Raw genomic sequence first — 57,671 nt, 5'->3', positions numbered from 1 at the left:
AGCACAGTACCAACCATAAAATGATAATTTTTCGGCAAGATATTCTTCTAAAAGAAGACCTAAGATGTTTTCTGCCGACATGGAAAGACGATGAGCATCCTTTATGTGATTAATGTCGTCAGTGTTGAGAGTCGGTAAACGAACTGAAAGAATCGTGTCAATAATTTCGTCGGAAACAGTGCCTATCTTTTTACTAGTTCGCTTCGAGGGTCGGTTATTATAACCGTCAAAATACTTTTTTAACCACTTAGTAATGTAATCTGAGCGAGAATTGCATACTCTTAAATATGGAAATAATTCAGGCGAATTACAACAGACGGATAAAACTGTTTTTACAGAATCATTCCAAAACATCCCAGCATGAGCATAAGCCTTAGCGATATTTTCAGCTTCTGGCATTATCAGATTGGCATCAAAATCAGGTATTTTTAGGTTATTGCTCACAGTTACTATTGGGTAAAATCTGCTGTTTTACTTACTTGTTCTAGTTTTCCCAACAATTCACAAGGAGTAACACCCAAATGGCATCAAATAATAAAAATACCAGAACAGATCAACTGGGATTGCCTTGATGATTGACTATTATGTGCGATCGCCCCATCTACGCAAATCGGAATAATCCCAATATTCTCTATATAATTAATAATCCTTAATAGTATTCACTATTAAGGATTGTTGAGAGGAGCAAAAACTGCTCACAAACCTGATTTTTTCTTAAAAATCATCAAGAAACTGACTAAGGCGACTGATTAAGGGGTCAACCTCTTGAGGAGGGGTAGCAACAGTATAAGAAGTATTATTTACTACTTCTAATTGAGATGGAGACTGAATAGTTGATCGATCATTGATTATGAGCGCCAGTTGTGCAACTTGTTGAGAAAGTAGCAGTAAATGGTGTTCCATCGCCTCCAAACGATTAGATCCCTTGGCAAAAGAACGTTCCTCAAGTCCAGCCACTTGACGTTGCAGTTCACCAATTTGTTGTTCAATCGGTGTTATTGCTGCTGTTTGTGGAGCAGGTCGTACAGATTCCGGTACACATAAAGATTGCCACAAGGCTTCTTTACAGAGGTCACTGAAAGTCTTGTCTGGTTGTTTTTCCAAATAACTTTCTACTTGCGCTAACAAGGTTTCATCAGCATGCTCTGGGTTGAACGTGACGGATTTAACTACCTTTTTTGACCATTGGAACATCAGCTTTATGCCCTAGCAGCGCGATTTGAGGATAATTGTGCCTCTCCATAAATATACTGCCCCAAAGCATTCGCTTGTCGGGAAGGTGCTGCTAAATGAGCATTAATCTTTGCTTCTTTGAGCAGACGTTGAACGTCGTCCCAGAAGAACTCACCACCGCCTCCAGTCAGAATCACATCAGTGACGCGTTCTGGCAACCAGGCTAGCACACGACTACAGATTTCACGAGAAAACATTTCCGTGAGGTTGGGAAGAAAATCGTCTAGGTTGGTGGGTTTGCTAGCGCCTTTAGGACGGTAATAGCGTTCACCTCTGGGTTTATTCACCGCAGAAATCAGCGCTAGAGATTGACTATCTGCTCCCTCGATTTCGGCGGACACCAATTCATAAAACTTATTCATCCCGAAGTCTTCGCTCTTAGAAGCACCTCTGGCAAAACGGAAGTTATCCACCATCAAAAGATCGACGGTTTGATGTCCAATATCGACGATCGCCACCGATATTTTTGTAAAATCGGGACTGCCAGGGCTTTTCTTCGGTTGAGCTTCAGACCATAGTAGGCTGCCGTAACCCTCTGGCATTACCCATACTTTGCTGACGTTCAGCGATATAGATTCGCCTCGGAAGTTCAATACATGAGGGCCACCTACTTGGCTAATCAACTGTGCTTTTTCCTTTTCAAATTGCTCTAAGGAAAGAAAAGGCAGACCCAGTACGACTGAAATATCATTTTTGAGTTTGAAGTAGCCAGCACTTGCTAACACTTTTACCAGTGCAGCTTCTACCTTCGATTGGCCGACTCCTAAATTTGCCCCAAAATCTGCTGCTAGTTGACCAACAGCATATCCATTTCCTTGATACTCCAACCACAAATCCATTAAGGGGTCAGTAGCCCTAGCTTCAAAAACACCGCCGCGTACTTGTTCTATTGACATCTGCTTGACGTTGGCAGGTACGAACACCACATTGTTCGGTTCGCGACTCACACAAGTTTTTGTGGAAGTTCTGCCTAAATCAACACTGAGAATAGTTTTTCCACCAGCGACTGGGATGGCAGGAGTCACAGCATTGATGGGAGTCGATGCTGAGACTCTATTCATCGGTATAGCGGCGGCATTCATTGGGGTAGCTGCGGAAGGTTGGTCTGTCATGAAAGCTCCTAATTCAAACTTAACTGTAAAAAGTTGTCATGCTGATCTTACAAAAATACGAGCAACCAGAAATTCTAGGTTGCGTCAAGTGTAGCTAGAAATACGCCAAAAATTAATTCCGGCGATACATCTGGTGGATGCCAACATACATCTAGGATTATTTGGCATAGTGTAGGCGAATTTTGGCCAGATGTAACCCCTGCTTTCACTCCTTTCAAACCAAAAGCGGCCGTGTTTCATCTTCTAGTACGTCTTAACTGGCGCTTGAATATCCAGAAAACAAATGCCAAAATCAAACCCCCAAGTACGATTTTGGATACAGGAGCAAGGTACTTATCCACAAGTTCATACTGACTACCCAGCGCGTATCCTGAGTATGTTAGCAAACCCACCCAAGCAGCGCTACCTAATGTTGTGTAAAACAAAAATGGTAGCAAGGGCATATTGCTGATACCTGCGGGAACAGAAATCAAGGTGCGGATTCCGGGTACAAGACGACCAATTAATACTGCTTTTCTACCTTGTCGGTCAAACCACTCTTTGGCTTTGGTGATATCTTTACTCGATATAGCCAGCCATTTGCCATACTTGTCAGCCCAAGCTTTCAAACGGGTTTCGCCTAAAAACTTACCCGGATAATACCAAATAAGTGCGCCCAATACAGAACCCAAAAGTCCTGCAAAAAACACACCAATGATATTCAGCTTTGCCCCTCCTGGTTGATATGGACTTGCTGTAAATCCAGCCAGTGGCATGATCAATTCTGAAGGAATGGGGGGAAAGAGGTTCTCTAGGAACATTAGTAGGGCGATTCCCCAATAGCCAAAATAGTTGATACTATTAGTTATCCATTCAAGCATTGAGTTAATTTCTGAAATTGCTGGACTAGTCTTGTTACTAAATTCACCCTTAGCTTTTTTAAAAGGTAATTATCCCCGCTTGCTAGAGTTAAGGTAACTTGGCTGCACTAAAAGTTGGCATCGCAACTCAGAATAGGTTTTGTTTTCTAATTTTTTAGATCACCCTTAGCTGATTTTTTAACAGAACTAGGGAGGATCTAAAAATTTGATGGCAAATTTTAAAATACACTTCAACGGGGAATCAGCGCAAGTGAATTAATAGAGAAATAGGGACGGCGAATAAATTCGCTTTCTTGCTAACCCCCATAAATGAATTTAGTTGCTCTGCCCACCGTTGCTATTTTGGTCAAGAAGGCGATCGCTATTTGTCCTGATGCCAAAATAAATCTTTTAACTCAGATATTCAACAAAAGCGATGCCCTTCTCTACGAGACGCTCCGCGTAGCTTGCTTCCACAAAGTGGTACGGCGCAGGTGTTACCCTGAGCTTGTCGAAGGGCTCAGGGTAACACCTACGGCGGTAAACTACACTCTCAACTGAGATTTAAGCAGCACAAAAAATCGGGGCAGGTTTGAAACCTGCCCCGATCGCTTCTGATATATTGCGCCCAACAGCTGTTGCTACAGGCTTTAAACTATCAACTAAATGCACCATATCTTCTAAGGAAAGTGCTTGACGGGCATCAGAAACAGATTTTTCTGGCTCTGGATGACATTCAATAATTAATCCATCTGCACCGCAAGCGATCGCAGCCCTAGATACAGGTGCTACCAACTCTCGTTTCCCGACGGCATGGGAAGGATCTACAATCACAGGCAAGTGAGTGATTTGCTTGAGTGCTGCCACTGCCCCTAAATCCAGGACGTTGCGGGTGTAATCATCAAAGCTGCGGATACCTCTTTCGCACAACACCACATCAGGATTACCGTGGCTGAGGATATATTCAGCAGCCATGACAAATTCTTCAATTGTCGCTGCTAAACCACGTTTGAGCAGTATTGGTTTACCAGCTTGTCCCAAAGCTTTGAGCAAGTCGAAGTTTTGCATATTGCGGCTACCAACTTGAAGCATATCAGCGTGGGCGGCGACTATTTCAATTTGGGAAATTGACATTACCTCCGTGACAACTGGCAGATTGTAATGCGATCGCACCCTTGCCAAAATCTCTAATCCTGACTCTCCCATACCCTGGAAAGCGTAAGGAGATGTGCGAGGTTTGTAGACACCGCCACGCAACCCCTGTACGGATGCAATAGATAGCTTTTGGGCGACTATCTCCATTTGTTCTAAGCTTTCAACAGTACAGGGACCGCCAATAATTACCAGTTCTTCGCCTCCGAAAGCAACTTTTTCTGAAAGTTTAACAATTGTCTGCTGGTTCGGATGAGATTTTACAGCAAGTTTGGCATTAATCATGATTTAATTCTCCTAACAAATTAAGTATTAGACATTTATTGGGCATTGAGCATTGGGCATTGGGCATTAACTACTAACTGCTAACTGCTAACTGCTAACTTTTAACTGCTAACTCCTAACTACCCAATAACAACAAAAAAGCCCGAAACCTTTGAGGAGTTCCGGGCGCGTTCTGATTCATCAACATGACGCTATTTACCCGGAACTTACTCTGGGCCAAAAGTAAAAGCCATAAAACCAGCTACTAAAATAAGTCATGACGATGAAATTCTCCTTAAAAAAACAAAAACCGCAGAGGCAACTCTGCGGTTCACCGGGCGGTTTCCGTTAGGAAACTCGATTCACTCCCGGTGAACCACCTTAAACCAAAAATAAAAGTAGGAATTTGTGTTAAGCATTTGTGGGGCTTTTGCTGGAAAACTTAAGAATTATAGCTATCTATGTTAACATTACCAGGAAGAGTAGGCGGTGTCAAGACCCCCACAAACCATAAAAAAGCGATAGACTCAGTAGAACTGTGGAAGTCAAGACTAGTAGAGTTTGGCGTAAATAAACCACCGATTCCAAATCAATACTTCTCTACCAGAGGCTGCACTTCTCTACGAGACGCTGCGCGAACGGCAAGGTGGCACAGTGAGCCCTTCGGCAAGCTTAGGGTAAGACCTGTCGAACTGCTCAGTGACCACGCCAACGGCAAGCTCAGTAACCAGGAAACCCTTATCGCTGTATACCTATTTGAATTTGGAATTTGGAATTCCGCCTTGTGTTAGTAGTTGCTTGTTTGCCTAAACGAAGATAGTGGTTTGTCATTAGATATCACCATAGTTATATAAGTTTACAAATATTGCTGTGTCATGACTAATGGGTAGTGTAAATGATTAAAAATCAATAGTGAAAAATCTAAAAATTCAGAATATGGCCATTCTTTAATGAATAGAATACAGTCAACTCAAGGTAATCAGAGAGAACTCTAAATGGTGGCTTCTGTCCCTCAGAAGTTCAAAGAGGCAGGATTGAGAAATTAAAATTATAATTCTCCTGACTTGTCACCTCACCTTGCGAAAGCTGATTGCAGAGAATTGACGATCGCCATAGATTATTCTTACCCAAGTCCTCATGACCAGATAAACTTTTTAGGATCATCGGTTTCATTATGCTCAGTTCCAAAATCTTAGCCCAATCTTTCGACTATTATGGAGTTTACCCCTGCCCAGTCTGTCGGATAGGTAAGATTTCTCATATGCCATTGATGGAAGCTATGGCTTGTGACTTTTGCCAGGAGATTTTTACAGTCAACTTAGAACTACAGCAAATCAAGATGCCTTCTAGGCAACCACCCTTAAGTTGGCGTTGGAATGGGTTTAGTTGGACAGAAGGCCAGTTGGAAGGTGTGGAATTAGGTTGGGGTTATGGACTAGCAGCAGCAATTTTTGTAATTCTTCCTACTACTCTAATTGGCATAGTAGCTTACTATTTTCCTGCTAATCTCAAGGAACCGATTACCTGGATGCCATATATTTGGACAATATTAACTTTCTTATCACATTTAGCAATTATTGTTTGGATTTTTATTGAAGTTTATCAGATTCCAGTTGGAGCATATTTGAGAGCGATCGCTCGATGGAGAAATGGGGAAATAGGGAGATGAGGGAGAAATCAATTCCAAATTCACGCATTCCAAATTCAAAATTAAAGAACTTCTGCCTCCTCTTTCCAATGCCCCATACTTCTCTACGAGAGGCTGCGCCAACGACAACGCTACTTCGACGCCGCTCAGTACCCTTCGGCAAGCTCAGGGCAGGCAAAGTCAGTACAAGTGCCCCATGCCCAATGCCCAATGACTAATAATAAATGATGCAGCGAATAGATGGCTCCATCACTGATAATTAAGTTGATTGTCCACTAAAATATCGTATGAGCGATCTGGAGCGGTACTATAGAGTTTTGGAATTAGAGCCTGGGGCAACACTTGAGGAAGTGAACCAGGCTTACAAAGATTTAGTTTTTGTTTGGCATCCCGATCGCATTCCCAAAGACAATCTCCGTTTACAGCAGAAAGCACAAGACAAGCTCAAAGCCATAAATGAAGCTCGTGAAAAGTTGCGCTCTTTAAAAATCAAACATCAAACTACACTTAATTCACCGCCACCTCAAGAAGAAAAACCATCTCAAACAACCCAGAAACCACCAAAGCAAAACTCAGACTTGAGTGGCAAAGACTACAGTCGGGCAAATTTGAGCAATAAAGACTTATCTGGCAGAAATCTGAGTTATGCCAATTTGAGTGGTGCTAATCTCAGTGATACTTTTATGCACAAAGTCAACCTCAGAGGTGCGAATTTATCTGAAGCAAATTTATTTCGGGCAAACTTACTTTTAGCGGATCTCAGGGAGGCAAATTTACGTGGTGCTAATTTGATTGGAGCGGATCTCAGTGGCACTGACTTGCGCGGAGCTGACTTGACGGGAGCGCGGATTCGCTCTGGCGAGCGCCTTCTAGTTAAACTAATTGGTGCTAACTTAGCTGGGGCAATTATGCCTGATGGTGAAATTTATCAATAACTGAGGTTGCCCCATAACAATTCTTAAATTATGAATTAATAATTATTTGGTCAACTTCAGCCCAAACCCCCTTAAAAATTTTCGTTTTGGCTAGAAATGCTCCTGATTACGGCTCTGCCAGAAGTGAATACTAATGATTATTGGTGGCTGGGCTATGCTTGTGATTAGATAGCGTAGACGCAGCCCAATATAGGCATCCCTATATTTGGTAATCTTTGTATGGTAATCTTTGTATATTAGAAAATGAAGTCAGGAAAGTAGGCTTATACTTCTATAGTGAGATTGAAAACCTCAAATCAAAAATTGATTCATGCTAGTTCAAAAACTTCAAGACTGTCCAGAATTTATCGCAGGAGATAACACCATTCTGCGAGAACTTCTACATCCAGATAAGCAACCTCTGTCATTACGCTATAGTTTGGCTCATGCAACACTGCCAGTAGGAAAAACCTCTCAACCCCACTCGCTCTCTACCTCAGAAGTCTATTATATTCTTAGTGGCACGGGAGAAATGCACATTGATGATGAAACCCAAATACTTCAACCGGGAGATGCTGTGTATATTCCTTCTAATACGCGGCAATTTATTTCTAACTCTGGCATCGAACCTCTGATATTTATTTGTATTGTTGATCCAGCGTGGCGGAAAGAAGATGAAACAGTTTATTAAAAACCAGTTACAGTCATAGTCTCAAAGTAACCGAAAAAAATCTCAGCATTTTTCAAAAATTACTCACTTTCAGCCGTCAATTTTACTTAACCAAGTAACCAAGTCATCTGAATCAAGTGATATCTCACTTCCTAAGGTTTTGATATAAACAAGTCCGTTACTAACAATTACATCTCGGATTGGATACCATGAATCTCGTGTTCTAATCAAAAGTTCCAAGGGAATCCCTAGTGTTAAAGTATACTTGCGATATTTCCACCAAGCTCGCCATAGAAGTACAGATTTAGTACAGTGCATCTCATAGCCTTTGGGAACTTTGCAGTATTGATACTCATATAAACCGCGACTATCTACTTCTCCCTTGAGGAGATAACCATATTCTGCTAATGCCTCATTTATCAATTCCCAGTGGGATGATTTTGGATAAATCAAGAATTCAGATAGGGTGTTAGATAGGTGAACGGTGGCAATTACGCCTTCAGATTTCGCTGTTAGTTGGTTGGTATTATAGACTGTTTGCGCTGTCAAAGAATGATTTGACAACAAAACTTCTTTTTTATGGATAGAGTTTTGCACAAACTCTCGAATTAAATCTAGATTAGACAGCATAAAATTCTTTATACTATATTAACCAGTGTAGCCTAAGCTACAATAGTAATTAAATTATTAACTACACTGGTCTTGCACTTAAATCAGGATTATTACTAGCTTTATTTATACTCAATTCTTTGTTTGATTAGAGTTTTATTAAGTTTAATATCGATATGCCGCCTTCCACTAGCCTGGTGACAAAATTACTGTTTTCAGGCAGCAGAGCGGCAAATTAAATTTTTGCGTCTTCAAGAAAAGGTTGAAATACCGGAACTAATTCGGGACGACTGACAACAAGGGTGGGAAAAGAGCGATCGCTATAATCTTCTCCTGATGACAACGGAAACGGTTCTGACTTGAGCGATCGCCAAACACCGCCAGCAGCCTGGACAATTACCCAAGCCCCCGCTAAATCCCAAACTTTTGGTGTCGCTTCAATACCACCTAATGTTGCTCCCGTTGCAACTGTCAAAAAGTTATAGCTAGCCACACCCAACATCCGAATTTTGCAGGGAAAACCATTTTGGATAACTGCGGTGCTACGGGAACAGAGGTTAAAAAAGTGATTATTGCTGGGACTATCAGTACTAGTGTGGATGGGGTGGTGATTGAGAAATGCTCCTGTTGGTGTTGCTAAACCAGATGAACCTGCCCAAAAACCATGAAAAGCTTGATTTAAGGTTGGTGCATAAACATAACCAAAAATCGGTGTACCTCGATACAGTAAACCCAGCGATATTGTCCAGATGGGAATGCCGCGTGTGAAGTTGGTTGTACCGTCGAGAGGATCAATTACCCAGCACCACTCGGTACCGGGAAATGACTGATCGCTCTCTTCGCTCAAAATGCCGTAACCAGAGAAATTAGAAGCGATCGCATCCCGAATTTCCTGATCTGCCCATTTATCTGCTTGCGTCACCAAACTCCCATCAGCTTTTTGCGAAGCCTGTACTTGCCCAAAATCTTGCATTAGCTGCTTGCCAACTCTGGTAGTGGTAGTTTGGGCAAAATCAAGAATTGTTGTCCAAAAATCATTCATTGGTTAATTGTCATTGGTCATTGGTTATTGGTCATTTGTGCCATGTTTAGTCTAAATCGCTTTCTAAAACCGAAGCGATCGCTTGCTTTGTACTTGTTTGAAATTCCGCTACATTCACCCGATTGAGAAACCATATCGACACCACCATTCCTACAGCTTCTAGAGCAAACACCAGTCCATAGGCTAACTCTAGGCTAGGTAGCAGCTTGCGTCCAATATCTAAGATGCCACCGCCTGCCACTACCGCCACTCCCCTAGCCATAGCTTGCGCTAGTCCCCATGCGCCAATAAATGTACCTGCGCTTTCGGCAACTGTGAGATCCAACATCAAGCTAATTGCTGCCGTAGTTAAGAAACCGGTGGCTAAACCGAATAATACCAAAGCTAACTTCAGAAAGCCTGGATTAGCAGTGAAGCCTGATATTCCTAGCAATACAGCAGAGAATGCCACCAATATACAGCCCAAGCGTGCAGTTTTGCGCTTACCCAAACGCGGCACAATGTAAAAGCCAGTAACGCCGTAGGCAATCAGTATACCAATTCCGTAAAAAACATTCAGTTTGGTACTTTCTGCTAAGGGCATTTTAAACACTTGACCCGCATAAGGTTCCAAAATGGGGTCTTGCATAAACAAGCTGATGGTCATTACCACTAAAAAGGTGAAGAATATACCTGTTTGTGGACTAGCTGTCAAGATTTTCCAAGCATTGCCCAGAGTAATGCTATCTTCCCGGTTTACCACTGTGGAACGGCTTAAGTATTGGGAGTATTTTTTTTCTACGCCTAATGTTGCTGCGATCGCTAAACCAAATACAATTGCTGGGACGATAGTAAACAACCTATTAATCGCCGCCTGCAAAGTTGCGGTTGTTGCTTCTGGTGTTAATTGCTTCAACAAACTGGCACTAATAATCGCCCCGACAATAATCCCCACCATTAGCATCGACCAAACTACACCTACCACTTTGGAACGGTTATCTTCTTCAGATATATCCACCAACAAAGCAGCAAAGGCAGTACCGCTAGCACAAATTCCTAGACCGTATATAGCAAAAACTAAAGCCAAAAGTGCTGTCCAGCTGATTGTTTGGGTTGTCCATGCCCAACCACCTGCACTACTTACGGCATTATTGAGTTGCCACATTACTTGTACAGCTAAAAAGGCTGCGATCGCAAATATTGCCGCGCCTACCCAAACATAAGCCGTGCGGTGGTATCCCCATAACGGTTTGGCATCGGAAATCTGTCCGAACCAGACACGGGAAGGAGCAACAAATAAGGGCAGTGCTAGAACTATTGATACCAGCGTCGCCGGAATTGCTATTTCTTGAATCATGACTCTGTTGAGTACCCCCAGAGTCAAAATGGACATCATGCTCAACCCCATTTGAAATAAACCCAGGCGGAACATCGTCAGCAGGTTTACCTTTGGCAGAGATAGGGATTTTGTTTTGGTATCAAATACTTCACCGCTTGCCATAGCTACTTTTTCGTATGGTTTATGGAATATAGTCTCTTTAATTAAATATAAACTGTTCAATATTCCAAAAAACTACTAATTTCGGGGCATCAATTTTTGGGTTTGGCGGTAGACACCGCAGCATAACGTACATAAAACTTTTTGGTTATTCAAGGCTTGTTGTGCAACCATAACTAGATTAAACGTGATTGAGCATTAACAGAGGCTAACTGAGATAGTTGCTTGCTTACCCCTGTCTTTTATCGCTAAAACTAGTGTCATAGTTGGCGATCACTATTTAGATGTAGCATTTACGTCCAACTTTTTTCAACTTTAATGAGGTTATCAGGGATATGGAAGAAATATTAAACCAATACTGTAAACAAGATAATCCTGGGCTGCTTCTGCTAAGTATGCCAACTGGTTTTGGTAAAACATACAATGTTCTAAACTTTATACATTTGAATTACAAGGAATTTGCCAAGCAAAAGAGAAAAATTCTATTTATTACTAACCTTAAAAAAAATCTACCTATTGACGAGATCAACAAACGTTTTATCGCCAATGGAAATGAGGAAGATTTTGAAAACTATGTTCTTTTTATTGATTCTAATGTCGACCCTGTTATCAAAAACTTACTAAACATTGATCAAGAAATTCCTGATAAATTTAAAAATAAAATATATTTACAACTAAAAAAATATATAGAAATGCTCCAAAGTGAGCAATTACCTAGTGATTTTAAGGAAAACATTAAAACAGATATTCGTAAAAATGTTGAGCCAGCATTCCGAGACATTATTAAAAGAACATTGTCAGAAAATTTTAAAACTAAAAAGGCTCGTTTGTCAGCTATAAAGAATAATCAAGATTACCAATGGATTGGAAAACTTTATCCCGCAGTATTTACAGACGATAAAACTATTTTATTTCTTAGTATAGATAAGTTTGTTGCTCAAAACACAACACTTATTGAACCATCATATTACTTCTCTGAGCGGTTCATTAATAGATCACTTATTTTTATTGATGAGTTTGATACTACCAAAGAAGCTGTACTAAAAAATATTATTCAATCTGGGTTAAGAAATCGAGTGGATCTTATTGATTTATTCTTAAATATTCATAATCATCTGATGCAAACCGAATGCCCTGAAGTACTTTTACAAGAATCAAAATGGCGAAAGTAGCAATCTTCAGGTAAAAACTGGCCATCTCTACGAGAACAGATTAAATCATTACGAGAGAAAGCTAATTATATATTCAAAAAATATCAATTGCAGCATATCTGTAAATCTCATGAGAATTTTTCAACTAAGGAAAGAAACTTTCTTTTTTATGATTATAAATTCCATAATGTGCTGGCTCGTAATCAATGTGTAGAGATTATTGGAGATATAAATAGCCGTACACCCGAATTATTTTTGGCTGGAGTTTGCTCAAAAGCTTTGGTAGTCGGTATTTCAGCTACTGCTGGACTTTATACAAACATTGGCAATTATGATCTTAAGTATCTGAAATCTCGTTTAGGAGATTCATTTATACGTATTAAAGATGATGCTCTTGTTAAACTTCAAAACGCATATAACGAAGCGACTCAAGGATATAATCAAGTCTCTATAAAAACTAAATTTATTGGGACAGATACACAAAAAGAAGCAATCAAACAGTTTGAATAACTTTTCAATGATCGAGAAGTAATGGATGGTCAAGATATATTATTTAACTGGCAAAAGTTTGAGAAATATAGAAAATTCATGACAGAGGATGGCTCTGGAGATAAAATCAACACGTTAGAAGGCCTTGTTGTTTCTGATGCTGGTGAGATAAATCAGATATTTATAACCGATGAAATCAGTATTCCTCACCTTTCTAAAATTGAAGCTATTCTTAGGGAAGTCGAAACTGAACTTCCCGAAAACAAGCGAAATGGAAATGAGTTAGCTGATATAGTTGAAGAATTTTTACAAGAACCATCTGACCTTGATATTGAAAAATTTAAATTATTATCATTGGAACTTATAAAAATTGGTAGCCAACCTATATCGAAAGGAGATTTTAAGTCTTTAATCGCACAGTATTTGGGAACAACAAGGAAGGTAGGAGACAAGGATATTGATGTCAGTAGTACAAGTGAGGCTACTCGTTTTAGAGATTACCTTCTCGACCAATATCAAATTCGATTGAAGTTCCCCCAGGATAACCAGAGCAAAGAAGATTTATTTGAGGCTTCTCTTAACATAAAATATTTTGGTGAAACTGAAAAAGAAGCTTATTACTTTGTTGGAGACCGAAAAGAAAAGGTGCAATTCTCTTTCAAAGATGCCTGTCATCTTCGTAAAATCGTGGCGGTGGATGACTCAAAACTGATATTCAGACAACTCCTTGAAACTATGGATGTTGATTTTGTCCGCACAGGGCAAAGTACCGTAATCCCTTTTCCATTTAAGTATATTAGGGAGTATAAAAATTTTGGTGTTGCTAAATGACTGTATTAATCAGTATTGCTCAACGGCAATAACTCTTAGTTTGACGTTAGTTTGACGGATTTTACTTATTTTTCTAACCCCAACACACGGAGAAATGTTTTCAAATATACCCAATAGTAAAATTTACTAAAGTTCTCGAATTGCCCTGTAACTTTATCGGACGCAATCAAACCACATAAAAATATCAATATTAAAATGTGGTTTTAACTACGCTATTCCATTGAATTAGTAAGATAAACTTACCGTATGTATGTCATCAAACTACTTACCTTCATCTAGTAACCAAAAAGGCATAAGCAATGAGTAAAGAACCAGTCAAAGTAATCTTATGGGAAGAAAATCAAAAAGATTTTCTCAAAAAGTTCTATGATCTTCAATTTACTCCCAGAGTCGGAGAGGAAGTTTACCTAAAAAAGGAGAAATGGAAAGTAACCAGAGTTGAGCATGATATAGAAATTAGTGAGATTAATATCTACATGGAATTAATCAAAAAAGCCAAGCAGGATAAATCATCTAATTCGTAAATACAAGTAAATACACTCAACTATCATATAGCGTTTCTCGGTTGGGTCCAATAGAGACCTAACAAGAACAGCCCTTCCCTTGTAGGGAAGGGAAGTAAGATTCAAAGCCTCTCTTCTTTTAGGAGAGAGGTGAGAGTGTATGGCCAAGTAGTAGCGATGTCTACGACGGGCGTAGATGCGGCACTGTGAAGATATTGCATCAACCATTTCGATAGACTATAAAAGTAAAGAAATATAAATTAAATTTTGCAACCGTGGAAACCATCACATTGGGGCAAAATGGCCCAGCAGTTACACCTTTGTGTATCGGTACTTGGGCTTGGGGTGATAAACTATTTTGGAATTATGGCGATCGCTATGGCCCAGAACAGTTACAAGAAGCCTTCACAGCAGCTTTAGAAGCTGGTGTTACCTTCTTTGACACTGCGGAAGTCTACGGAACGGGAAAGAGCGAGAAATTTTTGGGGCAATTTCTGCAACAGACACAACAACCTGTGCAAATCGCTACAAAATTTGGCCCCCTACCGTGGCGATTTACAGCCCAATCCGTCTCTGATGCTTTAACAAACAGCCTCAAACGCTTACAATTAGAGCGAATTGCCCTGTACCAAGTCCATTGGCCTTTTGCCTTCTTTTTAAGTCAAAAAACCTTAATGAATGCCCTAGCAGATGAAGTGAAGCGGGGCAGAATTGCCGCAGTCGGTGTGAGTAATTACTCAGCAGAGCAAATGCGAGACGTGCATCAAATATTGGCAACCCGTGGAGTGCCTTTAGCTGTGAATCAAGTACGCTATTCTTTACTCAGTCGCCAAGTTGAAAGTCAAGGTATTATCACAACTGCCCGTGATTTGGGTGTGACTATCTTGGCTTATAGTCCTTTAGCACAAGGATTACTCACTGGCAAGTACAGTATTAATGGTGCCCAAACCCCCAGTGGTGCGAGGAAAATAGACTCACGATTTAAGAAAGAAGGTCTGCAAAAAATTGCCCCAGTTATCTCTTTACTACACAACTTCGGGGAAAAATACGATCGCACTCCTGCTCAAGTTGCTCTCAACTGGTTAATTGCTCAGGGTAACGTTATTCCTATTGCTGGGGTGAAGACAGCCGAACAGGTGCGGCAGAATGCTGGTGCTTTGGGCTGGAGATTGAGCGATGATGAAATTGGAGAATTAGAACAAGTTAGTCGTCCCTGGCTGTAGTATTTTTTAACTACTCAAACACAGGAGGACAGATTTCTGACACTATTAGCTCCCAATCTGGTAGTAAGTCTAGTAGTGTCAGTTTGTTGTTGTCCTGTAAGAGAATTGGTTTAAAACCCTGCTTCGTCCCGCGACGCTAACGCTCCTGGTGGGCGAAATTAGTATTAAATATTTTTCGTTATTAAAATTCTATGACTTTATGGATAGAGTATTCTGAATTCTGAATTCTCTTTTATCTTCCTATAAACTGAGATAAAAAGTGATCCAAAAAGCCAAAAAGTCAAGAGTCTAAAGTCAAAATCTTAACTCTTGACTCTTAACTCTTAACTCTGCCAATTTGAGATTTGGATTTTGGATTGAAGAAAAAAGCGTTCAACTGAGCGTCTTTGCACTGAGCGTTCGCGGTAGCGTCTCGTAGAGAAGTCCAAGTGTCACGCCGTTCGCGTAGCGTTCCGCAGGAAAGTCTAAAATCCAAAATTGATTAACTGTTGACTAAGAAGCTGATTCCCTAGCTGTAGGTGAACCTAGCTTTTTACTAGGCGATGCAGAAGACTCACGGCCACTTGTCCGCAGTTTGGGCTTGGGAGAAGCATGTCTTTCTTCATCTCCATTGCTGCTATCTGATTTCCACGCAGAACGAGGGCGATCGCTGGAAGATTCACGACGTTTGCCCACTCTTGGTTTAGGAGCGGAAGATTCCTCTTGGGGAATTTCCACGTCTGAGTTCAACCAAGCGGGACGAGTTTGATCGTAAGCGATTTGTAGTGCTGCTGCGGCGATCGCCTGAGCATCGTATTCTTCAATTAGCTCGCTAACAATCGGCAAGAATGAAGCCAAACGCTCACCTGTCAAAGCTTCTCGCACCAGTTCTTGCAATTTCAGAATGTGTTTTGCTTCAATCTGGGCGCGTGTGGGAATCGTCAACACTTGCCAATTTTGGCGGTTATGACGTTCAAATGTTTGCTGCTTGCGACGTTCAAATGGCTGTACTAAAGAAATTGCTGTTCCTTCTTTACCAGCACGACCAGTACGACCAATTCGATGGACGTAGGTTTCTGCACTATCGGGTAAGTCGTAGTTGATCACATGGGAGAGTTGATCGACATCTAACCCTCGTGCAGCAATATCAGTTGCTACCACCCAACGGACTTGACGGTTACGGAATCTGAGTAATAAGCGTTCCCGCGCTTGTTGGGACAAGTCACCGTGATATTCATCGACACTATGACCAGCAGATTGTAACTGACTGGTGAGTTCTGCGGCTGTGCGTCTGGTGCGGACAAAGATTAAAGCTGTTTCTGGATCTTCCATTTCCAGAATCGGCTGTAAAGCTTTGGCTTTTGTCCAGTGGCGGGGGATCAAGTAAGCTACCTGATTAATCTTGTTGGGAGAGGCTTTTGGCTGCTCAACGGTGACAGTTGCAGGCGATCGCAAGAACTTATTCACCAACATCCGAATCGATGGTGGCATTGTGGCTGAGAATAAAGCTGTTTGCCGATCTACGGGCGCTTGAGAGAGGATTTTCACCACATCATCAATAAAGCCCATGCTCAACATTTCATCAGCTTCATCTAACACAAACCACTTCACTTGATCGAGCTTTAAACAGCCGCGATCTAGCAAATCGATCACCCGTCCTGGGGTGCCCACTACCATGTGAACGCCGCGTCTGAGTTGTAACATTTGGCGGTCAATTGATTGACCACCGTAGATTGCTAACACCCGCAATCCTTCATCGCCGATGAACTGAGCGATCGCATCGTGAACTTGCATTGCTAATTCACGAGTTGGTGTTAAAACTATGGCTTGTACGGCTTTTTGATTAATATCTAGCCGCTCTAAAATTGGCAGTGAAAATGCTGCGGTTTTGCCTGTTCCAGTTTGAGATTGACCTACCACATCACGACCTGCTAGCAATTGGGGAATTGCTTGCACTTGAATGTTAGTCGGTTCAGTAAAACCGATTTTTTCTAGTTGTTCGACACGTTCTTGGGAAATGCCTAATTCTTGAAATGAAAGAGTCATTAATTCTCCTAAATTTTTTGTAAGGATTTTTGGATTAGTCATTAGTCATTAGTCATTGGCTATTAGTGAGCCAAGGGCGGTGGCGCAGCCTCAACTATTGGAGAGGCTATGCCAATGAGTCCGCCAGCGTTTCAGGTAAACCCTCATGAAAACTGCCATTGCAGCCTTGACCTCAGGATAAGGGTCAATCTGTAAGGGTCATTTAACAAAAGACAAAGGACAAATGACAATTTAGTTATTGACTACTTGACCATAGAGGTCGTATGTATCAGCGTGGTGAATCGCTATTGGTACGATGGTTCCTAACTTTGCCTGACCTTTGACATACACCAGGCCATCAACCTCTGGGGAAAATCTACCTGAACGACCGATTAATTCACCACTTTCAGGATTTTCTTGCTCAATCAGGACATCAACGATTTTGCCTACTTCCTGTTGATTTTTCTTTTGGGAAATCGGTTGCTGGATTTCCATAAGTTGGTATCGGCGCTCGTCCATCACCAATTCCGGCAACTGATTTGGTAACTTGTAAGCTGGGGTTCCTTCCTCAGAGGAAAAGGTGAAGACACCAACATGATCGAATTCATGCCGTTGAACAAACTCTAGTAGATGCTCAAAATGCTCGCTTGTTTCTCCTGGGAAACCAACAATAAATGTTGTCCGCAATACGGCTGTTGGTAGCGCCGTTTTGATGCGATCTATAATCCCATCATTTACGCGTCCTTGCCAAGGACGATTCATAGCGCGGAGGATCTCTGGATGAGAATGTTGCAAGGGCAAATCCAGGTAAGGCAAGACATTGGGTGTTTCTTGAATCGCCGCGATCACATCTGGGGTCAGTCCCGTGGGATAAGCGTAATGCATTCTGATCCACGGTATATCTACTTTCCCCAAAGCGCGAAGTAATTCGGCTAATTTTGGCTGACCGTAAATATCTAGACCGTAATTAGTGGTGATTTGGGAAATGAGAATAATTTCCTTTACCCCTTGACTAACTAACTGCTCCGCTTCGGCGACTATAGATTCAATAGTACGCGATCGCTGGTTCCCTCGAAGATGAGGAATTATACAAAATGCACAACGATAATCACAACCTTCGGCAACCCGCAGGTAAGCTACGCCCTCGGTTGTAGTGCGATAGCGCGGTGTAGTTTCGTCGGCAATGTAGGTTGGCTCAATACTAACCTCTTTGACCCGCTCACCTTGTTCTACACGCTCAATTACATTTACAATTTTGTGATAATCCCCAGTCCCCACTACGGCTACTGCTTCGGGCAACTCCTCCAAAAGTTGTTCTTGGAAGTGTTGCGCCATACAGCCAGTGATGACGATTTTTTTGTTTGCCTCTGCCAGTTCTACCAAAGTTCTGACAGATTCAAGTCTCGCTGCTTCAATAAAACTACATGTATTAACAATAACGTAATCTGCTAACTCTTCGTTTGTATCTACACCGTAGCCTGCTTCTACGAGCATTCCGAGCATGTGTTCTGTATCAATTCGATTTTTCTCGCAGCCCAGGTGAGAAATGGCAATTGTTGGCTTGTCACCCATATTTTAAAAATATCTTCATTTTTTTTCTTCTAGTCAAAAATTCCGGCGCTAACTTTGCTTTTTTGCTATCAGCATCCTCATGAAAACAGTACAGTGGCAAATTCCCACTGTCACCAACTGTCAGTGGATTTATGACCCTATCAATAATAAAAATAGAGGTCATGTTATGATATTTTTATCAATCTGTTCCCCAGGGTAAATTGAAGTGTCTTTGGGTACATTTGACACTTGTAATGTTTTTTAACAGTTCGCCTATTGGTATTTTACATTACCGCAGCGTGTGCGTTGTTAACCTACCCATCGGGAAGCCGCCCAAAGGGCTTGTTGTGAGAAGTCGCTACCCTCAGGGAAATCGACGAAAGCGACTACGCCTATAAAGCAGTAATGCTACCCTGGCGATTGGCAAGTCCTACGACTGTGCGCGGACCTGACGCCTAAACCACGGAAAGCTGCCTTGCGTCTAGTGAGTGGCAAGAACTCCTCTTGTAGCCAAGTTTTATCTTAACATATCTTATGGGAGGTTTCACGCCAATTTCTATCTGAGGAAGAAGCTAGTAAACCGACTATCACAAAACACATTTGACTATTTAATGAAAAGTCAAGAGTCAAGGGTCAAGAGGAGCCAGTCACGTGCGGGGTTTCCCCCGTTGAAGAGCCACCCCCGTTTGGAGGTTCCCGACATTCAGGGGAGTGGCATTGAACTGGCGTTCAATAGTCAAAAAATTCTGGACTCTGGACTCCGCGAGGCGGATTAAAGACGTGGACTTATATCAAATATTTAAAATTCGCTCACCAATTATTGGCGTGGTTCACCTGCTACCACTGCCTACCTCACCACGTTGGGGAGGTAGCCTAAAAGCGGTGATTGACCGTGCCGAACAAGAAGCCGCAGCCCTGGCAAGTGGAGGGGTTGATGGTCTGATTGTAGAGAATTTTTTCGACGCGCCCTTTACTAAAAACCAAGTTGATCCAGTGGTTGTGAGTGCTATGACCATTGTGGTGCAGAGGATACAGAATTTGGTTACTTTGCCTATAGGCTTAAATGTTTTGCGAAATGATGCCAAAAGTGCAATGGCGATCGCTAACTGTGTACAGGCACAATTTATCCGCGTCAACGTTCTCACAGGGGTAATGGCAACCGATCAAGGATTAATTGAGGGAGAAGCCCATCAATTACTCCGCTATCGTCGGGAGTTAGGCTGCGATGTTAAAATCCTCGCCGATGTGTTAGTGAAGCACGCCCGTCCTTTGAGTTCTCCAAATCTCACAGTGGCCGTCAAAGACACCATTGAAAGGGGTTTAGCAGACGGAGTTATTTTGTCTGGTTGGGCTACTGGTAGCCCTCCTAACTTAGAAGATTTAGAACTAGCTTGTGGTGCAGCAAATGGCACACCAGTCTTCATCGGTAGTGGGGCTAATTGGGAAAATATTGATACATTGATGCAGGCAGCAGATGGTGTAATAGTTTCCAGTTCCCTGAAACGTCACGGACGCATAGAGCAACCAATTGACCCAATTCGCGTCAGTCAATTTGTGGAAGCCGCGCGTCGCAATTGGAACTCCAAAGGTGAAAGCAAATCAGCAGAACAAGTGAAGTTACATTCTTAAATGGGGCATGGGGCATGGGGCATGGGAAGAAATAACCAATACTTAATACCTAATACTCAATGCCCAATACCCAATACCTAATACTCAATGCCCAATGCCCAATGCCCAATGCCCAATGCCCATTCCCTAATAAATATTTATGATTCGCCGCCGTTCTACTCCTTGGATTCATAAATGGTCACGTCCATTGATTGCCGCGATCGCTGGATGTGGTGCCCTGACAACAGCTTATCTCACTATAGAAAAGTTAACAGGAGGCAGTGCAGCTTGTGTGGCACAGGATGGTGTCAAGGGCTGTAATGATGTCCTTTCCAGTCCTTGGGCAACAGTTTTTGGCGAGCCATTGGCTTTGTTTGGGTTTTTGGCATACACCAGTATGGTGATATTTGCTTTGGCTCCCTTGGTATTCAACTCAGTCGAAAACAATCGCCGCAAACAATTGGAAAATTGGACGTGGTTGCTGCTGCTGGGCGGTGCGATCGCTATGTCTGTCTTTAGCGGCTACTTAATGTACGTGCTGGCATCTCAAATTAAAGCTATTTGTCCTTACTGTATCGGTTCAGCTTTATTCTCCCTCAGTCTTTTGGTACTGACGATTATCGGTCGAACTTGGGAAGATATTGGCCAAATCTTCTTTACCGCCATTATTGTGGGGATGGTGACGCTGATTGCTACTTTAGGCATCTATGCTGGCGTGAATAAATCAGATGTTACAGCTGGTGGAACTCCTGGACAACCCGTGAACATTTCCTTTACTCCCAAGGAAAACCCTAACCCAGCCTTCGGTTGGGAAGTTACCACTACTTCTGGTGAGGCAGAAATAGCCTTAGCACGCCAGCTGGCGAAGGTAGGCGCGAAAGAATACACTGCTTACTGGTGTCCTCACTGCCATGAACAAAAGCTGCTTTTTGGTAAAGAAGCTGAGGAAATAATCAACAATGATATTAAGGTAGAGTGCGCTGCTGATGGACTCAAAGCTCAACCAGAACTGTGTAAAGCCGCAAAAATTGAAGGCTTCCCCACTTGGATCATCAATGGTAAAAGCTATAGCGGAGTCCAAAGCTTAGAGGAACTAGCGAAAATTTCTGGTTACACAGGCTCTCGTAACTTCAAGTATTTCAAGTAATTGACTTGAGTCAGCCTCAGTGTCGGTTTTCAATGAATTGGTCAGCCTACACCGAGCTACCCCCAGCCAACTGGATGAATACAGCTAAGTCTGTTTCCAGTTGGCTTTTTTGTTTTTTGCAATAGATAATAGGTATTGCAAAATATGCAATTACCAATTTTCCTACAGCTAGCTTTTATCTGCAAATATCTCAAGGGTCAGGAAATTAATTAAATATATTTGGCCTCAATATATATATGATAATAGATCACAAATACCACGATGCCTTGAAGAATCTTGCCGAGTGGAAAGAACTCTTAAAAACTCTATTTAGCTCCGGCTTGAGCTATTTTAGCCTGATAGTTAATAGCTATAGGAAATAGAGAATGAATCAGCAGCTAGGCAAGCGTTTTGTGAAGTTAATCTTGAGATTGCAATCGCTTAGTCGAGGACACAGAGAATTCATGACTGCAACGCTGGTGGCAGTCTGCGTCGTGCTTTTGCACTTCACCGGATTATTGCAATCTTTGGAATTGGCAGCTTTGGATCAATTTTTTCGTTTACGTCCAGATGAATCACCAGAACAGCGGATTACGATCGTAGCGATTGATGAAACCTCTATAAACGCAGTCGGTTCGTGGCCGATTCCAGATACGAACATTGCCCAGTTGTTGCAAAAATTAAACGTCCACAAACCCCGTGCTATTGGCTTAGATATCTACAGAGATTTGCCAGGAAAGCCTGGGAATCAACAACTGCCTAATGCTTATAAGTCAATGCCCAACTTGATTGGTATTGAACTCCTAGCAAAGGACAAAAATAAAAATTTTAATGTTTCGCCTCCACTGGGACTGAATCAGGATCAAGTAGGCTTTAACAACGTGCTATATGATCTTGATGGTAAAGTACGTCGCAGTTTGTTGTATTGGCACGTTGATAATCAGGTACACGAAAGTTTTGCCCTGAAATTGAGTTTATTGTATTTAAAGTCAGAAGATATTACTCCCACCAAAGCAAAAAGTAACCCTGAGTATTTGCAATTAGGTAAGGCAGCATTTACTCGTTTTGAGGCTAATGATGGTGCTTATGTCAGAGCTGATGCTGGAGGCTACCAAATTTTGACCAATTTTCCCAAACCCAAATGTCAAAGTTCATCTGGAGAATTTTGTCATTTTAGCCAGGTATCGATGAAAGATGTACTGGCTAATAAAGTCAAAGAAAACTTAATCAAAGATCGGATTATACTCATTGGCTCCACTGCACCCAGTCTTCAAGATTTTGTATTCATTCCTTATTCCAGCAGTCTAATGGGTACGGCAAAGCCTGTACCTGGTATTCAACTGCAAGCTTATTTTATTAGTGAATTAATCTCTGCTGCTCTGCAAGGACGATCATTACTCAAAGTCTGGCCTGACTTAGTGGAATACTTGTGGATTTTTATCTGGTCTTATCTGGGAGCTGTGACCACATGGCGGATACGATACACAATTATAAGCCTGCTCAGTATCCTAGTTTCTTGTTTTGGATTAACCCTGAGTGCGTACCTTGCTTTCTTGTCTGGTTGGTGGATACCGCTCATTCCCTCACTGGTTAGCTTTGGCAGTTCAGCTATTTTGATCACCAGTCATATTGCCCATAGCCAGCAAGAGTCGAAACGTTCCAAAGAATTTTTGCATGATGTAATCAATACGATTCCTGATCCAATTTTTGTGAAAAATCAACAACACCAATGGATTGTTTTAAATCAGGCGTATTGTGAATTTATTGGTTATCCAAATGAGTTATTAATTGAAAAGTCAGACTATGACTTTTTCTCTAAAGATGAAGCTGATGTGTTTCGACAACAGGATGAGGTTGTTTTTCGGACTCAGCAACCCCAGGAACACGAAGAAGAATTTACAAATGCCGATGGTCAGACTTATCAAATTGCCACTAAGCGATCGCTCCACAAAGACGCAGCTGGCAATTTGTTTTTAGTTGGGGTCATCCGAGATATTACTCAGCGCAAGCTCAATGAGCAACATCTCAAGCGTACTGCTGATGAACTATTCCGCTCTAACAATGAATTAAAACTTAAACAAGACCACTTGCGTTATTTGGCATATCACGATCCCCTAACAGGTTTATCCAATCGTAAATTTTTTGCCGAACAACTTTACGAATCGTTACATTGGGCACAACAGTACAACTTGTTGCTGGGACTGCTGTTTATTGATCTAGATGGCTTTAAGCAGATTAATGATACTCTAGGGCACGAGATGGGCGATCGCTTGCTAATCACTATCGCTGAACGACTCAGCAACTCTTTACGCGCTAGTGATACAGTTTCTCGTTTGGGTGGCGATGAATTTACTGTGATTTTACGGGCAATTCCTAATGTTCAAACAGCTGCTAAAGTCGCCAAAAAAATTTTAAGCAGCATTAACAAGCCAATTCTTTTGGACGGCGATACAATCCAAGTCTCTGCCAGTATTGGCATTAGTATCTACCCAGACAACAGTCAAGACAGTGAAACTTTGATGGAACAAGCAGATGCAGCAATGTACCGTGCCAAGCGCCTGGGTAAAAATCGCTACGAGTTTGCTTAATTAGACAAGAGTCAAGCCTCCAAATTGTTTTCACTTTAGCCAATATTTTTACCTTCAAATTAGGAATGAGGTGGCTTTTTAGGCAAGATGGAGAGTTAGCACAATACGGTTCGGTTAAGGTACATAGGCACTTATTAATCCCCCTTAAAAAGCAGGGTGGTTTCATACAAGCAGAGAAAAATCAAAACTGGGTTTCAAAGCCGGGAGAGGTTTGGAGAGGGGCTGTTCTTGTTAGGTCTGTATTGCACTCAACTGAGAAACGCTATAGTCATCAGAGGTAATGAGAAAACTAACTTAATTTACTAAGTATTTTTACTTTAAAAAAATCTACTTGTACTTACTACTCTAATTACGGTATTTCATAGTTCCATAGTTTGTAAAATCCTTATAATCTCGCAATTTCGTTGCTTTATCTTATGTATCTTTACTGTAATTAAATCTTAACTAGCTCAGAAAATAAGTATTATTTGATATTTTTCTCAGCCTGATTATTCACTAAATATAGTGTTTTTACTTACGAGCCTTCAGAGATTATAAGATAGTAGTAAGAAATAGTAACTTAGGCACAATGCTTACAGTAACTTATCAGCATATCTAACTTTAGACTGATGTAAAAGTAGGATATTAATAATGATACTTAAGCATAAAGATTGTTTATTACTAGCAGATTAACGTTGATCTACAAGTACACACCACTATTACTTGTAGACTACCAGCAAAGGTTTAATAAAGTTGAAATTTCTTTGCCAAAAAAGCCAGTAAATATACGTTGTGAAATAAAAACTACACTTCTCAATAAAACACTAGTAAATTTACTGAAAGCTATGAAAACTAAGTTCCAAATCACAAAGTTTATGATATTCTGTATAGGTGCTTACATACTAATATCAGAAATTGCCGCTTGCCCAGGTATGTTGAGTATTGCAAGTGCTAATGCTTTTAGCGCTACTAAGAGTAATATCTTAATCACCGGCAAAGTCAATTCTCAAAATTTAAAAGAGATATATATCGCACCAAATTATGGTGGCCCCGACAGTCAGCATGGTAGCGGCACACGCTAATTAGCTGTTCGGCAAACTTCAATCAAGGCAATAGTAATAGTGGAGATTTCCACCAATGATCTGTTTGTACAAGTGTGTGGACTTGCCAATTTGGGTCTGGTTGAGGATAATCTAAACGGTAGTGTCCGCCTCGGCTTTCGGTTCTAAAAGCAGCACTTTTGAGAATTAAATCAGCCACATCTAATAAATTGCGGGTTTCTGCCCAAAGTCCCAATTGCCGTTCAACATTTGGTAGGTCAAAAGTAGCTGGTTCTGCGGGACGTAAAGCAAGCAAGAATTGACTTAAAGGCAATCGGGCGAAATCTTGTTGCCAAGATTCAATAGTAGCGATCGCAGTTTCCAACTTTGATTGCTCCCGACAAATACCAGCATTTTCCCACACTAGACGCGGTAACTTCTCCCTGAGTGCTTCTAGCTGTGCTTGCTGGATTTGCCACTGACTACCATCAGCACTAAATTTGCGTAATGGCAGCACTGGTGTTTCTGACGGCAGCCCAATATTTTCCAACTCAATATTAGCCATCTGCGCCCCAAAGACAATACATTCCAGCAGGGAATTACTGGCAAGGCGATTTGCCCCATGCACGCCGGTACTAGCGGTTTCACCCACCGCGTACAAACTCTTGATATTGGTGCGATTCATCAGATCGGCGACAATTCCACCCATCCAGTAATGGGCAGCCGGCGCCACAGGAATTGGTTCATGGAAGACATCAACGCCCCAATGCTGACAAACTTTGATGATGTTAGGAAAGCGGTGACGAATCTTGTCGGCGGGGATGGGGCGCATATCCAACCACACATGGGCAGTCGCCAGATCAACGGCGGTACGTTGTAAATGGCTGAAAATTGCTCTACTGACCACATCTCTGGGTGCTAGTTCACCTGCCGGGTGGTAGTCAAAGGCAAAACGCCGCCCTTCATTATCGACAAGGTGTGCCCCCTCGCCACGTACAGCTTCGCTAATCAGAAAGCGATCGGCACCAGGTTTAGTCAAGGCAGTAGGGTGAAATTGCACAAATTCCAAATCGCGGAGGATAGCGCCGATACGAGCTGCGATCGCAACCCCATCACCCGTACTCACAGCCGGGTTAGTAGTTTGGGCAAATACCTGACCACCGCCGCCGGTTGCCAATACCACAGCACCAGCTTTTACCCAGGTGATTTTACCTTGATAAAATAGGCTAATTCCCTGACAGCGATTGCTTTCCGGTTCAATCCACAAACTCAAAGCCAAAGCTTGCTGAATGACTTGAATATTCGGGCGACGTAATACTTGGTTGGTGAGGGTGGTGATAACTTCCCTCCCTGTGGTGTCGGCGGCGTGGAGAACGCGGTTGCGAGAATGGGCAGCTTCTAAAGTTAAAGCCAAAGCTTGGCCATGACGGTCAAAAGCTACCCCCAAGTTAACTAGCGATTGAATGCAGTTAGGGGCAAGTTCGGCGAGAAATTCTACGGCAGTGCGATCGCATAAACCTGCACCTGCCCGGATCGTATCTTCAATGTGCAGCGTGGGAGAATCTTCTGGGGCAACAGCTGCGGCAATGCCACCTTGCGCCCAATCACTGGCGGACAAAGCAACAGTTTCTTTGGTAATCAAGCCGACTCGCAAGGATTCTGGCAGACATAGCGCTGTGTATAGTCCAGCAGCACCAGCGCCGACTACTAAGACATCAAATTGGCTAGGAATATCTATCTGAGGCAAGGTAAAAGCACAGGGGAGAGTGAGAAGTATAGGAGTAAGAAGTTAGGAGTGAAAAATTAGGAATTTTGAATTTTCAACTCATAACTCCTAACTCCTAACTTATAATCGTGTCCCACTGCCTAGAATCAGGAGTGGGCTGCTATTTGCTACATTACAGCAGATTTTCATGTATTTGAACCACATCTGTCGTCGGGGCACAGCAATGCTGTGCCCCTACCCCCGTCGTCTATTTACCTGAAAATAGCTGTAACTGCAACAGTTATCTGTAGATGCCGTTGTTAAAGCGATCGTCTCCCTCGTTGAAGGCAGGCTCTAGTTCTGTCACGGTGAATTTATCGAAGTTGGCTTCCAGGGTTTGTTTTTGGCCATCGCTCAATCCGGGAAGATCCAATACATCCTCTACCTTTTGGTAGGGAGCATTTGTGATGATTTTCTTAGCCAGGGTGGGATAAAGCCCTGGATACTGTTGAAAAGCTCGGACGTTGGTATTATTCAAATCAATTTTTTTACCAAATTCCGTTCCTAGTTTAGCGTCTGCCCGATTCTGCCGCTCAATTGCCAAAACTGGGACTTGCGGAAAAGCAAAACTGTTGAAACTAGCAGCTTGGGCTATCTGAGTTGTTCCCAACCATCCCCAGCAACTAAGTAGCAAACTAAACACTGTTAATAAACGCGCTAATCTTTTCACGATTTTTCTACCTCTTTCCATCAAACAGAAATAAAAGTTTTAAGCTAACAGCCGTCAGCAGTCATTAGTCATTAGTCAGAGCGCCAAAGACAAAGGACAAACACAGAAGTCTGTAGCAACCCGCAGGGTGCGCTGGTTTTTGGCGTACAGAACTTCCAAGACAAAACCTGATAGCTTAATCAACACAGCAGTCATCAAAAACTAATATACAGCGTATTAATATCCACAATATTTGCCGTTACTGGGTTTGACTGTACTTTTGCGAAAAATTTTCATCGGGGTAAGAGTGCCTGCATACCTGCAATAGCGTTGCATCCATGATTCTGGTAGGATTAAGAGCTACACGAAACCTTTTCGGATTGGCTGATTCTGGCGATTTATAATACCAAAAACCCGATCAAAAAATACTTGATGGTGATGAACTGTTATGTAATATTTCTTAACTAATTAATCATTCTTGATGTGCAGTAGACTGGGCTGGAAAAAGTTTCGGTTTTGATATTACACAATTTTTTAATATTTTAGGCGGCGATCGCAGCTAACAAAAATAGGCTGTCTACCAAAATTGTGCTTAAAACAGCGCCACTAAAGGCATACCAGTGTCTTTGATTTCGACCTAAAGGGGAAATTCCGATTGTTAAGAGCAGTAAGGCGAGAATTATCGCCCAACTTTGTCCCCAAGGCGTTTGTACTTGGATCAGGGCATTTTTTAAGATTTGTGGTGCTACATCTGCATCTACTCTCATAATTTGCCGCCAATAGGGCATCAAATCTACTATATAAAAATATACATCTGTTAAAACTGTACCGAGTAAAGAACCTAAATAAAACCAGTTACCCACCTTACCCCAATTCTTCGCCAAACACCAGCAAGCAAACGGTAAACCGATCAACTCTACTGGCAGATGCCATAAAGGTTCCCAACGCAACCAGCCCCAGTAAATCGCTCCGGCTAACCAACTCCAGCTAAATCCTAAGAGCAAATCCCCCCAGACGTAAGTTGCAGGACGTGACATTAAGCGAAAACTTAGCCACACCCAAAATGCCGTCAGCCCTAAACTTAGACTTGGTAGCGATCGCACTATTGGCGCTTCTATAAATACTGGTACTGTTACCAAAAACACCGCCGCCGCAAACACTAACCAAGTTTGCCTCTTAGAAATAGATAAAGTGACAGAGGGAGAAGAAGAGAGTGTAGATTCCAATTGCCTGATACCCTTCTGCCCAGTATCAGCTAAATCAAACTCGGTATCAATAGAAGGGGTAGAAGCTGTGTAGCAGGACAGTGTATTATTAATCAAAGTTTTTAATATTTGTTACTAAACTTTATCTTATTTGAAGATATCACACTTTCAAATCCCCCCCAGGGGTATTTTAATTATACTGAAATTTTCGGGGAGCGCTGGCGCAAACCAAACGAAACATTGTGGTACAGACTAATCCATTCAAGTTGCACTAAGTACAGAACATCACAAAAAGGGTATGGAATCACCCCATAGCTTTGTAGTGCCTTGTAAAGGGTACTACAGAGAGGTAAGCATAAATTTAACGGTTAAAAAGTGAACTGGCATTAGTCCGCCAAATATTAAAGTTTGATGAATTGCCAAAATTGCGTTGACTTATTGACATGAGTGTAAGAACATGGCCAGCGTCTTCAATGATGTTATTGATCAGTAAAATGGAATTTTCTCCAAGATTGGGTGCAGCAAAGAGTATATAAAGTAACATCATCAGCTAAAGAATCTTCATAATCACGTCTAGAACCGGAAAAAGGTATTAATTGCATATGGAGTTTATCCAAGCTTTTATTTTGGGTATTGTTCAAGGGATTACAGAGTTTTTGCCAATCAGCAGCACTGCACATCTTCTGATTGTGACAAAGATATTTGGTTGGAAAGAATTAGGTTCTAAAGATTTTGTTGATGCAATTCAATTTGGCAGTGTGATCGCAATTTTGGGGTATTTTTGGTCACTAATTTATAGTATTGTCAAAGGTGGAATCGAAGCACTAAAAGACAAAGACTGGAAACGTGAGGAGTGGAAAATTCTTGTCGGTATTGTAGTAGGAACACTGCCTGCTTTAATTTTCGGCTTTCTGTTGAAAGACGTTTTACCGGAGAGTGCATTAATTATTGCCATTATGTCAATCATCATGGCACTTGTATTAGGTTTGGCAGAAAAAATTGGCACTCGCAAGCGAGGTTTTGAGTCATTGCAGATTCGGGATGGGATTTTAGTAGGATTGGGACAAACACTTGCTTTGATTCCGGGCGTTTCTCGTTCAGGCTCGACGTTGACAACTGCCTTATTTTTAGGATTAGAACGCGATACAGCCGCGAAATTCTCATTTTTGTTAGGCTTTCCAACTCTTACGATTGCGACGCTGTATAAAAGTTTGAAAATATTCAAGTTGTTTCAAGCCCACCAGTTGCCAGATAACATTGTTGGACTGTTAATTGTCGGGATTATTTCAACCTTTATTTTTTCCTACCTATCAATTGCATTCTTGATCAAGTATTTACAAACCAAAAACACTTTAGTTTTTGTTTGGTATAGATTAGCATTCGGTAGTTCTATCTTACTAGCGATCGCAGCAGGTTGGAAAGGATAATAGTTATTAGTCATTAGTCATTTGTCATTTGTCCAAAGCAAATGACTAATGCCCAATGCCCCATGCCCAATGCCCCATGCCCCATATCCAATGACTACAATTCATCCTGCCCGAATTACCAAGGTTCTTCCCGACTCAATAGCCGCAGAGATTGGCTTTGAAGCCGGGGATGCGATCGTTGCAATCAATGGTACACATCCCCGTGATTTAATTGATTATCAGTTTTTGTGTGCTGATGAAGTTTTGGAATTAGAAGTTTTAGACGCTGCTGGTAAAACTCATAGTCTGGAAATCGAAAAAGATTACGATCAAGACTTAGGGCTAGAATTTGAAACTGCCTTATTTGATGGCTTAATTCAATGCAATAACCGTTGCCCATTTTGCTTTATCGATCAACAGCCACCAGGTAAGCGCACCAGTTTGTATTTAAAAGACGACGATTACCGTCTGAGCTTTTTGTACGGCTCTTATCTTACCCTGACGAATCTATTAGAAAAAGAATGGGGGCGGATTGAGCAAATGCGCTTGTCTCCATTGTATGTTTCTGTTCACGCCACCGAACCCGAAGTCAGAATTAGACTGCTAAAAAATCCGCGTGCAGGACAAATCTTGCAACAACTCAAGTGGTTTCAAGAAAGGCGGCTACAAATTCATGCTCAAGTGGTTGTTTGTCCTAGTATAAATGATGGCAAACATCTGGAACAAACACTCAAAGATTTAGCGTCCTTTCATACTGGTGAAGTGCCTGCGGTGGCATCGGTGGCAGTTGTGCCAGTTGGGTTGACACGGTTTCGGCCTCCAGAAGATGAACTCACACCCGTAACTAGAGAAAAAGCCCAAGAAGTGATTTCTCAAGTGCAAATGCTCTCGCGGCAATTTCGCCAACAATTCGGTTCTAGCGTTGTTTGGTTAGCCGATGAGTGGTTTTTGATTGCAGGTGAGGAATTACCCAGCGAATCTGAATATGAAGAATATCCCCAAATTGATAACGGAGTTGGTTCGATTCAATTATTTATCAAGCAATTTGCTACCGTTGCGGCAGAATTACTACCGTCAAAAGTTTATCCTGAGAGGAAATTGACTTGGGTAGTGGGCAACGCCGTAGAAAAAGCATTTCAACCAATTTTGAAACGCTTAAATTTGGTTGAAGGTTTAGAAGTCAATATGCGTGCTTTATGTAGTGATTATTGGGGGCAGACTATCAGTGTAACGGGATTATTAACTGGTCATGATTTGCTTTTAAATTTACAAGGTGAAGATTTAGGTGATGGGATTTTGCTACCGAATGTCATGTTAAAAAATGGTGAATTAGTGTTTTTAGATGATATGAGTATTGAGGAATTAGCTGGGAAACTAAATACAAAAATTTTTCCAGTAGCAGGAGTTGAAGATTTAATCAAAACATCTATTTTAAATTCTGTTCAGGTTTAGTTATCAAAGATCAGTTGTTTCTCGGAGGTAATTTGTTGTGATGGTGGATGATAAATAAGAAGTAATGCCTAATAAATAATCCACCAAGGAGTCAGGAGTGAAGTATCAGGAAAAGTATCATAAAAACGTAAATTCACAAATAAAAAAAGCTGGATTATTTATTTTAAGTTTGAATTTTTTAATTTTAAATAGTTTTAGTATTTTGCCAGTCAGGGCGGCGACTGAAGAACCTGCATTGAGCGTAGTGTATGGCCAAGAAAATGCAAATCAATGGACAGGGATAAGCGATCGCTTACAGGCAATCGGGGTGAAATATTGTGTAATTCCCCTAAATGATGTCAAGAGTACGGCAGATTGGGGCGATCGCCGGATATTATTTTTGCCAAATGTGGAGACATTAACGCCAACCCAAGCGATCGCCCTAGAAGAATGGATGAGTAATGGAGGGCGGTTGATTGCCAGTGGACCTGTAGGTAATCTGTCATCGCCAGGAGTGCGCCAGTTATTGCGATCGCTTTTGGGAGGTTATTGGGGATTCAGCCTCAGTGATATAGAACAGATTAAACCCGCAAAAACCAATATCCCAGAATGGGCGAATCAAACTCAACTCTTTGGCAAAGTACGCGGCGGCGTGATGATTCCTAATGATATGGGCACTGAATCTCCTGCTGTTTGGAATTCCAAAGATAATCCTGCCGCAGTAGTGACAACTGAGCGTTCCACCCTTTTGGGCTGGCGCTGGGGAACAGATGCAGTCTCAGCCGCCGAGTTAGATAATGCCTGGTTAAAAGCTGCTCTCAATCATTATTTGACAGCGCCACCGCTATCGGATCGCATGAAAAAAGTACCAGGAGGTTCCCAAAACTGCTCTACAACGGTGGCGGCTGTACCAGGAGGGGGGCAGAGAGGCAGTTTATCCCCGTCATCTTCTCCTCCTAAAACTGCCACTGCTCCCATACCTAGACCACTGACTATAGTCAAACCTCCAACTTCTCAGGAGGCTATAGGCCAATTGGAACAAGCGGTGCGTCTGGATGTTGCACCTAATTCTAATCAGCCGATTGATAATAACGAAGCGATCGCACTCCAGCAAGAGCTAGAAAATCTCATTGGTCGGGTGGAAAGTGCTAATTTAGCAGTGTCAGCCGATGCGGCTAATCAAGGCGTTGGGATATCTGAGCAAAAGCAGTCCTCTAGGCATCTGGACACCTACACCCCTGAATCTGTCAAGCAGCAGCCGATGCAATTGGCCTCAACTAAATTGGGGGGGCTAGTCAGAAGTAAAGACCAAACCTTGGCACAAGTAAGGGTAATTGCCAAAAACTTACCCATATTGATTGCCCAAAAAAACTACGCTCTGGCTCGTCAGCAGTGGCTAGTAGCGAAGACGATTTTGTGGCAGCAGTTTCCTGTTGATCGGAGGCTGGCTCAACCAGAAATTCGGGCAGTTTGGTTAGATCGGGGGACGATTGTTCGTGCTGGTAGCAAAGCGGGACTAGCCCAGATTTTTGATCGCCTAGCCCAAGCTGGGATTAATACCGTCTTCTTTGAAACTGTTAACGCTGGCTATACCATTTATCCCAGCCAAGTCGCAAAAGAGCAAAACCCATTAATTCGTGGGTGGGACCCACTGGCAGAAGCAGTGAAATTAGCCCATGAGCGCGACATGGAATTACACGCTTGGGTTTGGACTTTTGCTGCTGGCAACCAACGGCACAATGAAATTATCAACGCTAATCTTAATTATCCAGGGCCAGTACTGGCGGCTCATCCCGATTGGGCAAACTACGATAACCTGGGTAACATGATTCCTGTTGGGCAGACTAAGCCATTCTTCGATCCAGCCAACCCCGAAGTGCGGCAGTATTTGCTCAAGCTGTACGATGAAATTGTCACTCGCTATAACGTCGATGGTCTACAGTTAGACTACATTCGCTACCCCTTTCAAGATCCATCAGCCGGTCGAACCTACGGCTATGGCAAAGCTGCAAGAGCGCAGTTTCAGCAACTTACTGGTGTAGATCCAATAAATATTTCCCCTAGCCAACCAGAACTCTGGCAAAAGTGGACGACATTTCGCACCGAGCAAATTGATAGCTTTGTCGCCCAAGTTTCACAGCAGTTGCGACAAAAACGACCAAATTTGATTTTGTCGGTTGCAGTATTTCCTCTGCCAGAACTAGAGCGGATTCAGAAAATTCAACAAAACTGGGAAGTTTGGGCAAGGCGGGGAGATGTAGATTTAATCGTTCCGATGACTTATGCTCTGGATACTTCTAGCTTCCAACGACTAGCCCAACCCTGGATCGCCTCTAAACAATTGGGAGCTATATTGTTAGTGCCGGGAATTCGCTTACTTTCTTTGCCAACAGTTGGAGCATTGGATCAACTCCAGTTGGTAAGGGACTTGCCAGTTAGTGGTTACGCACTCTTTGCCGCAGAGAATTTTAACAACGAGCTACAAAAACTTTTTATTAACACCCAAGGTAGGGTTCAATCCCCAACAACTGAACCCATTCCTCACCGCCAGCCTTTTCAATCTGCCGCCATCCGTTACACCGCGCTGCAACGGGAATGGAAGTTTGTTTTCCAAAATGACCAACTACAAAGACCTGCTCAGACAATATCAGATTTTAACAACCAGGCAGAAGTTTTACGCAGTGCTTTAAATCAGCTTGCTGCTTCTCCTTCTCCTAGTAAGTTATTAGTGGCCAGAGGCTCTCTAACTCGGTTCCAGTCTCAATTTCGGGTATTGATGAGCCAAGAGCTTAAGTCAAATTCCTATCAAGTCAAAGTTTGGGAAAATCGGCTTGTAACTATAGAAAGGCTATTGCGTTACGGCGAACGGCGGGTGCAGCTGCATCCTTAGTACAGAACACCAGGACTTACGCAAATAATAGCCGAAACCCTATTTTCAGCTAGGGACAATACCCTGCAGAAAGCTAAACTGGAGTTTGGACTAAAAGCTCAGGCTCAGAAAAAAGTACTTAGCGAATTAGAGATAAAAAATAGACAATAGTACTGAACTGAAGACTAAAGTGTTTAAAGAAAAGCAACCAGTAGTAATACTGACTGCTCTCGAGTCTGGGTGCCCGCACTACGTGCCGCTACGCGAACACCCGTCCCCTATTTAGGGCGGGCTTTCCGGCCCACGCCACAAGATGGATAATTTATTTCTTGTCAGTCCCTAACCCTACAAACTTGTTAAATCTTGTAGTTATTATTCTTTTTTTGTTGACTTTGGATACTCCAAATTTCTCGTAAAAATAATGTGCCAACAAACCAAGGCTCAACTAAGTAACGTCTCCAAAGTCTTTTAGGTTCAGAAAACAAGCGATACAACCATTCCAAGCCCAGCTTTCCCATCCAGCGAGGAGGAGTAGGTATTGCTCCTGCTACATAGTCCATGCAGGCTCCACTAGTCAAAATAGTGTTGGTATGAATATGTTCAAGATTTTCGGAAATCCAATACTCTTGACGTGGCATACCCATCCCCACCATTAATACATGAGGTTTGTAAGCATTAATTGCAGCCAGAGTAGCGAGATTTTCTTGACTATCTTTATCCCTGTCAATATAGCCATGAGCGCAAACAATCTGTAAACCAGGAAATCTCTGGCGCAAAATACTTGCTCCTTGTTCAGCAATTCCTGGCTTTGAACCTAAATAAAATACACGCCAGCCTTTATTAGCTGCTTCCGCCATCAGAGGCCATATCCAGTCAGCATAGGTTACTCTTTGTTCTCGTTTCATTGGGAAACCTAACAGCTTTCCAATAAACACTAAAGGCATACCATCAATATGGGTATATTCTGCCTTGGCATAAAAAGATTGCATTTTTGGAGCATTATGAAAGAGATAAAGACTATGCAAGTTGTGATTAGCAATAATCCATTTCTTATTCTTACCAATACATTCTTCAATCAATAAATTTAAGTCGAGAATAGAGAGTGCATCGACTTGAGTACCAAGAAGTTTGTAAGATGAAGTCCGGGTCATAAATGTTTTTCGGATTAAATTGTGTGAGGAAAGGCTTAATATTACTGAGTAGGCGATCGCTGTTTTTTCAATATTTGTTCAGCACCTTCAACTAAGTTCTGTACCCTAGCAGCCCAACTGTGATGATTTACTATCTCAATGCAAGCCAATTTTCCCATTTCTGGCAGTGCTTCTCTTTTCTGATAAGCTTCTAATAAGGTACGTTTTAAATCATTTTTATCACCTGGTTTAAATAGGAAACCTGTTTTGCGATCGCAAATCAACCGTTTAGCATCTTCAAAAGCTGACGCGATGACTGGTTTAGCCATTGCCATGTATTCATAAAGTTTCATAGGTGAGAGATACATCTTTCCCATTTGGAGTTGAACTTGCCCAGAGTAAGCAACATCAAATCCAGCGATATACTGAGGTACTTCTTGCCAAGAAACTCGACCGATAAACGCTACATAAGGTGAAATACCTAATTCTTGACTCTGCTTTTCCCAAGCAGATTTCATTGCACCATCGCCTACTACTACCAGCGAAATATCTAAGCCTTCAGATCGTAATTCAAATATTGTTTCTAGTAATAAGTCTAAACCAGCCCAAGCATATAAACTACCTACAAAACCTATAGTAAAACCTAAAAATATTCGCTTTGGGATATGTAGCTTAGGATTAATAAAATCAATATCAACTCCGTTTGGTATCAAGACAATTTTTTCACTTGGAATCCCAAAATCCCGCACTAAAATTTCTTTTAAAGTTTCACTAACACAGGCTAAAACATCGCATTTTTGATATGCTCTGATTTCCATCCATTGAGCTAATCTATCCAGTACCAATGCTTTTCGTTCTGCCTTTGCTTCATAAAAAAGTAATGCTTCAGCTTGCAAAATCCAAGGTATTCCCTGACGTTGGAATATCCAGCCCATACATTGCAAAGTCGCAGCGTACTCATACACCCAATCAACTTGATTTTTAAGTTCTTGGTAGCTTGTCCACGAGTTAATGACACCAAGTCCGAGACGCATAAAATCTACTGCTAAGGTGTAGAAAAATCCTTTACTGATTAATTCACCAGAACCATTTGCCGACCATTTTTTTGGAACTTTATCTCCCACAATAAATGTTTCAATTTTCCACTCAAGTATTTTAAACCCCTTCAGGATTCCTAAAATTCGGGAACGGGGGCCAGACATCTCTGCATCAGCATGTGTTGAAATCCGAGGTGCTGCCGCTAAAAAACCAAGACGTCGCTGCATTTTGGAACTCCTTAAGGTTGCGAACTACTTTGTGGAATTTCTTCTGCAAATGTGGGAGATGCAGCCAAGTTTTTGTAACCAATAATGGCTCGGAGATAAGGTAAACACCAATAAATTACCCAGAAAAACCCGGAGTGCCGACGACAGAATTCAGTCCAAGGTTTGAGCGGAAATGCTTTGACTTGAATTACCTTTCTTAAGCGTTCTAAAACAGATAATTTTGTATCTACCCAACTGTTGCGGATTGAGTTTTTACCACAGGTTCCGACATATCCAGGTATAACCCATATCGAGCAACCATTCTTTCTTGCTCTCAAACCATAATCTAGGTCTCCTAAACTGTGGATAAATGCTGCATCAAGATTCCCTACTTTCTTTACAACTGCACGAGGAATTAGCACGCAGTTACCAAACATCGTGTCACATTCTTGAAAAACCTGAGTTGAACCTAAAAATTCATATTTATTAGAGTACCATTTGCGAGATTTAACTGCACCGCCGTATGAAGCTTCTCTTGTTATTGAATCTTGAGTTGTACCAACTAATATTGAATTTTCTCGGACAGATTCTAATAATTGTTGATGAAGCGTCAATAGGCGTTCCAGGGTGTTTGATTCTAGTATTGTGTCGTCATTCAACCAGAGATAATAGTCATAATCTTTTTGCATTGCTTCAGCAAAGGCTAGTCTCATTCCTCCCACCCAGAATAGATTCCCGTTGCCTTGAAGAATCTGGACTTGTGGATAAAAAACTTTTACTGCCTTTGAAGTACCGTCAGAACTTCCATCATCGGTTAAGTAAACATCAAAAGACTTTGTTTGTTGAGCTAACGCACGCAGACAACTCAGAGTTGTCTCACGCCTATTAAAACAAGTCATTATTACTGCTAATTGTGGCTGCTTCATAGAGTATTTTTATGATGTTAATTTAATGTTTTTAAACAAAAATTAAAGGATCATTTCGTTTTTGCAATTCTTCTTCATCTGACGCATTTACTATTAATTAATGCGTTCTTCCCTCAATGCAATGTAGGGTTGCCTTTATCTTTCATTTAAAAGTTGGCAATTTTTTCTATCCAATTACTTACTTGACTATTCAATTTAAACACGCGTAGCTTTTGTTCTATTTTTCTCACAGTCAACATATATCGGTGCATCACTGATATGCGCGGCATCTTATGTCTGACAACTCCTTCGCATAACCATTGATATTTATCTGAACTTCGATTAAAGTTTTTTAAGCGTTGAATTTGTGCATTCCAATCATTATAGAAAAACAAATTGAAATAATGTATCGACACTATGTCATCCCAAGCTTTAAGTTGTGATTCTTTAGATAAGCGATTGTGTAAAGGTAATGGATAACTATAAGCAGAAGAAAAATGAGAAATATTTTCTTCCAGCGAGCATAAAGTTACAGATAAGACTGACTGTTCCACAAAATACATCCCTTGAGGAGGGGTAATATTCATACGCATTACCTTCTCAAAGTTTTCTTTCCAGGCAGTAAATATACCTATACTCCTTCTTACAGCAACCAAACCAGAATTCCAATAAGCTCTGATTTTTTTATTACCAATTGGTGTCTCAACAAATACCTCACGCTTTACCCCCAGCACTTCATATAGTTTTTGCCAGTACCATTCTTGAGGGTCTCGCAGACCTGTAGAACCAATTCCTTGACCATACTCAGGACGTATGCGAACGTTACAATTTACTGGTAATAAAAATTCCTTTGGCTCAGAAAAAAAGCATTTGTCACTATCTAAAAAAACTAATATTTCTGCATCGATATTTTGCTCTGCATAGGCACAAACCAGGGGTTTATTGGCTAAATAATATTCATGAAATTCTCGATTTATAGGAACTTGTTGATGAGTCACCTGCAACGCTTCAAAAGCATCTTGGGTTTGCTTTGATATTGGTTCACCTACTCTAGGATGAAAACTATATATAGGTGTATTTTTCAATTGGCCGCAGAACTTACGGATACTTTGTGCAAGCATCAAAGATTGACCTTCTAAACGACCAGGTTCTGTACAAATTATAAAAGCTATAGGTATTGACATATTATGAAGTATTTGTTTAGTAAGCTAATTACTGAATGAAGATTTATTTGCGCTCATCAAGATTTCCTGAAACAAAGCTGAATAACGACGTGCTTGAAGTTCTAGCGTGAATTCTTGTTCGGCTTTCTCACGAGCATAGAATGATAGTTTTTGTAACCTCTGTTCATTTTCAAGTACCCAGGTAATTCCTTTGGCAAAATCCTCAACTTCATAAGGTTTAGCCAAATAGCCGTTCTGCTGATGATCAACAATATCTTTTAAGCCAGTAGAATTAAACGCCACAACTGGAGTACCACAAGCGAGTGATTCAGAAGCTGTCTGTCCAAAAGATTCTTGAAGAGACGGGACAAGCATCACATCAGCTGCTGAATAAACAGTTGCTAAAGAGATATCATCGTGTAAATGTCCCAAATAGTGTGTTTTGAAGCCCAAATCAGGTGGATTTTTGGGTTGAGATGCACCGAAAATAACGACTTCCAACTTATCTTTCCAGCCAGATTTGCTTAATTCTTGTAGTGCTGGTTGCAGGTAATGAAAACCTTTTCTAGAGTCATTGGTTGCATCTAGCGCTCCAAATAGAATGAGTTGTTTATCCAGAGGTAAATTCAGTAATTCTCGCGCTAAACTTTGATGAACAGGTTTATATTTTTGAGTATCCAGCCCATTCGGAATTACTTCGATTCGCAAATTCTTAAACAGAGAACTAGACTTGGCGCATTCTGCTAACCAAGAACCTGGCGAAATAATTGTCAGATTTAAATTTTTTAAAGCTTTGGCTTTACGCTGCCATACCCAATGGGATAAATCCCAATCCTTTTTGCTGTTCAGTTGAGGACAGGCTCCACAAGATATTTGGTAGCGATCGCAATCTCCAGTATAGCTGCATCCGCCAGTAAATGCCCACATATCATGAATTGTCCAGACCAAAGGCCGCCTTAGTTTAGCAAGAGTTTCTATTTGCATAAAACCTGCGCTAATCCAATGCAAATTGATTATGTCTGGATTAATTTGAGCAACTTGAGAAATAACTCTATCTGGCAACCATTCAATAAAAAATGGAGTATTTTGCTTTTGAGAATAAAGCTTTAAAGGTAAAGTTTCAAATGTCAACTTTGCCTTAGCGATGCCTTGAAATAATCTGATCTTAGGTGCAATTACTGTTTTGTCACCAGTAGATTTTTCTTGCACCAGCATTTGTGATTGTAAGTCAATATTTTGTAACCCTTTGTGCAAGCGATATGCAGCACGAGCCGCACCACCAGCCACATCCTGAGTGCTAAGGAGCAAGACGTTCATGTTAGTACTATTTAACTTGAAAAAATCTACTTAATAATACTGGTTCTATATCGCAGAGAATCAGTACTATTTATTTGGCTTGATGCCCTCACAATATAATGAGCCTGGTAGATATACTGTTCCATCAGCATTAATATCTAAGACTTCATCAGTAAAGTTTGGAATATTACTTGTATGGGCATCCAAAAATTTAATATCCGAAAAACCAACTCTTTCAAAGAGTGTTTTCATACTATAGCTATCATACATCCACTTATGTTTTTCACCAAGGGACGTTTCATCTATCATAGACTTGCGGACATACTGTGGTATTAACTTCTTTACCATGTCAAGATAGAGGTATTTAAATTTGTTCCTGAGTTTATTTTGATTAATACTAAATACCTTTTCCAACAAAGAATTAGTATTCTTAGTTGCCATCTCTTCTTTGATTTTAACACCTGTTCTGGCTTCTACATAGTTTATGGATGATTGATCATTGTTTTCAAGCACTTGTCGCCAATAAGTTTTCATCAAGCCGCCATGCTCTGTTCTTACCAATTGGTCGATTAACTCAATAATAATCCATTCATATTGTTTCCTTGTTTCCTGATTTTCAAGACTGTCGATAATTCTTAAATATTCCCGGCAGGTTCGCTCTAAGTCAGGAACAACGATGCGTAAAATACCTTGAGGTTTTAGAACTCTATAGCATTCTTTCACTAGCATTTCTCCCGTGTCCTGAGAGAAATGCTCTAAGACATGACTGCTATAAATGACATCGAAATAATCTTTAGGGTATGGGAGTGGTTGTAATAAGTTATGGGCAATTACTTCAGGATGCTCAGAATTAAAATCTATATTTACCCATCCAGAACAAAATCTGTGTCCACATCCAAAATTTAACTTTTTCATGCTTTTTCTCCTTTCAATTATATTATGCAAGTATGTAAACTATTTACCTATTGATGTCCGATGATAACTAAGAGTCAGAGATAGAGATGTTGTCACATACATCAACCAATTCCAACCGGGAGTTAATAATCTTGCTTCTGATAAATTCACTATGACGATGAGAACTAACATCTGCATTGGCCAATAATCTTCCGGTTTTTCGGCGACAGAAACAATTCGAGTCAATGCCATTGCAAAGAACCGGACAAATCCTACCGCAAAAGTCAAAAAACCTAAGAATCCTAATTCTAATAATAGTTCTAAAAAACCATTGTGAGCATTACTTGCCCAATCATAAGTGGCTCTCAGATTTGATGCAGCATTACTAGTCCAAAATGCCGAATATCCATAACCTAGCCAAGGTCTTTCCAAAACCTTGGGCATCACTAGCTCCCAGAGGTCAGAACGTCCATTCAAGGTAAGGTCTTTACCAGAAGTGCCAACTATAGTTTCGGCATTATTGATTAGTAACATTGAAAAAATAATCAGTAACATTAGAGCTGAAGTAATCATAATAACTTGTAATTTATAATTAGTTTTTTTAAAGGATTGGTAGAAAGGCAAAAGTAATATCATTGCCAATAAGATCGCCAAAGATGTTGTTGAACGTGTGAGGATAATTAGACATATAGATAACCCACATAGTGCCCACATCAACCAGCGATATCGATAGCTACTAAGGGCAAGATGTAAAAAAACTCCTGCGCTCCAATTCATCATGTAACCTAATTCATTTTTATGACCATAAATTCCGCTCCACATATCTAACAATTCAGGTGATTTGTGAACATAACCTGGTATGAATGCAGAAAATATCATAGATAATAATGCAGCTGCACCAAGGGCCCAAGCTATTAGCCTCATTTGTTCCCTAAGGGAATAACGCATTGCCAAGTAGATGGCAATAAAATATATTCTGATTAGCCCTTTTATATAAATAAGAGTAGATTGTAGGTCTTCTGACCACAAGATAGAAAATATAACTATTGCTAGTAAGAAAAACTCTAATGGACTTTTGGTAATTACATAAATAAAACCTTTCCAGTATAAAGTTAGGAAATAAAATAAGATTAAATATGAAACTATATTGAACAAAGTATCTACCTTATCGCCTCCAAGGGTAGACATGGAAACTTCTTGTGCAGGGTGTATTGTAAATGCCCCTACAGCAATAAGTAATAGCAAGATAGTTAATATTTTTTCTGTTAATTTTACCTTCATCGCTGACATTTGATTTATCTCTTAATTTACTCCAACATCCATCACTATTTTTTGATCGCTGAGTAATTCAATCTTTTCTTTACTTCCTCTTTAAAAATATCCAATGCAGTTGCTTTATAGACTGTTTTCTGCGTAAAATTATCTGCCTCTATATTCCTCACAATAAACGGTGGATGTTTTAAGGGAAATTCCATTGGTTGCATCGACATATTGATGAACGAAAATTCCTGACTGGAAGTGAAATGAGTTGCGTCTGCACCAACACCAACATTAGAGATTAAATTCACATTGGGAATAACGCTTAAGCTACCCTGCATCCAGCAAGCAAATGTCCATTGGTAATCCCAGGTTATACCTGTAGGATCGTTATAAACAGAGTCAAATATTCGTTGCCAATAATTTACTGCTTTTGGATCTATAAGAATGTCATGTAAAAGGTTTTCTGCTTGCACCTCTTTCCAAAGTTTGATGGTCAAATCATAATGTTGCCAAGCACGTCTCCAACTTGCCCAACCCCAGCAGTGGTTGTAGCGAGAAAAATAGTAACTGTAATTTGTGCGTTTTCGTCCGAATTGAAGATTTTGAGCAGAGATTGTGGCGATTCTGCTATCGTTTCTATATTTTTCTAGCAGTTCCTCACTAAATCTAAAAAATGTTGGGTGAGGTATACAATCATCTTCTAAAATAATTGTCTCTTCAACATTATTAAATACCCAGTCTAAACCACTAGATACTCGTTTTGCACAACCTAAGTTGATATTAGAATAATTCTTGATAACTTCGCAGTCCCAATCAACTCTTTCAATAATGGCGCGAGTAGCTTGACACTTTTCTGCCTCACCTTCGCGGTCATTGCGAGGGCCATCTGCAATTACAAAAAGTTTTGTTGGCTTGGCTTGGCGAATAGCTTCAAAAACTTTCTCTGTTATTTCTGGGCGCTTGAAAATAATAAAAGTTACTGGTGTTTGCATTTTTGATTAATTTAGCTAAAACGATCAATATTTGTAAAAAGGAAGAAGCGATCGCACCTGAATCTTAAATATTTTTTGGGTTCTTGAATCAAAAGCATTGCATAGAAAAGTAGCAGCAGCTTGAGATATTATTGTTGCGATCGCAGACCCAAGTCCTGCATATCTAGGAATCAGGAATAAATTGAGAATAATGTTTAGTATCGCCCCAAATAAAGTCTTACCTAAAGAAACGTGGTTTAAACCTTCAGCAATAAACCAAGGTGATGTTGCAAGACCCATAAATACAAACAAAGAAGTCCATATATGAACTGCTAATATTGATCCTGCTTCTGCATATCCACTTCCAAACATCACCATAATTATCTTGTCAGATAGGAATGTCATTGGAAGAGCAATTGCAAAAGATATACATGTCATTAGACTGAGTAATTTTCCTATTCGCTGATAGTAAAGACTTTCTGATTTTTCCTTAGCTGCGTAAATTGAAGGAGCAACAGAAGAAACAATAGCCCCTGGAATAAAATACCAAATTTCAGAAACACGGACAGCAGCAGAATAAATTCCAACCTCACTATTTCCGAGCATTTGACCCAACATCACCTGATCTATTCTCATATAAATCAGGACAGCGAACCCCGAAAAAATTAGAGGTAAACTCTCTTTCAGAAGAGTTTTAGCAGCAGAGAAACTCCAACGCCATAACCACAACGAAGACCCTTTAACTTGGTAAACAATCAGCAAGCCAATTGCACTCATCGCAAATTCTGCTAATGTTACCCAAGCAAAAGCTAACAATGGTGCTTTTGTTAAAATTAGCGCGATTTTGATGACAGTATTTAGTAGAAACGCTGTATTTTTAGCGATCACAGGGTATTTTGACTGCACCTGTGATTGAAACCACACTTCAATAGTATCAGTCGCTCTAAAAACTCCTGCCATTCCTAAAATTGCAACTAGCCATATCTTCAGTATTTCATGCTCACCTAAGACAAACATAGTGCTAACTGCCAATAAGACAGAAGCAATTCCACCCAGAAATTTTAGCCAAAAAGTGGTTCCTAAAATTTCCTCTTTCTTTGATGATTGACGGACAATATGGCGAACTACTACGTCGTCCAGTCCGAGAGTGAAAATTGGGCTAAATAAGCTAACAAAAGCTAAAGCATAGTTAAAGAGACCATATTGCTGTACTCCTAAGTAGCGTGCTACCCATACTCCTACGACCAAGCTTGCACCCATACGTAGAATGCGGTCAGCAAACAACCAACCTGTATTGGCAATAATTGCACGCAGCCCAGAACGAGATTTAAATTTTGATAAGTTTTTAATTTTTAATTTACTTAACATTATTTTGAGGAATTAATCATCTGACACTCTCTATCCCGCTCAAGCTCTATCGGGCAATTTTTTTCCAAGGTACAAAATAAGGTGGATTTATCCAGGATTTCAGATTATTTATCGCCATTTTGAATTTACTACTCATCAAAGTTGTCAAAAAATAGCTAAATAAGAAAACGATGCCCTTGGTTTTCCAAAATAAATTACGTTCAAACAAAAATATGATTTTCAAATATGAAATAAAATCTTTAACTTGTGGACATGGTATGGTTTTTAACTCATTGAGAGAAGTGAAAGCTAATAATAACGGTAAACTAAAATTATTTTTTTGCAGGATGTAATTAAATAAGGCATTGCGTTTCCAGAATCTCTTGTATTCATAGTTGTTGTCTATATCTAAAAATTTCTTGTTATGATACTGATTATTTTGATGTATTCGATACATCACTAAAGGTTTAGACATATAAAACTTTTTAGCCCCTACCAAAGAAGCTCCCCATACTAGACAGTCATCGGCTCTGACACGCCAATCTTCTATGTGTGGAATAGGCAAAACTTTTCTGATTATTTCTTTACGCATTGATAATGTTGAAGTTATGGAGCCAATCCATTCACCACTACATAAAGTTCTGATTACTGAATAACCCAAATCTAAATCAAGTACATCAGCTTGAAATGTTTCTTTTACTGCCCCAAATTTTTCATACGCACAAAAAAGAAAATCACATTCACTACGTCTATTATAAAAATTTAGGGCGGTTTCTAAATATTGAGGTTCATAAATATCATCGGCATCTAAAAAAAATATAATGTCCCCAGTCGCAGCTAAAAACCCTTCGTTAAAGGATGATAATTGTCCTTCATTTTTTTCTTTCAAGATATATTTAACATTAGCTAATTGACTAAATTTAGTGATTACTTCCGCAGAATTATCTGTAGATGCGTCATCAACAATAATAATTTCATCAAATTTAACTGTTTGATTTAAAGCGCTATCAATTGCCTCGGAGAGAAATTCAGCATAATTGTAATTATTAATTAAACAAGATGTTTTAATTTTATTTTTATCCATATACAAATACCTCAGTAGTGAACAAAAGAGAAAATTTTGACAACCTATAATTACCAATACGCTGGATATTTTGAGGGATTTGTAGGAATATCATCAGGTCTACACCTCACCCAGTATTCATTATAAAGAGACTGAAAAAATGGAATCTTATCCCAACGGTTGCCTTTAATTCCAAAAAGAATTTGAGTTGATCCTCCAAGATGTACAGCCTGTTTACCCAGAGATTTAATGTAAGCAGCTAATGGAAGTCCATAAGCACCACATCCGATAATAGCTATATGAAAATCTTGAGCTTTAATCTGATTACACATCCAATCATAAGCATCAAACCAAGTATTGAACTGGGTTTGATTTCCAGCCAGAGACTGAACTGATTTAAAGGTAATTAATTCAAATTCAGGCAGAATATTTGGGTTTTCGAAAAGTAACTTCCTATGATTTTTATATTGTGATGAAATGGTTTCTGCAAAAGGATGAATGACTAAAACCTTTTTTCCCTCAAGACTCTTACTCCAAGGGTCGTTGTGATAATAAGGTTCAAGTGTATTTAATTCAACAAAAGAAGTTTTTCGGCAAGAATTTCTGATAATTTCCGGCTCTCCAATTTGAAGCCATACTCCCAGAGCATCTATAGATTTTGACGATTCTAGGAAAAGTTGACTAAATCGATCTAGATGTTTTTCATCTACTGGGAAAAAACCAGAATCATTAGACATTGACTCAAATATAGATCCCTTATAACCATTTTTTAGGTATTCATGTACACAATAAGCTTCTGTGCTACCAAAGCGACTAATCATAAAAGGTTTACTATCTCTAATAAGATTGGTAACTAATTCATTACTCTGTTGAGGAGATAAAATTTGCTGATATATATCATAATTTTTCACATAATTTTTGAAAATTATTGCCTTTGTATAAAGAGAGCCTTTCCATTTCGCTAATGGAGTATTTGATTTTACGAATTGCTTGAGATTTTTGCTTAATGTCATTAATTTAGTCCTACAGTCGTCAAAAAATTGGGTTTAGATGGTTGTAGTCAAGGCCACTTTCGCAATCCAGAGGAGAATTTAACGCTCTTTGGAAAATTTGGTTAAGCTGCTAGATACTAAATCTTGTTCAATTTCTCGTTTTTTGGTGTCATAAAAATAATTGTTAGGTTCATTTTTAGTATTCACACCATTGATGACTATCCCTAACACCTTCTGACCTGACTGAGTTAAAAACTCTTTAGCTGCATTCGCACTGTTCAAGTCAACCACTCCAGGACGAACGACTAATAAAATACCGTCAGTAAGGGTGCTTAAAACAGCAGCATCTGCTATTCCTGAGAGAGGAGGGGTATCAAAAATTATCAGGTCGTAATCTCTCCCAAAGTTACTAATTAATGTTGCCATGCGTTGAGAATCTAGCATTGCTACTGGATTGGGAGGCAAAACTCCAGAACTAAGAACCTCCAGATTAGGCATGACTTCTTGCACGGCTGCATCTAAAGAAACTTGGCCAGCAATAACATTACTTAGTCCGATTGCATTTGTTAGTCCCCAGATATGATGCTGTATGGGATGACGCATATCTGCATCCACCAACAACACCCGACGCCCGGACTGAGCCATAGTCACAGCTAAATTTGCAGATACGTCAGACTTTCCTTCTTTGGCAACGGAACTTGTAACTACAATGCTTTTGAGCGGTTTATCAGAACGGAGGAACTTCAAGTTCACTTGTAGTATTTGGTATGCGTTACCAACAGGGAAGTAAGGAATATCTCTGCCAATGATTTTGGGAATAGGTCTATCGAGTCCTGCTATAAAAGAATGAGCTTTCTCATTTCTAGCTTGTGTGGGAATCACTCCCAAAACATTGTATTTCAAGACTTCTTTGGCTTCTTTGACCGTCTTCACCGAGCGGTCTATCAAGTCTAAACTAAAGGCGATAATGATACCTAAGAAAAGACCAATTCCTCCTCCACCAACAATAAACAGGATTTTGCGGGGACCTTCTGCTTTATCGGGAATTAAGGCATAGGAAATGACACGAGCATTAGGAATCTTTTGGTTCTGTGCAATATCAATTTCTTGGCGTTTCTTTAAGAGTGTTTCATAGGTCGTTTGAGCTGCTTGCAGCTTCCGTTCTAGCTCTCGTTGGCTCTGTTCTAGCCTTGGTAAATTATTTGCTCGTTTGATGTAGGCATCTTGCTGTCGCGAGAGTGTGCCAATTTGTCTCTCTAGACCAACGCGTTCTGCTTGAGCACGAGTAATATCTGCAATTAGGCTTTGGCGCAGTTGTCCAACCTGTAAACTTCCCTCTGTTATCTGCGCTGTACCCGCTACTTGTCCTGTCCGCTCTTTTAGCAAGCTCTTAAGAGCTACGACTTTTTCTTCTAAGTTAGTAATTGTAGGGTGTCCAGGTTCAAAACGAGTCCGCTCTAGTGCCAGTTGGCTTTCTGTTTCTTGGAGTTGGGCAAGCACTTTCTGAACCCCAGGTGCTTGACTCAATTCAGATGCGATTACACCTTGCTGTGAATCTATCTGAGCTTCACTGCGTAACTGTTCTAAACGACCTTTGACATCATCTAGTTGAGCCAAACCTTGAGAAATTTGATTTCCTAACTTGGAAATCGTATCCACTGCTACAGTTGCTTCTTGGTCTAAGACAACAATTTTATTATTTTCTTTAAATAGCCGCAGTTTTGATTCGGCTCTTCTGACAATTTCCTCAGCTTTGGGTACTTCCGTTACGAGAACTTCTTTGGCTGTCAGTGCTTCATTCTGATTAGCCTTGATATTAAGGTCTATATAACTGTCGATAACTCGATTGACGATTTTGGCAGCAAGTTCCGGATTACTGCCTTTATAAGATAGTTGTACGATATCAGTGCCTTTGATTCCTTCTATTTTTAGTTGTTTTGCTAAGTCTGGAATCAACAGCGGTTTGCCTTTACTATCTTTGAGGTTGAGGGAAGTAATTGTTTTCTCAATCACTGGATTTGAACCAACAATTCTCACCTGAGTTTCCAGGGGATTGTCGTTCACATTCAAAGCTTCCAAGCGTCCTATATCTTGCGATAACCCTGTGAGTGAGGAAGAGCGGTTTGTTTTAATCATCAAACTAGCTTCTGCCTTGTATGAGGGTTTTAGTGAAAATGCATACAAGCATCCAAGGGTAACAGCTATGCCAAAAATTCCTACTATAGATAGCCAACGCCGTTGGAGAACTTCTAAGTATTTCTGAATATTTATTTCTTCAAAGTTTGGTAAAGATTCCATTTTTATAAAAGAAGATTATTTACTTACAGCAGATTTTTCTCAATATTTTACCGACAGTAGCACTGTAGTCTACTTACCGATGGTAATATTTGCGTTAATTGTCAGCTAATACATTTTTGCTGGGGTTGTTCAATATCTGAAACAAACTAATAGTTTTATCAGTCGCAATTTTAACTGATCTTGCTTGATATTATCCTGACAGCAAAAATAGGATAACTGACAACTTTTTCTCTTACTTAGAGGCTGACCATTTTTTTTGGTTAACTTAGCTTTGTGTTATTACTGATGCAATTAGTGATTAGTAATCTAATACTCAACATCATATTATGTAAAAAGACTTAATTGAATAACTTTACAAACAATTCATACATGGCAGTAGATTCGCTGATTGTGAAAAGACAAGATAAATTAATGGCTTAACGGTAAGGAATAGAGCAATTGTGCCAGCCTACAAGGAATGGAACCACTTCAGAGTGAGGCTTTGGGCAGTTAAAAAAACACTTGGAAAGACTGGATGGATATTGATGTAAGCTGTTTAAAAAGCTTTCAGCAAGAATTAATTCTGGCTCTGAAATAATAGTCAATTTTGAGAGCGATACGGGACTGGTAATACTAAGATTGTGTGATTTTAGGATGAAATTTGTAAAGATTTGTGATCGGTATATATGTTGTCTTATCTGTGTAACTGGATGAGAAGACGCATGAGAGATAAACGGCTAGTAAGTAAGTTGGCACAATAAAACCAAACTCTCTCAAAGATTGATAAACTAGGCTACAACCCTCTTCTATCCTGCCTCGTTGAAGTTCGAGCGCTGGCTTCAGACGCTAGAAGTTCTATCTGCCTTCTGCTTTATGCCAACGACAAATTTTTACGCCGACCTACTTATTAATAAGGTTAACAGAATGAATATAAGTTAGCACAGTTACAGCAGGAAGTAGATAATAGGCAGTGTCAAATAGTGAGGTGGTTAGAGCAGGGATTGCTCAACTGCCTGCTCCCAGATAAACTTCTACATCTGACTAAACTTTACTAGATTTTTAATGAAGTTTACCTGTACTTCTTACTAGCTGTGTTAATCTGAGGTACTCAAAGTAGGCTGGGATTTTTTGGTTTTTGTATCTAGCTAATTTTAATTATTAAACTGACATTAAATGTTAATAAATCGAATGATGAAATCCTCTTCCATCATCTTAGTCGTTGTGATTAGTGCACTCGCTCTCCCCCAGAGTGGCTATGCCAACTAATAGAATGTTCCCATGACAACAGGCGTGCTCTAAAGGAGCCGTTTCACTATCCCAATCAGGCTGGAGTTTTATTGACGGAACTAGCCACGATTAACAGGATACACGCAGGTACCAGGAAAACATCATGCTGAGGCTGAGGCACTAAACTAGATTCAAGGCAAAGCTTTCGACTTCTTGAAAATGTATGTAAGTAGGTAGGCACGAATTAACCTAACTATGTAATAAAATTCATGGACGCACACCCATACGTGTTTTAGCAATGCGGGTGTTGCTGTCTTGCCAAGTATTATCCTTGGTGCTAATGTTACCACTGTTACTACTTTTAGTCACGAAAATGTCTCCAGGAGTAATTATTTTGACAATACCGCATCCAATGCAGATGTCTGCGTGCAGGATGACACAAGTGCAATTGTCCCAGATACCTGCGTCTTTGTCATCCTAAATCCTTAATTACAAGTATTTGACCGGACTCCTAAAGAAAGCTATTCTTGAGCAAGGGAGGATGAAAAGTGCTTACTTTGATGGTTAGCGATCGCCCGCTACGTACCCAGCTTGATATGATTAGATTATCTAGCAAAAAATTAGAGGTAAAGAATGTCCATTTTATATTTAATCAATTCCATTTAATCAGAATTACATGGAAGGATCACCAGACTATTAACACTTAAAAAAATCTGTGGTTTAATAATTCGGAATTATGTTGGTATTTGCTGTTAGTAATTTGTCTCTTAGGTAATGAAATCGTTGCTCGGTCAATTCTTCATTTTTTCCAAGAACTATATTGCAATAGTTGAGTTAAAGCTTAACTCTTTGTCAAAGTCAATTTTTTTAACGTAGATGCAAAGCGGTGAAGCAGCGCAGTCTTGGGGGTTTCCCCATGAGCGACTGCTGAACCTGGAGGGCTTGCCGCAGGCTACCGCAAGCAATCTCTACGAGAGGCTTCTGCCAAGGCGTAGCGTCTCTAGAGAAGAACGCATACTCCTACAGAGAAGCAAGCTACGCGCAGCGTCCGCACCAAAAGGAAGAGAAGGAAGAAATGCTTAACTGAACTGTATTAAACTATATTGGATAATTAAATTCGACATAATTGTGTTTGAAAATATGCAAAGTTCAATAATCAAAAAGTGTAATTACTTCAAAAGATATGCTGATGATACTTTGGGTAATTGATTTGTAAGTGGTGATGATGTTAGTATTAAGGGGTGGGTTGATTTTGGGTTTTTTATCTCCAACAATTGACTTGTAATGTATCATAGACCAGAATTCATCAGTATGTGCCAATTGATCGATTAGCAGTGTGAAATGGCTACGGGTTTGAATATCTAGACTTGATACCAATAAATTGATGAGGTTACAGAAGAGCAAATAACCATGAGCAACTCAACATCTCCACATACCGAAGTTCAAAAAACGAAGAAAAAAACTTTAGCCGCAGATAAAAAACCTCGAGTTACAGATGATATTGTGCGTAGTTATCTGCAAGAGATCGGGCGTGTAGATTTGTTGACTCGTGAACAAGAGGTTATTTTTGCCCAACAAGTGCAGCAGATGATGAATTTACTAGCTGCCAAGGAAGAATTGGCTGTGAAATTAAATCACCAACCGACGCTGCCAGAATGGGCAGAGCAGGTGGGGTTAAGTGTTGAGGTGTTAGAGCAACAGCTAAATTTAGGACACCAAGCCAAGCAGAAAATGATTCAGGCTAATCTCCGGTTAGTGGTAGCAGTGGCGAAGAAATACCAGCACCGCAACTTGGAATTTATGGATCTAATTCAAGAAGGGACTTTGGGTTTAGAGCGAGGGGTGGATAAATTTGATCCGGCTCTTGGTTATAAGTTTTCTACCTACGCTTACTGGTGGATTCGTCAAGGAATCACCCGAGCGATCGCTCAACAAGGACGTACAATTCGTTTACCTATCCACGTCTTTGAGAAACTGAACAAAATTAAACGGGTGCAGCGAGAATTATCCCAACAGCTGGGTCGCGTTCCCACTAGTGGTGAAATTGCTAACGCCTTATCTTTGACACCCAGCCAAGTTCGAGAGTGTTTGTACCTGGCCCGTCAACCCTTCTCCTTGGAGGCGCGAGTTGGTGAACAACAAGATACAGAATTGCAGGACATACTGGAAGATGATGGCCCTTCTCCCGAAGACTATGCCGTTGAAGAATCTCTCCACGAAGATTTACAAGACTTGCTGGCAAAGCTGTCTCCCCAGCAGCGAGAAATATTAACCTTGCGCTTTGGTCTGAGTGATGGCTATGAACTTTCTTTAGCACAGATTGGCGATCGCATGGGCATTAGTCGAGAACGCGTGCGTCAGATAGAGCAAAAAGCTCTCAGTCTCCTCCGACGCCAAAAGGAACAAGTACGTAGTTATCTAGCTAGCTAAATAATTCATAATTGAATTGTGTAATTATTAATTTACAATTAATAATCATTGGTTATTTTTGGGGAAAATAAACCTAAGTAATCTCTCTCAAAGATTTGATATGAGCATATCAAAGACAGTGCAACAATTGCAGGCAGAATGGGTGACTTCTGAAAAGTTTCGGCGTTATGGACAGGTGATTTTTGCTAGTCTTGATGGCAAAGTTTACGATGTGGAAGATGCTCAGTTAAACCTGCAAAACGGGATTCCACGATTTTATCTTATGCGGTTGGAGAAGAACGGGCGAAAGTTTCACAAAATTACTCGCCATGTGCAATGCACTCAATGTCTGGGTTCTTTGTCAGGGAAAGATTGGTTAATTGCAGTTTGTCCTCCAGATAATGATGTGAATGAACCAGCATTAGAAGAGATTGCTGCTTTCCGCATTCCGGGGAATTGTTTTATCAAGCTACATCAGGGTACTTGGCACGCTGGACCCTATTTTGACCATGAAGCTGTGGATTTTTATAATTTGGAATTAGCTGATACAAATATGGTGGATCATTTCACTCATGATTTTCTCAAGAGTCATCAATTAGAGTTTGAGATGGTTTAGGTGATGATTCCCACAGTTATTGCACCTCACCCCCAGCCCCTCCCCGCAAGGGAGGAGGGGAGACAAAGGTTAACTTAACGCGGACTTTAACTCACTTTGTGCTTGTTGCAACGCTTCTGGTAATTTACTCGCATCGCGTCCGCCTGCTTGGGCTAAGTTCGGTCTTCCGCCGCCGCCACCACCACAGATTTTAGCGATCGCACTTACAAATTTACCAGCTTGCAAACCTTTTTTGTTCACTTCTTGACTAAAAGCTGCAACTATGCTAACTTTCCCTACTTCGGGAACAGAACCCAGCACCACTGCACCGTTACCGATTTTTTGCAGTAAACGTTCGCCTGCGGTTTTCAATGATTCTGGATCTACATCTTCTAATTGAGCGACAATAATTTTATAATCGCCTACAGTTTCGGCTGTTTGCAGCAAGCTGTCAGATTTGGCGATCGCTAACTGTACCTTTAAGGTTTCTAATTCCTTCTGGCTGGTTCTGAGTTCGCTTTGCAGAGTTGTGATTCTGTCTGGTAATTCTTCGGGTTTAACTTTAAAGCGATCGCTCAAATCTTTAACTACTTTATCCCGAAGATTGAGATAATCTAGTATTGCCGGCCCCGAAACAGCTTCAATGCGCCTTACTCCAGAAGCGACACCAGCCTCCGATATAATCTTAAATACGCCGATTTCAGCAGTATTACTAACATGAGTCCCGCCGCAAAGTTCCATTGATACGCTAGGAAAGTCAATTACGCGCACTTCCTCGCCGTATTTTTCGCCGAACATGGCAACAGCCCCCCTAGCTTTCGCCTCTGCTAAAGGTAATACTTCCACCTTTGCAGCATGTGCTTCAGCAATCCAAGTGTTCACCTGTTCCTCAATTTGTTGGACTTCCTCGGCTGTCAACGCGCGGGGACAGTTGAAGTCAAAGCGCAACCTGTCAAAGGAAACCAGGGAACCAGCTTGAGATATGCCATCATCAACAATTTTCTTCAACGCCGCTTGTAGCAGGTGCGTTGCGGTATGGTTAGCTTGGGCGCGACGCCGACAAGCCGGATCAATTTGGGCTGTAATATTATCGCCTACGCGCAGTGTACCGCGTTCGATGCGTCCGAAGTGAACAAAGAAATCAGATTCTTTTTTAACGTCTTCCACCCGAACTACGATACCATCACCAGAGATATAACCGCGATCGCCGATTTGTCCCCCAGATTCAGCATAAAATGGCGTTTTGTCAAGGACAATTTGCACCTCTGTCCCCGCCTCTGCTTCCTCTTGGGAAACACCTTCTACTAATATCGCTTCGACTTTCGCCGTCGCCGCAGGTTGGGTATAGCCTAAAAACTCGGTGACTTGGATGTGTTCTGCTAGTTTGTCGAGGGAACCTTGCACAGTTAAATCAATGGTTTCGTGTGCTGCTTTGGCACGTTCCACCTGTTTTTGCATTTCGGCATTAAATCCCGCTTCATCGACTGTCAGATGATTTTCCTCGGCAACTTCTTGTGTAAGTTCTAGGGGGAAACCGTAGGTGTCATATAAAGTAAAGGCGCTTTCACCGCTAATAGAAGTTTTCCCTTGCTGCTTAACCTCTTGGATGATTTCTTCTAAAAGTTTTTCACCTCTATCCAGAGTTCTGAGGAAATTCGATTCTTCGCGTTGCAACTCAGCTTTAATTGCTGCTTCCCGTTGGCGGACATTGGGGTAAGCTGATTCTGAAAGAGCGATCGCAGTTTCAGCAACTTGGGTGGTAAATTCGTCAGAAATCCCAATTAATCGCCCATGACGCACCACCCGCCGAATTAATCGCCGCAGCACATAACCCCGTCCCACATTTGAAGCACGAATTTCATCAGCAATCATGTGGATGACAGAACGAACGTGATCACCAATAACTTTTAGGGAAGTTTTGGTTTTTTCATCACTTTTGTGGTAATCAACACCAGCAATTTGGGCGGCTGTTTGGATGATAGGGAAAATTAGGTCAGTTTCGTAGTTATTGGGTACTTTTTGGAGAATTTGCGCCATTCTATCCAAACCCATGCCGGTGTCGATGTTCTTATTTTGCAGTGGCGTTAAATTGCCTGATGCATCCCGGTTATATTGCATGAAGACGAGGTTGTAAAACTCGATGAACCGCGAATCGTCTTCTAAATCTATATTTTCGTCACCGCGTTCTGGGTGGAAGTCGTAATATATTTCTGAACAAGGGCCACAAGGCCCAGTTGGCCCAGATACCCAAAAGTTATCATCTTCGCCCAAGCGTTTAATTCTCGCTACCGGCACACCGATTTGATCGCGCCAAATTCCAAAGGCTTCATCATCATCTTCAAAAACGCTGACGACTAGATTTTGGGGGGAAAAGCCAAAGACTTCTGTAGAAATTTCCCAACCCCAAGCGATCGCTTGTTCTTTAAAATAATCACCAAAGCTGAAATTGCCCAGCATCTCAAAAAACGTGTGATGCCGTTTAGTGCGTCCGACGTTTTCGATGTCGTTGGTGCGGATACACTTTTGCGAAGTCGTAGCCCGCTTAAATTCTGGTGTGCGCTGCCCTAAGAATATCGGTTTAAATGGTAACATCCCCGCGATCGTCAACAGCACGGTTGGATCTTCTGGCACGAGGGAGGCACTTGGGAGAATTTGGTGATCCCGTTGGGCAAAGAAGTCGAGAAATATGTTGCGAATTTCGTTACCGCTTAGGTACTGGGGATTTGAAGACATAGGTTTTTAACTTTTGACTTTAAGATTTCCGCGTAGCGGCACTAGATAGGATATTTTCATAAATAGCTTTATATATTCTTGCATTTTGTTTCATATTACTGCTAGCGAATTGTGCCAGTCGGTGAGCTATATGCAGTGATTAGGATGCTTTTACACCATTACATTACTCTGGCAGGATGCGCGCTCGCATTTTGATGATTAAGATTAATCCTGAAGAAATAATTGAAAATTTCCATCTTGAGGTAACAAATGGCACTAAAACTAAAAGTATCAAATATTGCTTGTGATGGATGTGCAGAAACAATTACTGAATCTATACATGTTATGGAACCTGAAGCGAAGGTGGATGTCGATGTTAATGCTAAAACTGTCACCGTGGAATCCGCAGCTTCTGAAGAGTCAATCAAACAGGTAATTGTTGCTGCTGGTTACACTATTGAAGGTTATTAATCTGATTCTAGCTTTTCACAGAAGTTTAGATTTTAATATCTTAGTACACCGTTGCGTAAAATCGTGGCGAATTGAGGTTTGAAATTTAAACGCATAGGCGCTTCGCCTTCCCGCAGGGTAGGGGCGCAGAGGGAAGCGCAGAGGCACGCAGAGAATTCGCTAGGAATTAATGAAATGTTGTACTTAGGCTACTGTAACGAAATTTTTTCTATTATTTCCGCCCGTGGAAAAGGCGGAAATTAGGTGACAAGCGAGATAATTCTTCACTCCTAACTCCTAACTCCCAACTCAGCATGACAATCTTCTACCGAAGTGCGTTCTCTCATGGCATTAACTAAAGCCTCGTAGCTAGACCAATTTTCTTGCAGCAGGGTTTTTGCCTGGAGGGTATGAAAGCGCAGTTTCTGCTGATAAACTGATTCAGAAAAACCTAAAATTGTCAATACTCCTATCAGCTTGTTTTTATCATCACCTCCACCTTCAGCATTATTAAAAACTAAGGTTTCAGCAGCAATACCCGCCATCCAAAGAGTGCAGTAGCGGTCTAGCATTTGGGCACTGATTTTACCCACTTCTAGTTGAGATGCTAATTCGCGATCATCAAAGCTAACGCCGCCTTGCCCAGGTTGCCCCTGTTTCCAGGCTTCCCAAGCGCTGAGTGTGTAGCCAGTAACGGGAATACCCAACAGGTAAGCAACCAAGAAATGTCCGGCTTCGTGGTGGACGATGCGATCGCGGTGTTCACTTGAAAAACCAGCAATCCAATCTATAAAGATAGTACCACCCTTGCCTTGCAAGCTGAAACTATCTAATGTAGCTATGCCTAAGATGGTGAAAGTAGCGATCGCTGGGACTGCCGGTGATATGTTTAAGAATGGCCCCAGCAGTACCGATAGGGTGATGAGAAAGATAGATATTGCAACTAAATTTAGGGTAGTCTTGCTCATTGAGAGTTTTCTGAGTGCAGCTTAATCTTCCTTTATTATGAGGCGAGATTAGCTACAAAAGGAATGTGATTAAACAATGGCGCATTTACTGAGAATGACTTCCAGCCGATTTTGTACTTGCTCAAGTTCTTGGCGCTTTTGGTAAATCCACATCTTTTCACCCTCACGTTGTTCCAGAGTTTCGTTGTGAGCTTTTTCCTGCTGTTCTAGGAGATTTTCGTAAAGTGCGATCGCTTGTGCAATCACAGCAGAGAATGAATTAATTTTGCTTTCAAAAATTGAACTAATATATTGGTTTATTTGCTCTGTTATTTTATCTTGTGATTCGGCAAACTTTTCGATACAGTTTTGATGGATACTTGGTATGCAGTCAATAATTTAATGCTTTAT

At 40.8% G+C, this 57,671-nt stretch carries 50 protein-coding genes (1 of these 50 running past the window's edge); 22 read left to right on the top strand and 28 right to left on the bottom strand.

All coding sequences use genetic code 11. The features are described from left to right. The 4 genes from HWQ38_RS29335 to HWQ38_RS29320 form a co-directional block, all read right to left on the bottom strand. Window positions 1-444, bottom strand: partial view of a SinI family restriction endonuclease gene (locus HWQ38_RS29335; RefSeq protein ID WP_292800911.1) — the 5' portion only. 300 nt of this gene lie to the left of the window's left edge; the window shows 444 of its 744 coding nt (coding positions 1-444); the start codon lies at window positions 442-444; the stop codon falls past the left edge of the window. A gap of 270 nt (window positions 445-714) precedes the next feature. Then, window positions 715-1,194, bottom strand: coding sequence for a plasmid segregation centromere-binding protein ParR (locus HWQ38_RS29330; RefSeq protein WP_292800909.1), 480 nt, complete (start codon window positions 1,192-1,194; stop codon window positions 715-717). Window positions 1,195-1,199: 5 nt separating this feature from the next. Then, a complete protein-coding gene (locus HWQ38_RS29325) occupies window positions 1,200-2,345 on the bottom strand; it encodes a ParM/StbA family protein (RefSeq protein ID WP_292800907.1) in 1,146 nt (381 codons plus the stop codon). Window positions 2,346-2,581: 236 nt separating this feature from the next. Continuing rightward, window positions 2,582-3,205, bottom strand: a complete 624-nt coding sequence (locus HWQ38_RS29320) for a DedA family protein (protein WP_292800905.1) — start codon at window positions 3,203-3,205, stop codon at window positions 2,582-2,584. A 309-nt stretch (window positions 3,206-3,514) separates the two neighbouring features. Between HWQ38_RS29320 and HWQ38_RS29315 the strand changes: the two genes are divergently transcribed. Then, a complete protein-coding gene (locus HWQ38_RS29315; protein WP_292800903.1) occupies window positions 3,515-3,745 on the top strand; it encodes a hypothetical protein in 231 nt (76 codons plus the stop codon). 3 nt (window positions 3,746-3,748) lie between these two features. On the opposite strand, the gene aroF is transcribed toward HWQ38_RS29315, so the two are convergent. Continuing rightward, a complete protein-coding gene (gene aroF, locus HWQ38_RS29310) occupies window positions 3,749-4,621 on the bottom strand; it encodes a 3-deoxy-7-phosphoheptulonate synthase (protein WP_292800901.1) in 873 nt (290 codons plus the stop codon). Between the two features lie 440 nt (window positions 4,622-5,061). Between aroF and HWQ38_RS29305 the strand changes: the two genes are divergently transcribed. The 5 genes from HWQ38_RS29305 to HWQ38_RS29285 all read left to right on the top strand — a co-directional run bounded on the left by HWQ38_RS29305 (window position 5,062) and on the right by HWQ38_RS29285 (window position 7,853). Continuing rightward, window positions 5,062-5,391 carry a hypothetical protein gene (locus tag HWQ38_RS29305; RefSeq protein ID WP_292800899.1) on the top strand — a complete coding sequence of 110 codons (330 nt, stop codon included), beginning with the start codon at window positions 5,062-5,064 and terminating at the stop codon, window positions 5,389-5,391. 383 nt (window positions 5,392-5,774) lie between these two features. Continuing rightward, the gene (locus HWQ38_RS29300) at window positions 5,775-6,269 is read left to right on the top strand and encodes a hypothetical protein (RefSeq protein ID WP_292800897.1); all 495 of its coding nucleotides are present in this window, start codon (window positions 5,775-5,777) and stop codon (window positions 6,267-6,269) included. Between the two features lie 68 nt (window positions 6,270-6,337). Continuing rightward, window positions 6,338-6,466, top strand: a complete 129-nt coding sequence (locus tag HWQ38_RS29295; RefSeq protein ID WP_292800895.1) for a hypothetical protein — start codon at window positions 6,338-6,340, stop codon at window positions 6,464-6,466. Between the two features lie 69 nt (window positions 6,467-6,535). Continuing rightward, window positions 6,536-7,183 carry a pentapeptide repeat-containing protein gene (locus HWQ38_RS29290; protein WP_292800893.1) on the top strand — a complete coding sequence of 216 codons (648 nt, stop codon included), beginning with the start codon at window positions 6,536-6,538 and terminating at the stop codon, window positions 7,181-7,183. A gap of 310 nt (window positions 7,184-7,493) precedes the next feature. Then, window positions 7,494-7,853: a cupin domain-containing protein gene (locus HWQ38_RS29285; RefSeq protein ID WP_292800891.1), complete on the top strand. Its 360-nt coding sequence runs from the start codon at window positions 7,494-7,496 to the stop codon at window positions 7,851-7,853. A 69-nt stretch (window positions 7,854-7,922) separates the two neighbouring features. Here the strand turns inward: HWQ38_RS29285 and HWQ38_RS29280 are convergent, their stop codons facing one another. From HWQ38_RS29280 to HWQ38_RS29270, 3 genes are all read right to left on the bottom strand, one after another. Then, on the bottom strand, window positions 7,923-8,462 hold the full coding sequence (locus tag HWQ38_RS29280) for a hypothetical protein (protein WP_292800889.1): 540 nt from the start codon (window positions 8,460-8,462) through the stop codon (window positions 7,923-7,925). Window positions 8,463-8,676: 214 nt separating this feature from the next. Beyond that, entirely contained in the window at window positions 8,677-9,483 is an 807-nt protein-coding gene (locus HWQ38_RS29275; RefSeq protein ID WP_292800888.1) for an inositol monophosphatase family protein, read from the bottom strand. Window positions 9,484-9,529: 46 nt separating this feature from the next. Further along, complete coding sequence (locus tag HWQ38_RS29270) at window positions 9,530-10,963, bottom strand: BCD family MFS transporter (protein WP_292800886.1); 1,434 nt, start codon at window positions 10,961-10,963, stop codon at window positions 9,530-9,532. A 332-nt stretch (window positions 10,964-11,295) separates the two neighbouring features. Between HWQ38_RS29270 and HWQ38_RS29265 the strand changes: the two genes are divergently transcribed. The 5 genes from HWQ38_RS29265 (at window position 11,296) to HWQ38_RS29245 (ending at window position 15,157) form a co-directional block, all read left to right on the top strand. Beyond that, complete coding sequence (locus HWQ38_RS29265; protein ID WP_292800884.1) at window positions 11,296-12,132, top strand: hypothetical protein; 837 nt, start codon at window positions 11,296-11,298, stop codon at window positions 12,130-12,132. 87 nt (window positions 12,133-12,219) lie between these two features. Then, window positions 12,220-12,621 (top strand): hypothetical protein, encoded by a 402-nt coding sequence (locus HWQ38_RS29260; protein ID WP_292800882.1) that lies wholly within the window; start codon window positions 12,220-12,222, stop codon window positions 12,619-12,621. Window positions 12,622-12,642: 21 nt separating this feature from the next. Then, window positions 12,643-13,431: a hypothetical protein gene (locus tag HWQ38_RS29255; RefSeq protein WP_292800880.1), complete on the top strand. Its 789-nt coding sequence runs from the start codon at window positions 12,643-12,645 to the stop codon at window positions 13,429-13,431. A gap of 299 nt (window positions 13,432-13,730) precedes the next feature. Continuing rightward, complete coding sequence (locus HWQ38_RS29250; RefSeq protein ID WP_292800878.1) at window positions 13,731-13,955, top strand: hypothetical protein; 225 nt, start codon at window positions 13,731-13,733, stop codon at window positions 13,953-13,955. 254 nt (window positions 13,956-14,209) lie between these two features. Next, window positions 14,210-15,157: an aldo/keto reductase gene (locus HWQ38_RS29245; RefSeq protein WP_292800876.1), complete on the top strand. Its 948-nt coding sequence runs from the start codon at window positions 14,210-14,212 to the stop codon at window positions 15,155-15,157. A gap of 492 nt (window positions 15,158-15,649) precedes the next feature. Here HWQ38_RS29245 and HWQ38_RS29240 read toward each other — a convergent pair whose 3' ends face one another. Together HWQ38_RS29240 and rimO are read right to left on the bottom strand one after the other, a co-directional pair. Continuing rightward, window positions 15,650-17,182 (bottom strand): DEAD/DEAH box helicase, encoded by a 1,533-nt coding sequence (locus HWQ38_RS29240; protein ID WP_292801132.1) that lies wholly within the window; start codon window positions 17,180-17,182, stop codon window positions 15,650-15,652. Between the two features lie 231 nt (window positions 17,183-17,413). Then, the gene (gene rimO / locus HWQ38_RS29235) at window positions 17,414-18,733 is read right to left on the bottom strand and encodes a 30S ribosomal protein S12 methylthiotransferase RimO (protein WP_292800875.1); all 1,320 of its coding nucleotides are present in this window, start codon (window positions 18,731-18,733) and stop codon (window positions 17,414-17,416) included. A gap of 759 nt (window positions 18,734-19,492) precedes the next feature. On the opposite strand from rimO, the gene btpA reads away from it, so the two are divergent. The 4 genes from btpA (at window position 19,493) to HWQ38_RS29215 (ending at window position 25,095) form a co-directional block, all read left to right on the top strand. After that, window positions 19,493-20,341, top strand: a complete 849-nt coding sequence (btpA, locus tag HWQ38_RS29230; protein WP_292801130.1) for a photosystem I biogenesis protein BtpA — start codon at window positions 19,493-19,495, stop codon at window positions 20,339-20,341. 139 nt (window positions 20,342-20,480) lie between these two features. Then, entirely contained in the window at window positions 20,481-21,467 is a 987-nt protein-coding gene (locus tag HWQ38_RS29225; RefSeq protein ID WP_292800873.1) for a vitamin K epoxide reductase family protein, read from the top strand. Window positions 21,468-21,832: 365 nt separating this feature from the next. Next, window positions 21,833-24,034, top strand: a complete 2,202-nt coding sequence (locus tag HWQ38_RS29220; protein WP_292800871.1) for a CHASE2 domain-containing protein — start codon at window positions 21,833-21,835, stop codon at window positions 24,032-24,034. Window positions 24,035-24,858: 824 nt separating this feature from the next. Then, entirely contained in the window at window positions 24,859-25,095 is a 237-nt protein-coding gene (locus HWQ38_RS29215; RefSeq protein WP_292800869.1) for a hypothetical protein, read from the top strand. A 22-nt stretch (window positions 25,096-25,117) separates the two neighbouring features. Here HWQ38_RS29215 and nadB read toward each other — a convergent pair whose 3' ends face one another. From nadB to HWQ38_RS29200, 3 genes are all read right to left on the bottom strand, one after another. Next, window positions 25,118-26,800: an L-aspartate oxidase gene (gene nadB / locus HWQ38_RS29210; RefSeq protein WP_292800867.1), complete on the bottom strand. Its 1,683-nt coding sequence runs from the start codon at window positions 26,798-26,800 to the stop codon at window positions 25,118-25,120. Between the two features lie 259 nt (window positions 26,801-27,059). Continuing rightward, window positions 27,060-27,488: a photosystem II complex extrinsic protein PsbU gene (gene psbU / locus HWQ38_RS29205; RefSeq protein WP_292800865.1), complete on the bottom strand. Its 429-nt coding sequence runs from the start codon at window positions 27,486-27,488 to the stop codon at window positions 27,060-27,062. Between the two features lie 521 nt (window positions 27,489-28,009). Next, window positions 28,010-28,789 carry a DUF3120 domain-containing protein gene (locus HWQ38_RS29200; RefSeq protein ID WP_292800863.1) on the bottom strand — a complete coding sequence of 260 codons (780 nt, stop codon included), beginning with the start codon at window positions 28,787-28,789 and terminating at the stop codon, window positions 28,010-28,012. Window positions 28,790-29,274: 485 nt separating this feature from the next. Between HWQ38_RS29200 and HWQ38_RS29195 the strand changes: the two genes are divergently transcribed. From HWQ38_RS29195 to HWQ38_RS29185, 3 genes are all read left to right on the top strand, one after another. Then, window positions 29,275-30,099, top strand: a complete 825-nt coding sequence (locus HWQ38_RS29195) for an undecaprenyl-diphosphate phosphatase (protein ID WP_292800862.1) — start codon at window positions 29,275-29,277, stop codon at window positions 30,097-30,099. A gap of 90 nt (window positions 30,100-30,189) precedes the next feature. After that, window positions 30,190-31,530 carry a TIGR03279 family radical SAM protein gene (locus HWQ38_RS29190; RefSeq protein ID WP_292801128.1) on the top strand — a complete coding sequence of 447 codons (1,341 nt, stop codon included), beginning with the start codon at window positions 30,190-30,192 and terminating at the stop codon, window positions 31,528-31,530. A gap of 97 nt (window positions 31,531-31,627) precedes the next feature. After that, window positions 31,628-34,399, top strand: a complete 2,772-nt coding sequence (locus tag HWQ38_RS29185) for a family 10 glycosylhydrolase (RefSeq protein WP_292800861.1) — start codon at window positions 31,628-31,630, stop codon at window positions 34,397-34,399. Window positions 34,400-34,734: 335 nt separating this feature from the next. On the opposite strand, the gene HWQ38_RS29180 is transcribed toward HWQ38_RS29185, so the two are convergent. The 12 genes from HWQ38_RS29180 to HWQ38_RS29125 all read right to left on the bottom strand — a co-directional run bounded on the left by HWQ38_RS29180 (window position 34,735) and on the right by HWQ38_RS29125 (window position 48,941). After that, a complete protein-coding gene (locus HWQ38_RS29180) occupies window positions 34,735-35,529 on the bottom strand; it encodes a WecB/TagA/CpsF family glycosyltransferase (protein ID WP_292800860.1) in 795 nt (264 codons plus the stop codon). A gap of 41 nt (window positions 35,530-35,570) precedes the next feature. Further along, on the bottom strand, window positions 35,571-36,773 hold the full coding sequence (locus HWQ38_RS29175; protein WP_292800859.1) for a glycosyltransferase family 4 protein: 1,203 nt from the start codon (window positions 36,771-36,773) through the stop codon (window positions 35,571-35,573). Window positions 36,774-36,784: 11 nt separating this feature from the next. Continuing rightward, complete coding sequence (locus HWQ38_RS29170; protein ID WP_292800857.1) at window positions 36,785-37,678, bottom strand: glycosyltransferase family 2 protein; 894 nt, start codon at window positions 37,676-37,678, stop codon at window positions 36,785-36,787. Between the two features lie 146 nt (window positions 37,679-37,824). After that, the gene (locus HWQ38_RS29165; protein WP_292800855.1) at window positions 37,825-38,841 is read right to left on the bottom strand and encodes a hypothetical protein; all 1,017 of its coding nucleotides are present in this window, start codon (window positions 38,839-38,841) and stop codon (window positions 37,825-37,827) included. Between the two features lie 24 nt (window positions 38,842-38,865). Continuing rightward, the gene (locus HWQ38_RS29160; protein ID WP_292800853.1) at window positions 38,866-40,137 is read right to left on the bottom strand and encodes a glycosyltransferase family 4 protein; all 1,272 of its coding nucleotides are present in this window, start codon (window positions 40,135-40,137) and stop codon (window positions 38,866-38,868) included. Between the two features lie 66 nt (window positions 40,138-40,203). Further along, window positions 40,204-41,031 carry a methyltransferase domain-containing protein gene (locus HWQ38_RS29155; RefSeq protein ID WP_292800851.1) on the bottom strand — a complete coding sequence of 276 codons (828 nt, stop codon included), beginning with the start codon at window positions 41,029-41,031 and terminating at the stop codon, window positions 40,204-40,206. A gap of 39 nt (window positions 41,032-41,070) precedes the next feature. Next, window positions 41,071-42,300, bottom strand: coding sequence for an O-antigen ligase family protein (locus tag HWQ38_RS29150; protein ID WP_292800849.1), 1,230 nt, complete (start codon window positions 42,298-42,300; stop codon window positions 41,071-41,073). A 35-nt stretch (window positions 42,301-42,335) separates the two neighbouring features. After that, a complete protein-coding gene (locus HWQ38_RS29145; protein ID WP_292800847.1) occupies window positions 42,336-43,262 on the bottom strand; it encodes a glycosyltransferase family 2 protein in 927 nt (308 codons plus the stop codon). A gap of 24 nt (window positions 43,263-43,286) precedes the next feature. Continuing rightward, a complete protein-coding gene (locus tag HWQ38_RS29140) occupies window positions 43,287-44,609 on the bottom strand; it encodes a flippase (protein WP_292800845.1) in 1,323 nt (440 codons plus the stop codon). A gap of 46 nt (window positions 44,610-44,655) precedes the next feature. Next, window positions 44,656-45,672, bottom strand: a complete 1,017-nt coding sequence (locus HWQ38_RS29135) for a glycosyltransferase family 2 protein (RefSeq protein ID WP_292800843.1) — start codon at window positions 45,670-45,672, stop codon at window positions 44,656-44,658. 50 nt (window positions 45,673-45,722) lie between these two features. Next, window positions 45,723-46,664, bottom strand: a complete 942-nt coding sequence (locus HWQ38_RS29130) for a hypothetical protein (protein WP_292800841.1) — start codon at window positions 46,662-46,664, stop codon at window positions 45,723-45,725. A gap of 78 nt (window positions 46,665-46,742) precedes the next feature. After that, window positions 46,743-48,941: a polysaccharide biosynthesis tyrosine autokinase gene (locus HWQ38_RS29125; protein ID WP_292800839.1), complete on the bottom strand. Its 2,199-nt coding sequence runs from the start codon at window positions 48,939-48,941 to the stop codon at window positions 46,743-46,745. Between the two features lie 1,530 nt (window positions 48,942-50,471). Between HWQ38_RS29125 and HWQ38_RS40615 the strand changes: the two genes are divergently transcribed. The 3 genes from HWQ38_RS40615 (at window position 50,472) to HWQ38_RS29115 (ending at window position 53,172) form a co-directional block, all read left to right on the top strand. Continuing rightward, window positions 50,472-50,636 (top strand): DUF3172 domain-containing protein, encoded by a 165-nt coding sequence (locus tag HWQ38_RS40615; protein WP_366933358.1) that lies wholly within the window; start codon window positions 50,472-50,474, stop codon window positions 50,634-50,636. A 921-nt stretch (window positions 50,637-51,557) separates the two neighbouring features. Further along, window positions 51,558-52,577: an RNA polymerase sigma factor, RpoD/SigA family gene (locus tag HWQ38_RS29120; RefSeq protein ID WP_292800837.1), complete on the top strand. Its 1,020-nt coding sequence runs from the start codon at window positions 51,558-51,560 to the stop codon at window positions 52,575-52,577. A gap of 100 nt (window positions 52,578-52,677) precedes the next feature. Further along, a complete protein-coding gene (locus HWQ38_RS29115; RefSeq protein ID WP_292800835.1) occupies window positions 52,678-53,172 on the top strand; it encodes an ureidoglycolate lyase in 495 nt (164 codons plus the stop codon). Between the two features lie 69 nt (window positions 53,173-53,241). Here HWQ38_RS29115 and alaS read toward each other — a convergent pair whose 3' ends face one another. Beyond that, on the bottom strand, window positions 53,242-55,884 hold the full coding sequence (gene alaS / locus HWQ38_RS29110; protein WP_292800833.1) for an alanine--tRNA ligase: 2,643 nt from the start codon (window positions 55,882-55,884) through the stop codon (window positions 53,242-53,244). Between the two features lie 249 nt (window positions 55,885-56,133). Between alaS and HWQ38_RS29105 the strand changes: the two genes are divergently transcribed. Then, entirely contained in the window at window positions 56,134-56,334 is a 201-nt protein-coding gene (locus HWQ38_RS29105; protein WP_292800831.1) for a heavy-metal-associated domain-containing protein, read from the top strand. Between the two features lie 269 nt (window positions 56,335-56,603). On the opposite strand, the gene HWQ38_RS29100 is transcribed toward HWQ38_RS29105, so the two are convergent. Next, entirely contained in the window at window positions 56,604-57,281 is a 678-nt protein-coding gene (locus HWQ38_RS29100; RefSeq protein WP_292800829.1) for an ATP-dependent Zn protease, read from the bottom strand. Between the two features lie 69 nt (window positions 57,282-57,350). Continuing rightward, a complete protein-coding gene (locus HWQ38_RS29095) occupies window positions 57,351-57,527 on the bottom strand; it encodes a hypothetical protein (RefSeq protein ID WP_292800827.1) in 177 nt (58 codons plus the stop codon). Between the last annotated feature and the right edge of the window lie 144 nt (window positions 57,528-57,671).

The sequence above is a fragment of the Nostoc sp. NMS7 genome (assembly GCF_017115085.1).
Taxonomy (GTDB): domain Bacteria; phylum Cyanobacteriota; class Cyanobacteriia; order Cyanobacteriales; family Nostocaceae; genus Nostoc.
Note: the sequence above shows the minus strand (reverse complement) of the source record. Positions and strands in the feature narration are given on the sequence as shown.

What these genes read in the sequence shown, in the direction of transcription:
- HWQ38_RS29330 (WP_292800909.1), bottom strand. Translation starts at nt 1,194, where the DNA reads ATGTTCCAATGGTCAAAAAAGGTAGTTAAATCCGTCACGTTCAACCCA.
- HWQ38_RS29325 (WP_292800907.1), bottom strand. Translation starts at nt 2,345, where the DNA reads ATGACAGACCAACCTTCCGCAGCTACCCCAATGAATGCCGCCGCTATA.
- HWQ38_RS29320 (WP_292800905.1), bottom strand. Translation starts at nt 3,205, where the DNA reads ATGCTTGAATGGATAACTAATAGTATCAACTATTTTGGCTATTGGGGA.
- HWQ38_RS29315 (WP_292800903.1), top strand. Translation starts at nt 3,515, where the DNA reads ATGAATTTAGTTGCTCTGCCCACCGTTGCTATTTTGGTCAAGAAGGCG.
- aroF (WP_292800901.1), bottom strand. Translation starts at nt 4,621, where the DNA reads ATGATTAATGCCAAACTTGCTGTAAAATCTCATCCGAACCAGCAGACA.
- HWQ38_RS29305 (WP_292800899.1), top strand. Translation starts at nt 5,062, where the DNA reads ATGTTAACATTACCAGGAAGAGTAGGCGGTGTCAAGACCCCCACAAAC.
- HWQ38_RS29300 (WP_292800897.1), top strand. Translation starts at nt 5,775, where the DNA reads ATGCTCAGTTCCAAAATCTTAGCCCAATCTTTCGACTATTATGGAGTT.
- HWQ38_RS29295 (WP_292800895.1), top strand. Translation starts at nt 6,338, where the DNA reads ATGCCCCATACTTCTCTACGAGAGGCTGCGCCAACGACAACGCTACTT.
- HWQ38_RS29290 (WP_292800893.1), top strand. Translation starts at nt 6,536, where the DNA reads ATGAGCGATCTGGAGCGGTACTATAGAGTTTTGGAATTAGAGCCTGGG.
- HWQ38_RS29285 (WP_292800891.1), top strand. Translation starts at nt 7,494, where the DNA reads ATGCTAGTTCAAAAACTTCAAGACTGTCCAGAATTTATCGCAGGAGAT.
- HWQ38_RS29280 (WP_292800889.1), bottom strand. Translation starts at nt 8,462, where the DNA reads ATGCTGTCTAATCTAGATTTAATTCGAGAGTTTGTGCAAAACTCTATC.
- HWQ38_RS29275 (WP_292800888.1), bottom strand. Translation starts at nt 9,483, where the DNA reads ATGAATGATTTTTGGACAACAATTCTTGATTTTGCCCAAACTACCACT.
- HWQ38_RS29270 (WP_292800886.1), bottom strand. Translation starts at nt 10,963, where the DNA reads ATGGCAAGCGGTGAAGTATTTGATACCAAAACAAAATCCCTATCTCTG.
- HWQ38_RS29265 (WP_292800884.1), top strand. Translation starts at nt 11,296, where the DNA reads ATGGAAGAAATATTAAACCAATACTGTAAACAAGATAATCCTGGGCTG.
- HWQ38_RS29255 (WP_292800880.1), top strand. Translation starts at nt 12,643, where the DNA reads ATGGATGGTCAAGATATATTATTTAACTGGCAAAAGTTTGAGAAATAT.
- HWQ38_RS29250 (WP_292800878.1), top strand. Translation starts at nt 13,731, where the DNA reads ATGAGTAAAGAACCAGTCAAAGTAATCTTATGGGAAGAAAATCAAAAA.
- HWQ38_RS29240 (WP_292801132.1), bottom strand. Translation starts at nt 17,182, where the DNA reads ATGACTCTTTCATTTCAAGAATTAGGCATTTCCCAAGAACGTGTCGAA.
- rimO (WP_292800875.1), bottom strand. Translation starts at nt 18,733, where the DNA reads ATGGGTGACAAGCCAACAATTGCCATTTCTCACCTGGGCTGCGAGAAA.
- HWQ38_RS29225 (WP_292800873.1), top strand. Translation starts at nt 20,481, where the DNA reads ATGATTCGCCGCCGTTCTACTCCTTGGATTCATAAATGGTCACGTCCA.
- HWQ38_RS29220 (WP_292800871.1), top strand. Translation starts at nt 21,833, where the DNA reads ATGAATCAGCAGCTAGGCAAGCGTTTTGTGAAGTTAATCTTGAGATTG.
- HWQ38_RS29215 (WP_292800869.1), top strand. Translation starts at nt 24,859, where the DNA reads ATGAAAACTAAGTTCCAAATCACAAAGTTTATGATATTCTGTATAGGT.
- HWQ38_RS29195 (WP_292800862.1), top strand. Translation starts at nt 29,275, where the DNA reads ATGGAGTTTATCCAAGCTTTTATTTTGGGTATTGTTCAAGGGATTACA.
- HWQ38_RS29190 (WP_292801128.1), top strand. Translation starts at nt 30,190, where the DNA reads ATGACTACAATTCATCCTGCCCGAATTACCAAGGTTCTTCCCGACTCA.
- HWQ38_RS29180 (WP_292800860.1), bottom strand. Translation starts at nt 35,529, where the DNA reads ATGACCCGGACTTCATCTTACAAACTTCTTGGTACTCAAGTCGATGCA.
- HWQ38_RS29175 (WP_292800859.1), bottom strand. Translation starts at nt 36,773, where the DNA reads ATGCAGCGACGTCTTGGTTTTTTAGCGGCAGCACCTCGGATTTCAACA.
- HWQ38_RS29170 (WP_292800857.1), bottom strand. Translation starts at nt 37,678, where the DNA reads ATGAAGCAGCCACAATTAGCAGTAATAATGACTTGTTTTAATAGGCGT.
- HWQ38_RS29165 (WP_292800855.1), bottom strand. Translation starts at nt 38,841, where the DNA reads ATGTCAATACCTATAGCTTTTATAATTTGTACAGAACCTGGTCGTTTA.
- HWQ38_RS29160 (WP_292800853.1), bottom strand. Translation starts at nt 40,137, where the DNA reads ATGAACGTCTTGCTCCTTAGCACTCAGGATGTGGCTGGTGGTGCGGCT.
- HWQ38_RS29155 (WP_292800851.1), bottom strand. Translation starts at nt 41,031, where the DNA reads ATGAAAAAGTTAAATTTTGGATGTGGACACAGATTTTGTTCTGGATGG.
- HWQ38_RS29150 (WP_292800849.1), bottom strand. Translation starts at nt 42,300, where the DNA reads ATGTCAGCGATGAAGGTAAAATTAACAGAAAAAATATTAACTATCTTG.
- HWQ38_RS29145 (WP_292800847.1), bottom strand. Translation starts at nt 43,262, where the DNA reads ATGCAAACACCAGTAACTTTTATTATTTTCAAGCGCCCAGAAATAACA.
- HWQ38_RS29140 (WP_292800845.1), bottom strand. Translation starts at nt 44,609, where the DNA reads ATGTTAAGTAAATTAAAAATTAAAAACTTATCAAAATTTAAATCTCGT.
- HWQ38_RS29135 (WP_292800843.1), bottom strand. Translation starts at nt 45,672, where the DNA reads ATGGATAAAAATAAAATTAAAACATCTTGTTTAATTAATAATTACAAT.
- HWQ38_RS29130 (WP_292800841.1), bottom strand. Translation starts at nt 46,664, where the DNA reads ATGACATTAAGCAAAAATCTCAAGCAATTCGTAAAATCAAATACTCCA.
- HWQ38_RS29125 (WP_292800839.1), bottom strand. Translation starts at nt 48,941, where the DNA reads ATGGAATCTTTACCAAACTTTGAAGAAATAAATATTCAGAAATACTTA.
- HWQ38_RS29120 (WP_292800837.1), top strand. Translation starts at nt 51,558, where the DNA reads ATGAGCAACTCAACATCTCCACATACCGAAGTTCAAAAAACGAAGAAA.
- HWQ38_RS29115 (WP_292800835.1), top strand. Translation starts at nt 52,678, where the DNA reads ATGAGCATATCAAAGACAGTGCAACAATTGCAGGCAGAATGGGTGACT.
- alaS (WP_292800833.1), bottom strand. Translation starts at nt 55,884, where the DNA reads ATGTCTTCAAATCCCCAGTACCTAAGCGGTAACGAAATTCGCAACATA.
- HWQ38_RS29105 (WP_292800831.1), top strand. Translation starts at nt 56,134, where the DNA reads ATGGCACTAAAACTAAAAGTATCAAATATTGCTTGTGATGGATGTGCA.
- HWQ38_RS29100 (WP_292800829.1), bottom strand. Translation starts at nt 57,281, where the DNA reads ATGAGCAAGACTACCCTAAATTTAGTTGCAATATCTATCTTTCTCATC.